Source organism: Nocardia ninae NBRC 108245 (assembly GCF_007990755.1).
Classification (GTDB): Bacteria; Actinomycetota; Actinomycetes; order Mycobacteriales; family Mycobacteriaceae; genus Nocardia; species Nocardia ninae.
Window position 1 is genome coordinate 113,387 of the sequence record NZ_BJXA01000001.1, and the last position, 57,671, is coordinate 171,057.

Genomic DNA, 57,671 nt, shown 5'->3' on the forward strand with positions numbered 1-57,671 from the left:
GGGCAGCGAGCGGGGCACGGTGGCGGAGAAGTGCGAGTGGGGGCGCCGTCAAGTCCCATTCGGCACGGAGTCCGACTGCGAGCGGGACATGGTGGTGGGGGTTCGCCTCGAGACATGGTCACCCAGCGCCTGTGCACACGATGCCGGCATGTGCTCGGGGAAGATGCGTAGTGCATTACGGTAGTGCCGGTCCCGTGCAGGGGGTTGACTGAATAGCATGGCATTCCAGCAACGTCCGCTTCGATCGCCGGCCGAGCTGATCGTGGTCACCAACGGTGCGGGCACCGCACTCACTGCGGCCGTCTTGCGCGAAAGTCAGAGCACCGAGGCGCGATTGACCACGCTACTTCCCGAAGGCGGTCGGCTCGCGCGGATCTTCGGCCCGGCCAACCGCCTGCCCGCTCGCGTCGCGGGTACCTCGCACGAGCCCGTTGCCGCGGTGTATCTCCAGTACTTCTCCGTGCACGGCGTCACCGAGGATCTCGACGCGGTCGCCGCACGGCTGCGCGAAGACGACGCGGTCGACGGCGCTTACGTCAAACCGCCCGCCGAACCGCCGATCGCCCCGGACGGTGCACCGGATGCGCGGACCGACGACGCACCACCGGTCACCCCGAATTTCCAAGCCCGCCAGGGCTACCTCGACCCCGCACCACAGGGCGTCGATGCCCGCTGGGCGTGGACGATGCCGGGCGGCCGCGGCCAGGGGGTGCGCGTGATCGATATCGAAGGCGCGTGGCGATTCACTCACGAAGACCTGATGATCGGCCAGGGCGGAGTGATCGGCGGCAACCCTTCACCGGATCGGGGCTGGCGCGACCACGGCACCGCGGTCGCGGGCGAGATCAGCGGGGACGTGAACGCCTACGGCATCACCGGTATCGCGCCCGACGCCCTCATCCGCGCGGTGTCGATCTTCGGACCTGGCTCGGCCGCCGCGATCCGCACCGCCGCCGACGCGCTCGGTGCAGGCGATGTCATCTTGCTCGAACTGCACCGTCCCGGACCGCGATTCGACTATGCGGGCCGCCCGGACCAAGCGGGCTATATCGCGATCGAGTGGTGGCCCGACGATCTCGCGGCGATCCGCTACGCCGTCGCTCGCGGCGTCATCGTGGTGGAAGCGGCCGGAAACGGCGCCGAAGACCTCGACGCCGCCCTCTACGACCGGCGCCCCGCCGAGTTTCCCGCCTCGTGGCGCAACCCGTTCCGCGGTGGCGCGGCCGACTCGGGTGCGATCGTCGTCGGAGCAGGTGCGCCACCGCAAGGCTTCCACGGTCGCGACCACGGTCCCGGCCGGTCCCGGCTGGCCTTCTCCAACTTCGGTTCCCGCGTCGACGCCCAGGGCTGGGGCAGGGAAGTGACCACCACCGGATACGGCGATTTACAGGGCGGTTCTGACGAAGACCTCTGGTACACCGACGTCTTCAGTGGAACGTCCAGCGCCTCACCGATCGTCACGGGCGCGATCGCGAGTTACCAGGGCATCAGCGCGGTCGCTGACTCCCGCAAAACGCCCGCCGAGATACGAGCGCTCTTGCGGGCCACCGGATCAGCCCAGACCAGCGCGCCGGGCCGCCCGGCAAGTCAGCGGATCGGCAACCTGCCCGATCTCAAAGCCATGGCCGCGCCTTACTGACTTCCGGTGCCCAGCGCCAGGGATCATCGATCTGTACCCGCGCCCCAACTCGGAAGCTGAGCAGTCTGTTTCGGATCGGTGAGCTGGCGCGCGTTGCTGCCGTCACTGTTCATCACCCAGATCTGGGCACCCGGCTCCGGTGCCGGGTTGCGGGTGTAGACGATCTTCGAGCCGTCCGGCGAGAACGCGGGGTGCACCGTCGCGTCATCGGTGAGCGGACGGATATCGGCGCTATTGGCATTCATCACGTAGATCTCGGAGCGGTTCTTCCCACCGCGGTTACTGGTGAAGACGATCTTCGTGCCGTCCGGCGTGAACACCGGGTCGGAGTTCCAGAACGGATCCGCCAGCACCTGCCGCGCGTGTGTTCCATCGGCGGCCATCACCCAGATTGCGCCGGTCCTGGTGAACAGAACCTTCGAACCATCAGGGGAGAACGCGGGATTCTGCGACGAGGCCTGGCCGGGGCCGGGTGGGGCCGTCGGATCCGGCGGCGCGGTGAGCTGCTTCAGGTCGCTGCCGTCAGCATTGATCGCATAGATGGCGCCGCCGCGGGCGAAGGCGATCCGCGAGCCATCGGGGGAGAACTTGGGGCCGTAGCCGCCGTCGGTGAGTCGCCGCACGTTACTGCCGTCCGGATCCATCGTCGAAATGGCGGTGCCACCGACCACGATCTTCGATCCGTCGGGGGAGAAGCTCGGCTGGTTGCCCTCGCCGATCCGAACAACATCGGTGCCATCGGGGTTCATGACGAAGACCGATTGCCAGCCGTCCTGGAATGCCACCTTCTCCGTGCGTCGCGGTTGATCGGACTGGCCCGGGTTCGACGGTGGCTCCGAATCCGAACCGCAGCCGACGATCAGTCCGGACAGCGCAACGCCGACAACCGCAAGTCGTAGCGCGACTTTCACTTTCCGCATGCCGACCAACCTAGCCACGCGAACCTCCTCGCAGCGAACAATTCCGGGACCGTACCAAGCCGGTCGGCGCGTTCCGGGCCACCGCTGGTTCAGCGGCGCGACTGAACGAGACGCGATAGCCGGGCACCCTCAGCGCGTCGATGCCCTTCTGCTCCGTACAAAGGCTGCCCCGGATGGCGCAGCATGCGAATTGGCACCGCATGCCACAGCACGATCGGCCACCCGGCAGCGGAGTGCGCCCTACCCCTACCGAGTAGCCCCTACCTGCGGATTCGAGTAGTCGAGCACTCGTGGCAGCGGGCCGAGATGTCGGCACTCTGAGGGTGCGGAGAAAGGAGCGAAATCATGAGCGAGCGAATCGACAACGCAGTCGCTGATGCGATGAGCGAGAGCGAGGCGGGGTCATGAGCGCCATTCATATTCGTACGTCCGGACATCATCAGCCCGGACTCACAGGCGGTGCGGGCACGCACGGCATGGTCGCCTTCGGCACCGGCCTCGACTGCTACCTGTCGTACCGTCCGACATTCCAGTCGCCCTACAACTACCAGGTGCTGCTCGAGGTCGCGCTCGACGAACGCGGCAGTCGGGCACTCGGCGCGGACCGGCGGTCCGGCTACACCGGCATTCACACCTTCGATCCCGAGGACTTCCCGATCGCGGAGCTCGACCCGGGGCATGCGCGCCCGCGCAAGTCGTTCCGCGGCACCCTGATCCGGGGCCGACGCGAACGCGATGGCATTGCGATCGCCGGCGACGTACTCGCCACCGTGCGACGCGTCGTCCACTTCGCCGAACTCGATCCGGATCGCGAACGCGGTCGCGGACTGCTCACGCATCTGTGCTTCGGCCGGCCGAGCCGGATGTACCTGGCGCACCACATCGCCCGTCAGCCGAGCTTCGACCAGATCGTTTCGGCCTGGATCGTGCCGGGAACGGTGACTGACCTGCTCGGTGAACCACTCGCGGACGAGGTCGTCCGGAAGACGTTCGAGCAGGCACAGCCGATCATCCTCGGGCAGCGAGAGTTCACCGGTATGCGGTTGCGCGCCGGGGAGCTGGCCGTCGCAGCGTTCCCGGCGACCGCGGCATCCGGTGGCGCACAAGGATTTCTGGCCGAGATCGCCGTCGAGCGGCAGATCTACCTCGAGGTCGCCGATTTGGCGTGACCGCCAGGTGGCTATTGTCAATACGCCGCGGGTCGCAGTCGCGGCACCCTGGAGGTCAGCGCGGTTGTCAGCACGTTGACGGACGCGCGGTTCCGATTCGGAAGGCTAACTTCACTGGTATGTCCGAATCGGTTCTGCCCGCTGCTGTCTCGGGTCGACGGATCGCGGAGGTCGATATTCTCCGGGGATTCGCGCTGTTCGGCATCCTCATCACCAACGTCCTCGTCGCAAGCAGCCTGTGGTCGTACGACGGGACGAGCAACAACCCACAACCGCGCTTCGACAGCCGCCTCGACCACACGGTGCACGCGGTGGTCGAGGCCCTCTTCTCCGGCCGGTTCTATCTGCTGTTCGCGTTCTTGTTCGGTTACTCGTTCACCCTGCAGATCGCGGCGGCCCAGCGCGCGGGAGTCTCGGCCAACGCGCGACTGTTGCGCCGGTGTCTTGCGTTGATGGTGATCGGGCTGGTGCACGTGTTCTTGCTGTGGATCGGTGACATCCTCACCTTGTACGCGTTCCTGTGCCTGATCCTGATCCCGCTGAAGAAGCTGAAGGCGCGCACCGCCGCGATCACCGGTGCGGTGCTGTATCTGGTGTGGTGCGGGTGGAGTTTCCTGCCGGCCGAGGACGACAAACTCACGGCGCTGTCCGGTCTGTTCGACTTCCAGCGGATCCACGACGGATATACCGGCGGCCTCGAAGACACCCTCGGCACACAGATATGGCTCGCGCCGATATTCATCGGCCTGATCTGGTTCACCCAGGGGATCACCAGCCTCGGCATGTTCCTGCTCGGTATGGCGGCAGGAAAACGGCAGCTGTTCAGCGACCGGGAAACGTTGCGGCGGTGGGCACCTTGGGTCCTGGTCGTCGGCCTAGGGGTCGGTTTGCCGGTGTCGCTGGGCAGCTTCGCGGGATCGATGAACTGGATGATGATGCCGAGCGTGTGGCCTGGCATTCAGCAGCTGGTCAATCCGCTGATGACGTTCGCCTACATTGCAGGCATCATCTGTCTCACCCAGTCTCCGCGCACCGCGACCGTGATCGGGCACCTTGCGCCTGCTGGGCGGATGGCGGCGTCCAACTACATCGGGCAATCCATCGTGCTCATGCTGATCTACACTGGTTATGGGCTTGCGTTGGTCGACGAGATTCCGCCGCTCGGCGTCGTCGCGATTGCCTTGGTTACCTATGCCGCGCAGCTGGCGTTGAGTACCTGGTGGTTGCGTGAGCACCGGTACGGGCCGGTGGAGTGGGTGCTGCGGGCCGCTACATATCTGTCGATGCCGCAGTGGTGGAGGCCGGAACAAGTTCCGGCACAGGCGGATTGACGCCGAACTATGCGTGGCGCCGACTATCGACGGAAGCGCGACCCGCGCCCATGCTGACCAGCAGCGCGAGGATGAGCAGCAACAGCCATTCCGGGGCGTAGAAGAAGTTGCTGACACGGTCGGGAAAAGTGTGGAAGTTCTTGCCTATTGCAGGGATTACGGACAGCCACAGGGCGCCGACCATGGTGGCAGCAAGAGCGGCGGCCGCGACTCTGGTAAAGGCACCGAGTATGAGCAGGGCGCCGCCGACGAGCTCGATCCAGGCTGTGACCGGAGCTGTGAGGTGGGGAAACGGTGCGCCGAGCGCGACGAATTCGTCGCGGAACCAGTCGAGATCGGTGACCTTCTTGACCGCACCGATCAGGAACATCAGCCCGACGCTGATGCGACAACAGAGCAGCCAGATGTCGGCAGTTCGAGTTTGCGGGCGCATAGCTACGAGTGTCACATAAGTTCGGCGGCCGACCTCTGGGCAAGCAATGACGCGCAAAGCGAAGCGGTGAGGTGTCTGTCATCGGACACCCGCCTCGGTTGGGTGCCGCAGAGCACGCGTCCACAACGCGACCAACCCGGCATTCGGAGAGGTCCGCAACGGTGGCCCGCGATGCGGTTTTCCGAACCGATAGATTCAGAGGGAACCGTCGGCGACCCGGGCGCGTCCAACCTTGCGTAGAGTGCCCCGAACCCTGAGGAGCAACCGTTGACCGAGAGCGCCGCCAACGCGGCACCGAACACCTTCAACCTGGTGCCCGACCACGTCAGCGACGCCGGCCGCTACGTGCAGACCACCGCCCAGAACCTCATCAACGGTCTGCGTTCGGCCTCGGCCGACGTCACCGCGCTCGAGTCGAGCTGGCGTGGCACCGCGGCTACCGCGTACTCCACCGCGTGGGACGAGGTCCATCGCGGCGCCCTGGACGTCTTCGAAGCTCTCGCCGACATGGCCGACCTGCTCGGCGTCGTCGTCGACCGCAGCGCCGCCACCGACGCGGCCAATGCCACCGCGGTCAGTTCGCTGAACCTGCCCTGACAGTCAGCGCTCCGCACCGAGACCCGTTGGGGGACAACGTTCTATGACCGACCAATACCGCGTCGACCTCGCACACCTGGACGCCGTCACCGCCAAGGTGGCCGCACTCAACTCCTTCGTCACCGACTCCCTGACCGAACTGGACCAGCGCATCGCCACCGTGCAATCGACCTGGAACGGCGCCGCCGCCGACGCGCACGCCACCGCCCACGCTGAATGGGTCGCCGCCGCAGCCCGGATGACCGAAGGACTCGACAAGATGCGCGCCGCCGCAGCGGCCGCCCACGCCTCCTACGAGAGCGGAACCGCCGCCAACCTCGCGATGCTGGGCCGCAGCGGTCAGGTCGCGCAGTGACCGGAACTGTTCTCGACGTCGACACCACGGTCTACTACGACACCGCCGCCAAGGTGGCCGCGGGTGCGTCGGCCTGGTGGGCGGCGGTCGACGCGCGCTGGCCGGAGCTGGAAAAAGCTACCGACATGGCGGGCAGCTACGCGGATGCCCGGGAGTGGGCCGCCTCCTACGATCGGCGTGCCACCGAGATTCTCAAAATGGTCGAGAAGGTGGCCAACGCCGCGCACAGCTACGCCATCGTGCTCAACGAGATGGGTTACCAGCGCGCCCTCGACGAGCACGGCGCAACCATCGACGCCGGTCCCGCACCGGTAAAACCGCCGAAGCCGATGTACCCGGTGCTCAGCTGCCGAGTACCGCTACCCAGCGCCGGCGGTCCCGGGCAGGGATTGGTAGACGAGGGGCTGGGTCTGGTCGAAAAGATCGGCCTCACCATCCCCGACGGCAACGCCACCACCATCTCGAACGCTGGGTTGACCTGGGACAGTGCCCGCACCTCCGAGGGGGCCGCCGCATTTCCAGGGATCCTCGAAGCGGGAGCTGTCGCATTCCAAGACGTCATCGCTCCCGAAGCGGCATTCATCGATGAGGATCTGCGCGCGCTGAAAGCAGCGGCGGAGCAGGTGCTTACGGCGATGGGCGATCTCGCCCAATCGTGCCGCGATCACCGTGCGGCGCTGGATGAGTTGCGTACCTTGCTCAAGCAGCAGTTGGAGATGGTGCGTGACGCGCTAATCCAAGAGCTTGCGATCACCGCAGCAATCTCCGTCGCATCCTCGTTCATCACCTTCGGAGCCGGTGCGGCAATCGGTGTGGCCGGTGCCGCAGCGATCTGTGCCCGCTACGCGCGACCCATGCGTGTCATCATCGAGAACTGGCAGAAGGCTCGCAACATCCGTGCCGGGGTGAAGTTCGACCAGGATCTCAGCCGCGCCGTACAGGAATGTAAACGCCTCGAAGAACTGGCGCCGAACGGTGTGCCCAAGGTCCGAGCCAAAGCTGACGTGCCACCGGTACGCGCGCCGTTGACCCAAGCCGAAGAAGCCGCGCTACGGCTCGGACCGAGCGACCGGCGCGGCGGCGACCTCACCGCGGCACTACGCCGTGGTGACGACCTCACCCCCGACCAGGCACGCCAGGTCGAGGACCTGACCAAGGCCATGGAGAAACTTCCCGCGCACGAGGGGCCGGTGGTGCGTCACACCAATTTGCGCCAAGATCTGCTGGACCAATACGTGCCCAATGAGCGAGCACCGGTAGACCCTGGTTTCATGTCTTCGAGCACTAACCCCAAGGGTGCGAACGATTTCATCGTCGATAATTCCAAAGTTGAATTCAAGATTGTGAGTAAAACGGGTCGCGATTACAGCGCGTACGGAACACCGGACGAAGTATTGTTCCCGCCTAACACTCAATTCTATGTACACAGCAAAACGCCGCCCGACGCAAACGGTCGTGTAGTCATAACCATGTCGGAAATATAGGAGAGCCACCACATGCCTAAGAATATTGGCGGCAAGATTATTTACAGCCGAGAAGAGGCTGAAAACCTCGGGCTGCGAATGCCGTCACCAGAAGAAATCGCACGCAGTCAAGCCATCCTCGACCAATTCGATAAAGACCGCGCCGCAGCCGGGCCTGCCCCTGAGGGGACCGCGCCAGGGTTCGGCGGTCGGTTCTCCAACGACCTCGCGGGCACCGAATACGAGGGCTGGACCCTGGACCCGAAGACCGGCCAGTGGCGCGACCAGCACGGCAACCCGGTGGACTAGGCAAGCAGTGAGCAGCGGCCGCCGCTAATTCTGTTGCTTCACAAACGAAGGCGACATGATCACGTGTCGGCCGGCCCTCGTGCAGCCTGGTGTGTAGCACCTTCGTCGGTCACGGATTTCGGCTGGAGTGCCAGCACCGCGGCGAGCAGTTGATCCCAGGTGGTGGGTGGGAGTTCGTGGCCGATGCCGGGCAGGGGAAGGAGGATGGCGCCGGGGATTTCTCGGGCCAGGGCCTCTCCGTTGCCGTACGGGAAGAATGGGTCGTCGGTGCCGTGGGCGACGAGTGTCGGCACGGTGAGGTTGCTCAGGCGTTCTCGCCAGCGGTCGCCTGCATCGACATAGGCCAAGTTGAGCATGCTGGAGGCGATGTTGGTGGTACGGGCGATCATTCGGGTTGCTTGCTGCCGCGCCTGCTGTTCGTCGAATCCGTGTGCACCCGCGCGTATCCGGGCTTGTTCGACGCAGTAGTCGAGCACTGCTGCTCGATCGGACCAATCCGGAGCTGGTTTCTTGGTGAAGAACTCCATGATGCGGTTCGAGTGCTCGGGCAGATCTGGGTCCGCGGGTCCGGGGGATGTTGGGCGGGTGTTGATGAGGGTCAGGGCAGAGACGCGGTCGGGGTGGTCGAGGGCGGCGAGCTGGCAGATCCATCCGGCGACGGAGAAGCCGACCAGGTGTGCTCGAGGAAGTTCGAAGACATCCAGCAGTCCGATGATGTCCGAGGCCAAGTCGCGGAGGGTGTAGCCGGGAGAGCCGGTGGGGTAGGCGGTCGACCGGCCGGTGTCGCGGATGTCGTAGTGCAGGACGAAACGACCGGCGTGGGCGAGCCGCTCGCAGAACTCGTCTTCCCAGAACAGTCGCGAGGTGCTCGGCAGTAGCACCGGCGGCTGACGCCAAGACCCGAAGGTGGTCACACACAGGTCGGCGTCGCCGACGGTGACCAGGTGCTCGGGCGATCGTTGGACATGAAGCGGCACGGCGTCTCCTCTACGGTTGCGTCTCGCAAGAAGAGACCACTTCGGCCGCAGTAACTCATCGGTCCCTGGTGTTCTTCATGACGCCACATCACGGTCCCGAAGTCCTACGGCACCCGGGCGGCGAGGAGTAGGTCAAGCAGTTGGTGCGCGAATTCGGTGGGCTCGTCAGTGAATCCGCTGTGTCCGCCGGGGAATTCGGTGAGAGGGATGTTGAGATGAGCGGCCAAAGTGGTGGCTGGGCGATGGGGGAGGTGGCCTCGGGTTTCTCGGCCTGCGGCGAGGACGAGGCGGTCGGTGTGGGCGGCGAGGGCAGTCTCGTCGGGTTTGTAGGAGGTGATGGGGCGGAGTTCGTTGGCTATCATGGGCGCGGCGTTGGCGTGTAGACGGTGGAGCATTTCGGCGGCGCGGGGTGGAAGGTCGGCGGGGTCGGGCATGGGTTTCATGGTGCCGCCGATGCCTTGGAGGAAGCGGGCGCCTGCGGCTGCGACACCTTCGGTGCGGAACAGGGTGTAGACCTCATCGATGAACGCCTTCTGTTCGTCGGCGTCGGGAAGTACCGCGAAGCATGGGGGTTCGTGGGCGATGACGAGGCGCAGCAGTTCGGGGTGGTGGACGAGCAGGTCCAGGGCGATGACCGCGCCGCCGCTTCCGCCGAAGATGTAGGCGTCTTCACTTGTGGGAGTGAGGGTTTCGAGGAGTCGGTAGGCGTCGTCGCGTTGCGTCGCGACCAGCTCGCCGACGGGCTCGGCGGTGTCGAGGGTGCTGCGTGAGTAACCGCGCGGGTCGAGGGTGGCGACGGTGAAATGTTCGGCCAGGACGTCGGCGATCGGGTCGAACACGGCCGCGTCGCCTCCGCTGCCGGGCAGCAGAAGAAGCAGGGGGCCGTCGCCGCGTACCTCGTAGTAAAGGGTTGCGCCGGGGACTTTCAGGGTGCCGGTTCTCATTTCTCGTCTTTCTCGTCGCTGGACGGCCACTGCTCGAGTGTGACGTGCAGTGCGTCGATGATGCGTTCCCAGGAGACGGCGGTATCGCGGGTGTGGCTGAAGCCGCCGGTTGCCTCCAGCGCGGCGTAGCCGTGAAAAGTGCTGCGCAGCAGTCGGACCGCGTCGGTGAGGTCGGGTTCGGTGAGGCCGTAGGCGCGGAGCATGCCGTAGGTGAGCTCGATGCCGCGCAACGCGCCGGGGGCCGGCTCGACCAGTCCGGGCGAGACCGGCGCTTGGGTCGCGGCGTAGCGGCCCGGATACCGCAGCGCGTACTCGCGCCAGGTGTGCGCGAAGGCGGCGAGTGCATCACGGCCCGCCCGTCCCGCGACGGCGGTCGCGATGAGGTCGGTCTTTTCGGCGGCGGCGAGCATGGCGACCCGTGCTCGGAGCTCCTGGAGGTTCTTCACGTGGGAGTAGAGGCTCGCGTCCTTGACGCCGAACTTCTTGGCCAACGCGGACATCGTCACTTTCTCGAACCCGATCTCATCGGCGAGGTCGGCCGCCGCGCGCGTGACCCGCTCGGCGGTCAACCCGGCTCGTGCCATCATGTGCCATCTCCTTAACTAGTACACCTAGTTTATAACCTAGGGACATTAGGTTTAGCAAGAGCCGGACGGTGCTGACCGAGTCGGTCACGACGGGATGGCACACGTGCGTTATGGCTTGCGCACCGACTCTGTGCTGTTCGTCGATGAGTTTCGCACCCACGCACCGTCATCAGTCGTGAGCACATTGCACCGCAGAGGAGAACTCATGACCCAGACCTCGTCCGTCACCACCCACACCCTCGACGTCCCCGGCGCCCGGCTGCATTACGAGGTGCGCGGCAGCGGACCGCTGATCGCACTGGTCGGCGCCCCGATGGACGCCGCCGCTTTCGCCCCGCTCGCCGACCTGCTGGCCACCGACCACACGGTGCTCACCATGGACCCGCGCGGGCACAAGAGCAGCGTGCTCGACGACCCTGAACAGGACTCGACCCCCGCACTGCGCGCCGACGACCTGGCCCGCATCCTCGTCCACCTCGACGCGGGCCCCGCCGTCGTCTTCGGTTCCAGCGGTGGCGCGGTCACCACATTGGCGCTGGTGCAGGCGCACCCGGAACTCGTCAGCACCGCGATCGCGCACGAGCCACCGCTGAACGTCGTGCTCGACAATGAATTGCATACGAGCACAGCAGATCTCGCCGCCACCTATGTCAGCGGTGACGTACTGGGCGCCTGGCGGAAATTCTTCGCCAACGCCAACATGGAGATGCCGGAGCCGGTACTCCAGGAGATGTTCGGCGGCGACCGCGATCCGGCGCAGGTGGCCAGTGAGCGCTTCTGGTTCCTGCACGAGATCGGCGGAACCGTTTGGTGGGAGCCGGATCTCGAAGTGCTGCGCGCGACGCCGGTCCGGCTGATTGCTGGGATCGGCACCGACTCGACGGACCAGTTCTGTGATCACACCACGCGGGCGCTGGCCGCACGGATCGGTATCGAGCCCACCCTGTTCCCGGGCGGGCACATCGGATTCGTCGACGACCCAGCCACTTTCGTCATCCGGCTGCGCGAAGTACTCGGCTGAAGGTGGTGTCCTGGACGACGGCTCTGCCCGCGCCGCCGTCCAGGACGTTCACCGGGCGACCTGATGAGGGTCGAAGCCGCCCGGAGTCACCACCCGTGGGGTGACGTCTACTAGGTGAGTCCCCGGATGAATTCGGCCAGGTATTGGCCGCTGTAATCGGGCTTCCCGTTGTTCTGCACCGCGGCCGCGCCGATCGTATCGATGTGTGTATAGCCCGGCAGGGTCTCCACCTGTGCGGTGGCTCCGGTCGGAATCCAGGTACCCACGCCGTACTGAACGACACTGTCACCCGCGTAGGCGATGAAGTTCGGTTTGGTGCGACTCATGTTGTGGTAGCGCAGATTTACCATATTGCCGCTGCGGGCGCCGGTGAAGCCCGCACCGAGATCGATGACCATGCGAGCCGGGAAGTACGTCTCCCAGTAAGCGGTTGGTGCACCGGTGCCCAATTGCCTTGCCACGGCATGGATGTCGGAGGTCTCCCGACTCGGTGCCGTCCACGGCACGCCGACGACGTCGTTGTAGTTGCGCCACGTGTAGAGCACGTTCCGGTCGGTCGGCGCGACCCGCGTCTGCGGGCCCGCGCTCATCCGCAAGTAGTTGCCCAACACCGGAACCTGGGTCGCCCCACCACCATTGGGGAAGGTCTTCTCCTGCACCGGGCCACCCGCGAGGGCGCCGACTCCTTGCTGCAACAGTGCGAAGTTGCCGGAGTTGTTGTCGATGAACGTGCCGAGCAGCGCCGTATTGGTGAACCGGTAGTCACGGATGGTGCCCTCGCCGTTCGAGCCGCCGGACGCTACCGCCGCCCAGCTCTGGCCGAACATGGTGGTGAGCGTGGTCTCCACCTCCGGATCGTGCAGGTGGGCCAGCAATTGGCTTTCCTCGTCCGGCGCGAGATGCGCGGCGAGCCCGGCGAGTCGGTAGAGCATCATCGCCTTGGTGCCGATCACCGGAACGGGGCCGAGGGTGCGCATCGGCAGCACCCCGCTGTCGAATCCGGCCTTGAGCGCGGTATTCGTCGGGCCCATGAGCGCATTGGTGACGTCGCTGAAGAACGGGGTGTTCTGGATGGCGGCCGGATCCGAGGAGACCATCGAGTCCTGGGCGGCGAACGCGGCGCACTGGTTGTAACCGGCGTCGGCCTGGGTGGCCGGGTTGCCGTCGAAATCCCAGTCCGAGAAGAACCCGGTGACCATCCCGCCCATCGAGATGCCGGTGCAGATGTATTTCCGCTGCCGCTCAGCCTGATCCGGCACCTCGTGCAGCATGATCTCGTACTGGTCCCTGATCACCCGCTCCACGCCGATCGCGTCGAGGATGGCCAGGTCCTGCGATTGTTTGAAGCCCGGGAAGGTGCGCCCGTCGATCGGCTTGCCGTTGAAGTAGTAGTCGACCGCGTCCAGGTAGTTCCCGGTCTCCAAGGCGTAGTCGAAGCCCGCTGTCTCATCCAAGCAGGCCCCACGCCGGGCCAGCGACCAGAACTCGATATTACGTCCGAGGGATTTCGCCGAACGCACCGTGTTGCCCGCGACACCCTCGGAATTGACTGCGCCACCGCCCAATCCCTGCTGCTGCACGACCACCGCGTCGGCGTCGCGCGAGTTCTCCGGACCGCCGACGGGCCGATAGCGCAGGTACCCGGTGCGATCGCAGGCCTCTGGGTGCGGGGGCACCCCGGCAGGCAGCGGCAGCCGGAAGCTCACGTAGGACACCGCGATTCCGTCGCGCGTCGCGACCTGCTGCTCCTGGCGGTCCGTCGCCACCGACGCGGGCGGCTCCTCGGCCGCCGCCGCCAGCCCCGGCGGGACCAGACCGGCGGCCACCACCGTCATCACCACCGTTGCCGCCCAACCATTTCGGCGCTCGCCGCGCCGCCCACCCTGCTGTACCGACCGTCCGAGACGCCGCGCCGCATTTGCCACGGTCAGTGACGTTGCCACGGACCGAGACCCACGTCACTGGGAGATTTGTCAGGAGTTTGCCCGATGGTTCATGCAGTTCGCCAAGATCAACGGAGGTTGGTTTCGGCCGAGATCGCCCCGGCTGAGACGGTCATCGCAGCGTGGCGACGATCTCCCGCACGATGATTGATGTAGGACGTCCACCGAGTCTGCACCGGCTTGAGCAGTCGCTCAACTGGACGAGCTACAGCGCAGATCCGGTTTCACCCGGCCGCGTCTTTGCAGCTCGATCGTCCGTGCCCGAACCAGCGCACTTCGCCGGCGAGGACGGTAGTCACCTGCCTGCGGCCGTCTCCGACTCGGGCGCCACAGTCCCACCAGCCCGGCGAACCGGTCAGTGACGCTGTCAACGAATAGCCGACGTTGTCGAATTCGGCTTGCATCGCGGGCCGCAGGCTCCCGCCCTGAGCGATCTCGGGATAGCGGCGAACCAGGTGTTGCCGCGGTTGTCGAGGCATGACATTCATTGTGCCGCTGCGGCGCCGCTTGGGGGTCCGGGCGCGCGACGGCCGGTCGTGGTGCCGGCTGCACGCCACCGTTCAGTCGCCGTGCCAGGACCGCCACAGTCCGGCGTAAATGCCTGCCTCCGCGACGAGTTCGTCGTGCGTGCCCAGCTCGATGATCGACCCGTCGGTCATCACGACGATGCGGTCGGCGTCGTGCGCGGTGTGCAGGCGATGAGCGATGGCGATCACTGTGCGGCCTGCCAGGACCGCGGCTAGGGCGCGCTCGGTTGCGCGGGCGGAGGCGGGATCGAGTAGGGCCGTTGCTTCGTCGAGGATCAGTGTGTGTGGGTCGGCCAGCGCTACCCGGGCCAAGGCAAGCTGTTGCGCCTGGGCGCCGTTGAGTGTGCTTGCTGCGCCGCCGAATTCGGTGTCGAGGCCGTCGGGAAGTTCCAGTGCCCAGCGGGCGTCGACGGTGGTGAGTGCGTCGCGCATCCGTTCGTCGGTTGCGGTGGGGTCCGCGATGCGCAAGTTGCCGCGCAGTGTGTCCTGGAAGACGTGGTGCTCCTGGGTGACGAGAACGACTTGGCGCCGCAACAACTCTGGGGCGAGGTCCGCGATCGGTACGCCGCCGACGGATACGGTTCCCGACCGTGGTTCCTCCAGTCCGGCGAGGAGTCGGCCGAGGGTGGTTTTGCCCGCTCCCGACGGTCCGACGATCGCGAGTTTCTCCCCGGCCGCGATGTCGAGGGTGACGCCGTGCAGCACGTCCCGGTCGTCGGTGTAGGCGAAATGGCAGTCGGTGACCTCGATTCGGTCGTCGGCGGGCTCGGCGGTGCTGCGAGGTTTGTCGCTGGGTGCCTGCGCGAGTCCTTCGACGCGGGCGTAGGACGCACTGCTCTGCTGGAGCTGTTCGATCCACATCATGATGGTGTCCAGCGGCCCGGACAGTTGCCGCAGGTAGAGCACGGCCGCGATGACGGTGCCGAGACTCACCACGCCGGCCCGTTCCAGCATGCCGCCGAGGAGCAGCACGCCGGCCAACGCGACCGCCTGCGAGACATCGACCGAGGGCATCAGCACCGATCGCAGCCACAGGGTGCGCAGCCGGGTTCGGCGCGCATGTGCGATCGCGGTTTCGGTTCGGGTACGGCGGCGCTCGTGCAACCCGAACGCCTCGATGGTGCGGGCACCCTGGGCGGTCGTGGTGAGGATGTCGGCCAGCGCTGCTGTGGCGGCACCCTCGGTGAGGTAGTCGGCGCGGGCCCGGTGCAGATACCAGCGCAACGCCACGGCGATGCCGATCAGGCTGGTCAACGCGCATACGCCGAGCAGCGGATGCAACACCATGACCGCTGCGATGATGAACACGGCCTGCACCGTGGCCACCAAAACCTCTGGGGCAGCGTCGCGTAGCGCGGTGGCGGCACTGCCGACGTCGCTGGTACCGCGGGTGACGAGGTCACCGGTCGGCACGTGTTCGACGGTCGAGGCGGGTAGTGCGAGGGTGCGGTCGAGGTAGCGTTCGCGGATGCGGCCCGCGGCCCCCTCACCGAAACGTGCGCCCGCGTACAGGGCGAACCTGGTCAGCACCAACTGGATGAGGGTGAATGCGACGATCGCCAGCGCGAGTTCGTCGATCCTGGATACCGCGCCCGGTCCGGTCGATTCCTTGACCGTGTCCACGATCGCACCGAGTAGCCGCGGTGCTGCGAGACCGGCCGCAGCGGCGAGGGCGTTCAGGAGCAGCATCACGGCGAAACCTGTTCGGTCCGCACGGATCTCGTGCCAGGCAGCGCGACGCACGGCGGCCCGGTCCGCGACGGGCAGGATCGCTGCGTCCTTACTCACGGGCGTCATCGCAGCGCGCACGGGGCTCATCGCAGCGCCTTCTCGTCCGCGTCGCGGGATACCAGGGCGCGATAACCCGGCTCGCCGGCGAGCAACTCGTGATGCGTGCCGCGAGCAGCCACCCGCCCGTCGACGAGGTATTCGACGACGTCGGCCTGCTCCAGCACGAGCGGGGACGTCGTCGTGACGACCGTGGTCCGGCCGGTGCGCGCGAGCCGCAGCCTGGTCGCGATGACCGCCTCGGTGTGCGTGTCGACGGCCGAGGTGGGTTCCACCGCGAGCAGAATCTGCGGTTCGGCGTACAACGCGCGAGCCAGCCGAAGACGTTGCCGCTGACCGCCGGAGAGGTTGCGTCCCTGCGCGGTGATCATCGAGTCCAATCCGCCGGGGAGTGCTTCCAGCACATCGGTCGCCGCGGCGGCATGGACGGCCGCTTCGATTTTCCCGTCGTCCGGTTCGCGTCGTCCCGCGACGACCTCCCGGACCGTGCCGGTGAACAGCGCGGCATCGTTGTCTGCCACTATGATTCGGGCACGAACCTGGTCCAGCACGATGTCGTCCAGTCGGCGTCCGCCCCACTCGACCGTCGACTCCGCGAATCGACCGAGCCGGTCCACGACGGCGACGGCATCGCCATATCGCCCACCCACGAGCGCGGTGAGGACGCCGGGCCGGACCTCGACGCCCGATGCCGGGTCCCGCAGGGTTTCCGGGTGGCCCGGTGCGTCGGCCGCGGTCGCCGCATCCACGTGATCCGGTGTCACCGCGAGCAGCCGGATCACCCGGCGGGCCGCGATGATGCCGTGGGTCAGCATGTTCGCGCCTTCGATGAAGAACGACACCGGGACCACCAGCATCGCGACATAGCCGTAGACAGCGACCAGGTCGCCGATCGAGATCGTGCCGTCGATGGCCATCCGCGCGGCCAGCCAGGTGACGGCGGCGAGGAACAGCGCCGGCAACCCGGTGCCGAGCGCGCCCAGCCAGCTCATCACCGCGCCGACCCGATAGCCTTTGTGCCGCAAGGACTGTGAGTCCTGCCGATAACGGTCGACGTAGTGCTGCTTGCCGCCGAGACCGTTGAGGATGCGCAGACCCGTCAGGATGTCGACCAGCCGCGCGGTCGAAACACCTTGCAGCTCACGGTAATCCCCGCCGACTCGATACAGTCTGCCGAGCAGCGGGCCGACCGCGACCACGAGCAGTGGAACCCCGGTCAGGATCACCAGGGCGAGCAGCGGCGACAGCGAGAACAGGAGCACGGCCACGGTCACATAAGCGATCACCGCGCCGACGCCCGGGCCGGTGATCGTCAGCGACGAGGCGATCGCGCGCACGTCGCCCATGCCGATCGCTGCGACCTCACCCGCCGTGGTACGCCGGGTCAATGTGGCGCCCAGGTGCGCGGCGTGGTTGGCGGTGGTGCGGGCGATCCGGAACGAGGCGTCCATCCTGACCTTGGTCATCGTGCGGTGCCGGGCGACGGCCAGTCCCGCGTTCGCGACCCCGGCGCCGAGGATCGCGAGTGTCCACCACGCCAGCGCTGGCATGTCGTGCGCGCGTAGTCCGTCATCGATCGCCCGGGACAGCAGGTAGGGCGGGAGCGCGAGGCCGACCATCCACAGCGTGCCCAGCACCGCGCCGGTTGCGACGCGGGCGCGCTGGCAGACGACCAGCCACCACAGCAGTCGCAGGGGACCGGATTGATAGTCGGCCGGTTCACGCTCGCTCATGGCCCCACACCCCTGCCTGTCGACATCGACGGTCCCCTACGAATCGTATTGGCAGGGCTCATTTCTCACTGCACTCGCCGCCGCGGCACAGGTTTTCCCAGCTCTCGACCGCATCCCCGAGGAACCGCGCCGATTCGTCAGCGAGCGGACTCCGTCTGACTGTCTCGCCTGCATCGATCGTCACGCACTGGTCAGATACGGCCGCAAGAACGCCGCGTGCGACCCAACGATGCCGAATAGCGGGTCTGATTCCGGGAGCGCATCGAAGTGCTGCCGGAGTGGGATATCCAGGTGCGTGGCGGTCTGCCGCGCATCGACCTGCGCTGCCCTTCCGTGTTGTCAACCTGTCGTAGCAACGCGGCCGTATGCAGCGCGTCCGACGTCGGCACGGCGCGTCGGCCCGAGGGAGAGACTGGTCGGATGCGACCCTCGGATACAGTCGCCCAATGGGCCGCGTATGGATATATGCGCTGATCACTGCGGTGGCAACGACGTGGGTCACCGTTCCCGCCCCGTCCTCGGCCGAGGAGCCTGCCGGGCGTGATGTGATCGCGCAGATGTTCGGCTGGAACTGGCGGTCCATCGGCCACGAATGTCAGGCAACGCTCGGCAAACTGGGGTACAGCGCCGTGCAGACCTCGCCACCGGAGGAGCATTCCCTCTGGCCGGACAAGGGGTTTCCGTGGTGGCAGAGCTACTCCGCGGTGTCCTACAAGTTGGACAGTCGCTTCGGTACGCGCGACGAGCTGGCGGCCATGGTGCGCAGCTGTCACGAAGCGGGTGTGCAGGTGTACGTCGATGCGGTCATCAACAATATGTCCGCGACGACCGACTGCAGCATCGGAAGTGCGCTCACCCCGTACTGCCATTACTGGTATCCGGCGGTGCCGTACACCGAGCGCGACTTCCATCATTGCGGCACACCGCATGATTCCGTCGAGAACCTCGCGGACCGCTCCCAGATGTTCAACTGCCAATCGTTCAACGGGGCAGACCTGGCGACCGGTGACGACTCCGTCCGGGATCGGATCGCCGGTTACCTCAACGATCTGCTCTCCCTCGGCGTCGACGGGTTCCGTATCGACTCGGCCAAATACATTCCGCCCGAAGACATTGCGGCGATCGAGCAGCGACTGAGCCGACGGGCCTACGTCTACCAGGAGGTCATCTACGGCTGGGGTGAAGGCGTGCAGCCCGAGGAGTATCTCGCCACCGGTGCCGTGATGGACCTGCGCTATGCCGGAACCCTGAGCCAGATCTTCCGGCACGGGCGGCTGGCCTGGTTGCGCACCTTCAGCTCGGCGCTGCCCTCCGACAACACCGTGGTCTTCGTCGCCAACCACGACACCGAGCACAACGGTTCCACGTTGACCTATGCCGACGGCGAGCGGTACACGATGGCGAACGCGTTCATGCTCGCCTGGCCGTACGGGCGGCCGAAGGTGCTCAGCGGGTACGCGTTCAACAGCTATGACGAGCCGCCGCCGTCCGATCCGCTCGGGCGTGCGATGGATTCGCGGTGCGGAGACGGGCACTGGTTGTGTGAGCATGCGTGGCCGGGAATCGGCGGCATGGTCGGCTTTCATGAGCAGGTTCATGGGCAGCCGGTGGTGGGGTGGTCCGACAACGGTGGCAACAGGATCTCGTTCGGGCGGGGTAGTGCGGGGTACCTCGTGCTCAACGGTGAGGACTTTCCGGCCGACGCAGATGTCTATCAGACCTCGATGCCTGCGGGCAGTTACTGCGATGTGCTGCACGGTGCCGTTGAGGGAGGATCCTGCACGGGCCCGAGTTATCAGATCGACGGCGCCGGTTTGCTGCACGCCGACGTCGCCGCGCAGTCCGGGATCGCGCTGCACACCGGGGCGATTATCGCCGAGTAGTACTGGGCGCCACATGGTTTGGCTTCCGGATCGGTATCGCGACGGGGCAGGGGCGCCATACGGTCTGATGACCGTGCGCTATTCGGTGGGATAAGGCTGGACGCCACGGTTGACGAGCGGATCCATGGGCCGACGGCGGCTGGGCGGCGCTCAGTTTCGCGGCCTGGCACGTAGAGCTGGGCTGCGCCATACAACTGGGGCTGCGCAATACAAGTGGACGACCACGCCGGATCTGCGGCGACGCGCCACAGTTGGCCCGGCGCATGCATGGAGGGAGCGAGGGCCTGGGGTAGCTCGCCGGCGCGGCGTTGTCTCCGAATCTGTTGGTGACAAGCTCGACCTCGCCGCCCAGATGGCGCAGCGGGCCACCCAGCTCGACATCGGCAGCCACTCCGCCGCGTGGTGTCGGCGATCGGGATCGCGCTGTTGCGGCCGTCGCAGCAGGCAGCACCACTCCGGCCGGTATGGGGCGACGAGCGCAGGGGCGCAATGGCAAGCTTGCGGCATGGTGATCACAGGATGAGTCGTGGTGTGTTGGTGAGCGGGGCCTCACGGGGGATCGGACGGGCGATCGCCCTGGCGTTCGCGGAGATCGGTGATCGAGTGGCCGTTCACTACTCGTCGAGCCGGGACGATGGTGAAGAAACCTTGCGCGGTTTGCCGGGCGAGGGGCATGTGCTCGTCAGTGGGAACATCGGTTCCCCGGATGCCGTCGCGGGCATCGTCGACGCGGCAATCGAAGGACTCGGCGCGATCGATGTGCTGGTCAACAATGCGGCGGTCAATATCGCACATCCGGTGGCGGACACCGACTATGCCGAGTGGCAACGGACATGGCGAGAAACCATGGACGTCAACGTGTTCGGGACAGCCAACATGTCCTACTGCGTCGCCCGGCACATGATCGCCAAGGGCATCGAGGGACGAATCGTGAACATCGGCTCGCGGGGCGCGTTCCGCGGCGAACCCGAATACGCCGGCTACGGTGCCAGCAAGGCCGCCGTGCACGCCCTCGGCCAGTCCCTCGCCGTCGAACTGGCCCCCCACGGCATCGCGGTCGCCTCGGTCGCCCCCGGCTTCGTCGCAACCGAACGCGTCGCCCACCGCGTCACCGACGACGTCCGCGCCCAAAGCCCCTTCGGCCGCGTAGCCACCCCCGCCGAAATAGCCTCAGCCGTCCGCTATCTCGCCTCACCCGAGGCCACCTGGACCTCCGGCTCCGTCCTCAATGTCAACGGCGCCTCCTACCTCCACTGACCCACCAGCCGTTGGCCACGCGACCAAGGTCGTTCACGATCAACGGGACATGACGGCGCCCGTACTCGCACGTCTCCGCCATCGTGTCCCGTTCACCGTCCGACCCCGCGACGAGCGGGACACGATGGCGCCCCCACTCCCATGTCTGCGCCGCTATGTTCCGCGCGGCGCCCAGCTCCGCATCCAGCGGGAAACGATGGCGGCCCCGCACGTTCCGCCGCCGCGTCCCGCTCGCCGCCCGACTCCACATCGAGCGGGACATAATGGCGGCCCCACCCGCCACATCAGCCGGACATGACGGCAGCCCAGCAGGTTCCGCCACCATGTCCCGCTCACCGTCCCGCTCCACGGCGACCGGGACATGACGTCGCCCCCACTCGCACGTCTGCGCCGCTATGTCCCGTTCGCCGTCCGACTCCTCGTCGGGCGGGACACGGTGGCGGAGTTGGCGGCGATGCCGCGAGGCCTTTCCCGTCGATCATGAACCCCCATCGGTTACCTCCCACTCGCGGCTTGATCACCGAAACATCCTGTCGCCAAGGGGATTGCGACGTGGAATGATCCCATGCATGGCAGTGCCGGGACGGGTGGCGTTGGTGACCGGGAGCTCGCGCGGGCTGGGTAGTGCTATTGCACAGCGGCTGGCCGCAGATGGGCTGGCTGTCGCTGTCAACGGTATGGGGGAGGAGAAGGCGCGGGCGGTCGTGCGGACTATTCGCGACAACGGCGGTGTCGCCGAAGCTTTCGCGGCGGACGTCACCGACGAGGATCAGGTGCGCGAACTCGTCGCCGCGGTCACCGATCGTCTCGACCCGATCGACGTGCTGGTCTTGAATGCGACCGGTCCCCAACCAGAGGCGCCGTTGACTGAAGTGGCCTGGGCCGATCATCTGGCGCAACTGGACTTCTTCGTGAAGAGTCCGATCATGCTCGCGCACCACATAATCCCCGGCATGCAGGAACGCCGCTACGGCCGCATCGTGCACATCGACTCCGAGGTAGCCGACCGCCCACCGCCCGGCCGCTCCGCCTACGCCACCGCCAAACACGCTCAGATCGGCCTGACCCGCAGCTGGGCCCGCGAACTCGCCCCCTTCGGCATCACCGTCAACACCGTCGCCCCAGGCTTCGTCCCGGTCGAACGCCACGCCGACGTCTCCGCCGCCACCCGCGCCGACTACCTCGCCACAATCCCGGTCGGCCGCCTGGGGATCCCGGACGACATCGCCGCCGCCGTCAGCTTCTTCGCCTCGCTATCAGCCTCTTTCGTGACGGGCCAACGCCTCGTCATCGATGGCGGCCGCTCCCTGCACGCCTGAGTGCCTCGCACAGCGGTTACCGAGGAAGGTTGCCGGTCTCCGCACGGAGGCCGACGAGAGGCAGGCTCGCGACCACCCCGCCCACCCCGGCTCCCACAGCCCAGCCGACAAGTACATCGGTCGGCCAATGCGCCCCGAGATAGACCATCGCCACACCGATCAGCAGGACAATCACCGCGAGCAGGGCGGCCGTCCAGCGACGCTGCCCCGCCGACCAAGGCAACACCAGATAGGTGGCGACTACCACGGCCGCCGTCATCGCCGCGATAGTCGACGGCATCGCCCATCCACCGACCTGAACTACGGCCAGATCCCCGGACGGACGCGCCCGCTGAACCATCTGCTTGAACACACTGGCGACCACCAGCGCCACCACACTCGCGACGGCGACCGTAACCCCTTGCCACCACCAACGTTTCGCAACCACCACGATCAGCCCCACCGCCCCGACCGCAGCCATGACCGCAGGGCTCGCACCCATATCCATCGCCCACCGCGCCATCGTCGTCAACGTCGGCGTCCGATGCTCGGAAAGCCAGCGCAGGACATCCAGATCCACACTCACCGTGCATATTCTGCCCGTCGGAGAGCATGAGCCGCCGAACCGGACAGGGCCAGCAGCAGAACGAACGGCAGTGCGAGAGCCGCCAGGCCCAGCAGTACCGGGCGCGGGCCGACCAGCTCGATCAACGCGCCCGCGCCGGCGAGGGCGAGCATGCGGACGGTGGCGGTCGCCGCGGTGCTCGCGGCGATCACTCGGCCGCGCACCGCATCCGGGGTGATGCGCTGCCGCGTCGTGGTCACGACAATGAATCCGAGCGCTGACGCGCCGTCGAGCACCAGCACCGTCGCCGCCAGCCACAGCGGAGCGTCGAACAGGGCGAGCGTGCCCACCGCGCCGCCGTTGACCGATAGCACCGCAGCCATCAGGAGCGGCCACGGGACGGCGTCGCAGAACCGGGCCAGCAGCAAGCTGCTCATCAGGCCACCGACTCCCGCCGCCGACACGATGAGCCCCGTCGTGAGCGGCGTCAGGCCCAGCTCTTCGTCGGCACGCACCAGCAACGGCAGCAGCGCCGCCGCCGCGAGCAGGTGCAGGTAGCACGCGCCCGCCAGCAGCACAGCCTGTGCCCGGTCCCGCCGCACCAGCCGTAACCCGGCCAGCACGGATTCGTCACCAGCGGAGCCCCCGTGTGCTGGAACGTTCTTCGGCAACCGCGCCAGCAGCACGGCCGACGCTATGAAACTCACCGCGTTGACCATGAACGTCACCAACGGCCCCAGCGACTGCAACAGCCAGCCACCCGCGGCCGGTCCGGTCAGCGTCGCCGCGGCGTCCGAGCCTTCCACCAAGCCGTTGGCGCGCATGAGGTCTCGGTCTCCGACAAGACTCGGCAGGTAGCTGCTCGCCGCCGCATGGAACACCGCGTCGCCTACGCCGGTTATCAGGGCGAGCAGCACCAGCGGCACCCACCGTGCCCCGCCGAGCAGCACCTCCGCGCCGATAGCGACAAACACGACCGCACGGACGACGTCCGCGGTCACCATCAGGCGCTTGCGTTCCCGGCGATCCACCACGGCGCCGACGTGCAGCGCTGCCAGCACCTGCGGCAGCTGGGCCGCCGCGCCGACGACGCCCGCAGTGACCGCGGATCCGGAGGCCGCGAGCACCGCCAGCGGCAACACCACGTCGGTGACGCGGTCACCGAGGATGCTCAGCGCTCGCGCGGCGAGGAAGTACGGCAGCGGTTTTCGCATTCACGTCCGTTTCGCCGGGCGGGGTCGTCCACCTTTCCCAGCGTGCGCGCACCGAGTGAGCGAAGTCCAGTTCCGTGTGGGCGGCCGTCGAATGCGTCTGCCGCACACCTGATAACAGGTATGCGGCAGACGCAGAACAACTCTCAGCGGACGAAGGTTGACGCCCGGTCGGCCAGATCGAGCAGCATCTGCGGGAAGATGCCGAGGACGATGGTTGCGCCGGCGCCGAAGGTGACGACCGTGGTGGTGAGGAACGGGGCGACCACGGTGGGTGCGTCCGCGGGCGGGTCGGTGAAGAACATGAGGACGATGACCCGGATGTAGAAGAAGGCGGCGATGGCGCTGCAGATGACGCCGACGATCACCAGGAACGAGGCGTCCCCTGCGGCCGCGGCCTCGAAAACGGCGAACTTGCTGACGAATCCACTGGTCAACGGGAGACCGGCGAAGGAGAGCAGGAACAGGGCGAAGACGCTGGCGAGCCAGGGGGAGCGGCGGCCGAGGCCTGCCCATTGGGACAGGGTGGTGGCTTCATCGCCTGCGGCGTCGCGGACGAGGCTGACGACGGCGAACGCGCCGACGGTGCCGAGACCGTAGGCCACCAAATAGAACAGGATCGCCGAGACGCCCTTGTCGTTGGCGGCGACCAGACCGGTCAGGATGAAACCGGCATGCGCGACCGAGGAATACGCGAGCATCCGCTTGACGTCGGTCTGCGTTATCGCCATGACGGCGCCGACGGCCATGGTGGCGATGGCGATGGCGGCGAGCACCGGACGCCAGTCGTCGCGCAGTCCAGGCACCGCGACTTGCAGCACCCGCAACAACGCACCGACTGCCGCGATCTTGGTAGCGGCCGCCATGAACGCCGTAATCGGTGTCGGCGCACCCTGATACACGTCGGGCACCCACGACTGGAACGGCACCGTGCCGATCTTGAACAGCAGCCCCACCGCGAGCATCGCGACACCGAGCAGTGCGAGCATCGCGTTGTCCGGATGCTCGGCAATGGCATCGGCGATTCCGGCCAGCTGCACCGTGCCCGCCTGCCCGTACAGCAGCGCGACACCGTAGAGGAAGAACGCCGACGAGAACGCGCCGAGCAGGAAGTACTTCAGCGCCGCTTCCTGCGAGAGCAGCCGCTTGCGCCGGGCCAGCCCGCACAGCAGATACAGCGGCAGCGACAGCACCTCGAGCGCGACGAACATGGTGAGCAGATCATTCGACGCGGGGAACAGCAGCAGCCCGCCGACCGCGAGCAACGTCAACGGGAACACCTCGGTGGTCGCGATCCCGGCCCGCAGCGCGGTCCGCTCCATCGCACTCCCCGGCACCGAAGACGCCTGCGGGGTAAACGCATCCACCCCGCGCCCGAGCGTCGCCGCGGCGACACTCCAGGTGCCGGGACCGCTGCGCGCCTCGACCCGCGGTTCGGCGCCGCGCTCGGCCATGAACAGCACCCCGAGGATCGCCACCACCAGAATGGTGCCCTGCAGGAACAGCGTGACTCCGTCGACGGCGACCGCGCCGACCATCGCGGTGCCCTGGGTGCCGGCGAGCAGCACCACCGCGACCAACGCGGCGACCAGACCGGCGAGGCTCAGCAGCAGCTGCGTGCCGAACCGGAACCGCCGCCCCATGAAGGCCTCGACCAGCACGCTGATCACACCGGCGCCCAGCACGATCAGCATCGGCGAAAGCAGGCCGTATTCGATGCTCGGAGCCGGAATCGTTGCGGCGAGGGTTGTTCCGTAGTCCAAGGAAGTCACTTAGGCCGTCCTCGAGAAGGTGAACATCGTGGCGAGCAGACCCGCGACGACGAGAGCGATGGCGACGCGCACACTGATGCGACTCATTTGTGGACACCTCCGGGATGTTCGGCCTTACCCGCTTCGGGCAGCGTGGGCACCGCGGGTTCGGGATCGTGCTTGCCGATGGTGATCAAGGTCTGGCTCACCGCGGGATTGATGAAGTCCAGGATCGGTTTCGGATACACACCGAAGAACAGCAGCGCCGCGATCAACGGCACCACCACCGCGAGCTCGCGGGGCACCAGGTCGTAGATGTGTTCGTTGCCCTCCTTGACCGGGCCGGTCATCATCCGCTGGTAGAGCCACAGCACATACAGGGCCGCGAGCACCAGCGCACCGGTCGCGACGACCGCCGCGAACTGGTAGCGGCTGAAGGTGCCGACCAGCACCAGGAATTCGCTGATGAACGGCGCGAGCCCGGGCAGCGACAGCGTGGCCAGACCCGCGATGAAGAAGCTGCCCGCCAGTACCGGCGCCACCTTCTGCACGCCGCCGTAGTCGGCGATGAGCCGAGTACCGCGGCGCGACACCAGGAATCCGGCGATCAGGAACAGCGCGGCGGTGGAGATGCCGTGGTTGACCATGTACAGCGTGGCACCGGTCTGTCCCTGACTGGTCATCGCGAAGATGCCCAGGATGATGAAGCCGAAGTGGGAGATCGAGGTGTAGGCGATCAACCGCATCACGTCGGTCTGCCCGATGGCCAGCAGCGCACCGTAGATGATGCCGATCACCGCGAGCGTGATCACCAGAGGCGCATAGGTACTCGACGCGTCGGGGAACAGCATCAGGCAGTAGCGCAGCATGCCGAAGGTGCCGACCTTGTCGACCACCGCCATCATCAGCACCGCACTCGACGGTGTCGCGGCGACGGCGGCGTCGGGCAGCCAGGTGTGCAGCGGCCACAGCGGCGCCTTCACCGCGAAGGCGAACATGAAGCCGAGGAACAGCGCGTTGAGTACCGCGGGTGCGGCGCCGAGCTGCCCGGAGTTGGCGGCGGCGACCACCGTGCGGAAGTCGAAGGTGCCCGCCGAGTCCGCGCCGAGCCCGTTGCGCGCGGTGACCACGTACAACCCGATCACCGCGGCCAGCATGATCAGCCCGCCGAACAGGTTGTACAGCAGGAACTTCACCGCCGCCCGCGACCGTTGCTGGCGCAGTTCCACATTCGCCGACCGCGGTCCGAAGCCACCGATGAGGAAGTACATCGGGATCAACATGGCTTCGAAGAACACGTAGAACAGCAGAATGTCGAGCGAGACGAAGGAGATCAGCACCATCGCCTCGACCAGCAGCGTCAGCGCGACATAGGTGTGCGACACCCGCCGCCCGCTGCCGACCTCGCGCTCGTCGTGCCAGCCGGCCAGGATCAGCAGCGGCACCAACGCGGTGGTGAGCAGCACCAGCACCAGCGCGATCCCGTCGACGCCGACGGTGTATCCGGCGCCGAAGGCCGGTATCCACTCGTGGTCCTCGACGAACTGGTACTGCTCGCTACCGGGTTCGAAGCGCACCGCGAGCACGACGGCGAACGCCAGCACCGCGATCGATACCACCAGCGCGACACAGCGCGCGAGCAGTCGTTGCGCGGCGGGCAGCGCCAGCACGATGACCGCGCCGATCACAGGCGCCAACCACAACGTGGTCAACCAGGGAAAGTCCTTCACCACAACCTCACCGCCAGCAGGGCGGCAGCCACCAGGGCCGCGCCGGTGAACATGGACAGGGCATAGGACCGCACGAATCCGGTCTGTACCCGCCGGATTCGAGCGGACAACCCACCGATCAGCGCGGCCGTCCCGTTGACGATCCCGTCGATACCCCGGTTGTCGAGGAACACCAGCGCGCGGGTCAGGTAGCTGCCCGGGCGCATGAAGGCCGCCTCGTTGACCGCGTCACCGTAGAGGTCCTTGCGCGCCGCGATGGTCAGTGCGGAGACGGTTGCCGGTGCGTGCTCGGGGATGTCGCGTTGCGCGTACTGGTAGTAGGCGATGCCGACACCGACGGCGACCACGGTCAGCGCGAGCGCGGTCACGACGGCCGCCGGGACGACATGCTCACCGTGATGCACGCCGACAACCGGCGCGAGCCAGTTCTGCAGCGAGGAACCGAACGCGAACAGCGCACCCGCGGTGACCGATCCGATGGCGAGCAGGATCATCGGCCCGGTCATCACCGCGGGGGCTTCGTGCGGATGGGTGTCGGGCTTCCAGCGGCGTTCACCGAAGAACGTCATGATCATGACCCGCGTCATGTAGAACGCGGTGATCCCCGCACCGAGCAACGTCACCGTGCCGAGCACCAAACCGCTGACGCCGCCTTGGTTGAACGCCACCTCGATGATCTTGTCCTTGGAGAAGAACCCGGCGAACGGTGGCACGCCGATGATGGCGAGGTAGCCGAGCCCGAAGGTGACGTAGGTGATCGGCAGCAGTTTGCGCAGTCCGCCGTAGCGGCGCATGTCGGTCTCGTCGTCCATCGCGTGCATCACCGAACCGGCCCCGAGGAACAGCCCGGCCTTGAAGAACCCGTGGGTGAGCAGATGCATGATGGCGAAGGCGTAGCCGGCCGGGCCGAGGCCCGCGGCGAGCACCATGTAACCGATCTGGCTCATGGTCGAGGCGGCGAGGGCCTTCTTGATGTCGTCCTTGGCGCAACCGACGATCGCACCGAACAGCAGTGTCACCGCGCCCACGAGCACGACGCCGAGCCGCGCGTCCGGTGCCAGATCGAAGATCGGACCGGACCGCGCGATCAGGTACACACCCGCGGTGACCATGGTGGCCGCGTGGATGAGCGCCGACACCGGGGTCGGGCCTTCCATCGCGTCCCCGAGCCAGGACTGCAGCGGCACCTGCGCGGACTTACCGCACGCGGCGAGCAAGAGCAGCAACCCGATTGCGGTGAGCGTGCCCTCCCCGGCCTGCGGCGCACCCGCGAACACATCGGTGAAGTTGATCGAGCCGAACGTCGAGAACATGACGAACATGGCGATCGCCAGCCCCATGTCACCAACCCGGTTGACCACGAACGCCTTCTTGGCCGCGGTGGCCGCCGAGGGCTTGTGGTACCAGAACCCGATCAGCAGGTAGGACGCCAGGCCGACGCCTTCCCAGCCGAGGTAGAGCACCAGGTAGTTGTTCGCGAGCACCAGCAGCAGCATGGCCGCCAGGAACAGGTTGAGGTAGCCGAAGAATCGGCGCCGTCCCGGATCGTGGCTCATGTAGCCGATGGAGTAGATGTGGATCAGCGAGCCGACGCCGGTGATCAGCAGCGCGAAACACATGGACAGCTGGTCGAGTTGGAGGCTGAAGTCGGCTTGCAGCCCGGCCACCGGCACCCAGCTGAACAGGTCGGAGTGGATGCCGCGCTGCGCGGTGTCGCGGCCGAGCATGTCGAAGAAGCCGATGCCGGCGACCACGAACGCGGCCAGCGCCAGCGCGGTGCCGAGCAGATGCCCCCACTTGTCGCTGAAACGGCCGGTGAGCAGAAGGAATACAGCACCTGCGAGCGGCAGGGCGGGCATGAGCCAGAGCGTCGCTGTACCCATATCAGAACTTCAACAGGTTGGCGTCGTCGACCGAGGTCGAGCGGCGGGCGCGGAAGATGGTCATGATGATGGCAAGGCCGACAACGACTTCGGCTGCGGCGACCACCATGGTGAAGAACGCGAATACCTGACCGTCGAGGTTCGCGTGCAACCTGGCGAAGGTGACGAATGCGAGGTTCACCGCGTTGAGCATCAGCTCGATGCACATGAACACCACGATGGCGTTGCGCCGCAGCAGCACGCCGGCCGCGCCGATCGTGAACAGCAGGGCGGACAGGAACAGGTAGTTCTGGGGATTCACCGGTTGCCTTCCTCGTCGCGCGGGTTCTCGGTCGCGACCGAGGTAGCGGGTGCTTCGGTCGTGGACGCGACCGAGTTGCCTTGTGCTGCGGTCTGCGACGCGGCCGGGGTGACCGCCGCCTCGGCGAGCGCCCGGGTGCGGCGGTGCCGCAGGATGGTGCTGACCGACAGTTCCTCGAAGGAGCCGTCGGGCAGCCTGGCCGGAATGTCGACCGCGTTGTGCCTGGCGTAGACGCCCGGCGTCGGCAGCGGGGTGGCCCGGTGGCCTGCCTCACGGAACCGGCGCACCGACATCTCGCGCTGCCCGATCTTCGGCCCGAACTGCTCGCGGTGTGCGAGCACCATCGCGCCGATGGTCGCGGTGATCAGCAGCGCGCCGGTGAGCTCGAAGGCCCACACGTAGCGCACGAAGATCAGCTCGGCGAGTTCGCCGATCACGTCGCGGCCCGCGAAACCGGTTGCCGGGAAGCTGATCTCGGATTCCCGGATGCCTCGCGCGATACCGCTGATCAACAGCATGCCGAAGCCGAGTCCGACCGCCGCCGCGGCGAGCTGCTGGCCGCGCAGGTTCTCCTTCAGCGATTCGGCGGAGTCGACACCGACCAGCATCAGCACGAACAGGAACAGCATCATGACCGCGCCGGTGTAGACGACGATCTGCACGACGCCGAGGAACAGCGCGTCCTGGGCCATGTAGAAGACGGCGAGCACGATCATGGTGGCGGCCAGGCAGATCGCCGAGTGCACGGCCTTGCGGGCGAACACCATGCCGAGCGCGCCGACCACGGCCAGCGGCGCGAGCACCCAGAAGTTCACCGCCTCGCCTGTCCCGGTCCGGGTGAGTGGCTCGGCGGCCAGTATCAGCGAGTTCACCGCGACCCTCCTTCCACGCCCACCGCGGCGGGCTCCTTCGGGCTCTCCGGCGCGTCGGTTGCGTTGCCGCCGTTGGCTTCCTGCGCACTACCGGGCACATTCCCGCGGTAGTAGTCGCCTTCGTCGGCGCCCGGGTACATGTCGTGCGGCGGGGCGGACATGCCCGGCTGCAGCGGCACCAGCAGCCGGTCCTTCTCGTAGATCAGGCCGGCCCGGTTGTCGTCGGTCATCTCGTAGTCGTTGGTCATGGTCAACGCGCGCGTCGGGCACGCCTCGATGCACAACCCGCAACCGATGCAGCGCAGGTAGTTGATCTGGTAGACCTGCCCGTACCGCTCACCCGGCGAAAAGCGTTCCGTCTCGGTGTTGTCCGCGCCTTCGACGTAGATCGCGTCGGCGGGGCAGGCCCAGGCGCACAGCTCGCAGCCGATGCACTTCTCCAGCCCGTCCGGGTGCCGGTTGAGCTGATGACGCCCGTGGTAGCGCGGCGCGGTCGGCACCTTCTGTTCCGGATAGAACTCCGTGTTCGGCTTCTTGAACATGGTCGCCGCGGTCACCGCGAACCCGGCCAGCGGATCGAACAGTCCCGACTTGGCCACGTCGCGGGGACGGTCGGGCAGCGGCGGCGTCGGGAAGCCCAGGAACACAGCGGAATCCGCGGTCGGTGCGGCCGGGACCGGCTCGACGGGCGGCGGAGCGCCACCCTTGCGCCCGGCCCGCAGGAACATCCACACCATCAGCCCGGAGACCAGCAGCCCACCGATGACGAGCGCCGGAGTCTGGATCTCGTAGCCCTCGGCCTGCAGCACGCGGGCAGTGGCGACCAGCATTACCCACAGCAGCGAAGCCGGGATGAGCAGCTTCCAGCCGAGGTTCATGAACTGGTCGTAGCGCAGACGGGGCAGCGTGCCGCGCAGCCAGATGAACACGAACAGGAACATCCAGACCTTGGCGGTGAACCACAGCACCGGCCACCAGCCGCTGTTCGCGCCGTCCCACATGTTCAACGGCCACGGCGCGTGCCAGCCACCCAGGAACAGGGTGGTGGCGAGCGCGGAAACCGTTGCCATGTTGATGTATTCGGCCATCATGAACATGGCGAACTTCAGCGAGGAGTACTCGGTGTGGAAGCCGCCGACCAGCTCACCCTCGGCCTCGGGCAGGTCGAACGGGGCCCGGTTGGTCTCGCCGACCATGGACACGCAGTAGATCAGGAACGACGGCAGCAGCAGGAAGACGTACCAGGTGCCGTCCTGTGCGGCCACGATGCCCGAGGTGGACATGGTGCCGGTCAGCAGGAACACGGTGGCGAAGCACAGCGCCATCGCGATCTCGTAGGAGATCACCTGTGCGGTCGAGCGCAGGCCGCCCAGCAGCGGGTATGTGGAACCCGACGACCAGCCGGCGAGCACGATGCCGTACACGCCGATCGAGGTGATCGCCAGAATGTAGAGGACCGCCACCGGCAGGTCGGTGAGCTGCAACGCGGTCTGGTGCCCGAAGATGGAAACCTCGGGGCCGAACGGGATCACCGCGAACGCCATCACGGCCGGGATCAGCGAGATGATCGGCGCCATGATGAAGACCGGCTTGTCCACGATGGCCGGAATGATGTCTTCCTTGAGCGCCATCTTCACGCCGTCGGCGATGCTCTGCAGCATGCCGTACGGGCCGATCCGGTTCGGTCCGATGCGCATCTGCATGCGCGCCACGATCTTTCGTTCCGCGACCACCGCGATCATCGGGGTGAGCAACAGGAACACGAAGATGGCGAGGGACTTTCCGATCACGAGCCAGAGTGGGTCGTGGCCGAACAAGGAGAGATCACTCATGCCGGTGCTCCTTCATCCTGTCGTCGGCGCGCCGCAGCTGCACGATGCCGCCGGGCTGTGTGGCCAACTGTTCGGCGATCGAGCTGCCCGGCGAGTGCTGGGGCAGCCAGACCACCCGGTCGGGCAGGTCGGTGATCACCAGCGGCAGCGTGACGGTGCCGTGCTCACTGGCGACGGTCACGTGATCGTCGGTGGCGGCGCCGATTTCGGCGGCCGTCGCGGGGGACAGCCGGGCCACCGGGGTGCGGGCGATGCCCGCCAGATTGGGTTCGCCCTCTTGCAGGCGGCCCAGGTCGAGCAGCATGCGCCAGCTGGCCAGCACCGCGGTGCCGGGTCCCGGCTGGGTGAGTGGGTGCGGGCGGTGCGCGGGCGCCGCGACGGGGGCACCGTCCCAAGCGCCGAGTTCGGCGAGTTCGGCCCGGGCCGCTTCAGCGTTCGGCAGGCCGAGGCGCACCTTCATCTCGTCGGCAATCGCTTGCAGCACACGCTGATCCGACAGCGGGGCGGGCTGGCGGCGCACCATGTCGTCGCCGAGTGCGGCGGTGAACGGGCGTGGCCTGCCCTCCCAGGTACGGAAGGTGCCGGACTTCTCCATCGCGGTGGCGACCGGGAACACCACGTCGGCCCGGTCGGTGACCGCGCTGTGCCGCTGTTCCAGGCTGACGACGAACCGTGCGGCATCGATGGCCGCGAGCGCCCCGCGCGGGTCCGGCAGGTCGGCGACGTCGACGCCACCGATCACCAGTGCGCCGAGACCGGGTGCGGCCTCCAGGATGGCCGCGGTATCGCGACCGGCCGTGACCGGCAGATCCGGCACGTTCCAGACGATCCGAACCTGTTGGCGGGCCGACGGATCCACCACCGGACGACCACCCGGCAGCAGGCCGGGCAGCGCACCGGCCTCGACCGCGCCACGCTCACCGGCCCGGCGCGGCACCCATGCCAGCGCGGCACCGGTCTCGTCGGCGAGCCGGACCGCCGCCGACAGCGCACCGGGGATGCCTGCCATTCGTTCACCGACCATGATCACCGCGCCCGGTTCGCGCAGCAGGCGTCCGACATCGGAGATCTGCGTGGGATCGGCGCCAGGCGTTGCGGTGTCGCCGTTACGGATGGCGTCGAGCAGATGCGGCTCGGCACCCGGCATGGCCTGCATCAGCTTGCCGGACATCCGATCCAGGCCGCGCGAGGAGTACGGCGCGAGTGAATAGATCGGCATGCGACGCTTGCGCGCGGTCTTGCGCAGCCGCAGATACACGATCGGCGACTCTTCCTCCGGCTCGAAGCCGACGAGCAGGACGATCGGCGCGGTCTCCAGGTTCTCGTAGCTGACCGTCATGCCCTGGCCCGCGACGCGGGCGGCGAGGAAGTCGGCCTCCTCGGCCGAGTGCGCCCTGGCCCGGAAGTCGACGTCGTTGGTGCCCAACGCGATTCGCGCGAACTTGGCGTAGGTGTAAGCGTCCTCTTCGGTGACGCGTCCACCCACCAGCACGCCCGCGCTGCCGAACGCGGCGGCCAGCCCTTCCGCGGCCGCGGCGAGCGCCTCGGACCAGGAGGCGGGCGCCAGTTTGCCGTCCCAACCGCGGACCAGCGGCGTGGTGAGGCGGTCGCGTTCGGTCGCGTAGGCGAAGGCCCAGCGGCCCTTGTCGCAGTTCCATTCCTCGTTGACCTGCGGATCGTCGCCGGCCAACCGGCGCAGCACCTTGCCGCGGCGGTGGTCGGTGCGCTGCGCGCACCCGGACGCGCAGTGCTCACACACATTCGGGCTGGACACCAGGTCGAACGGGCGGGCGCGGAACCGGTAGCTGGTGCCGGTCAGCGCGCCGACCGGGCAGATCTGCACGGTGTTGCCGGAGAAGTAGGAATCCAGCGGTTCGGCCTGTCCGGTGCCGACCTGTTGCAGCGCACCACGTTCCAGCAGTTCGATGAACGGGTCACCGGCGACCTGCTGGGAGAAACGAGTGCAGCGCGCGCACAGCACGCAGCGTTCCCGGTCCAGCAGCACCGCGGTGGACAGCGGAATCGGCTTGGGATAGGTGCGCTTCTCGCCCTCGAAACGGGATTCGGCGCGACCGGTGGACATCGCCTGGTTCTGCAGCGGGCATTCACCGCCCTTGTCGCAGACCGGGCAGTCGAGCGGGTGGTTGATGAGCAGCAGCTCCATCACACCCTCTTGCGCCTTGTCGGCCACCGCGGAGGTGAGCTGGGTGCGCACCACCATGCCGTCGGTGACGGTCATGGTGCACGATGCGACCGGCTTGCGCTGGCCTTCGACCTCGACTATGCACTGGCGGCACGCCCCGACCGGGTCGAGCAGCGGATGGTCGCAGAAGCGCGGGATCTGGATGCCGATCAGCTCGGCGGCCCGGATCACCAGGGTGCCCGCAGGCACGCTGACCGTCGTGTCATCGATGGTGACGCTGACCAGATCGGCGGGGACGACCCCGCTGGCGTTGGTATTCACAGTGGCAGTCATCGCACTCCTTCCGTTTCTCGCACGTCCGCGGCTCCGTCATTCGCCCACGCGGTGGAGCGCGCCGGATCGAACGGACACCCCTGCCCGATGTGGGCGACGTATTCGTCGCGGAAGTACTTCAGCGACGAGACAATCGGGCTCGCCGCTCCATCGCCGAGCGCGCAGAACGACTTGCCGTTGATGGTGTCGCTGATGTCGAGCAGCTTGTCCAGGTCGGCTTCGGTGCCCCGGCCGGACTCGATCCGCTGCAACAGTTGCACGAGCCAGTACGTGCCTTCCCGGCACGGCGTGCACTTGCCACAGGATTCGTGCATGTAGAACTCGGTCCAGCGCAGCACGGCGCGCACCACACAGGTGGTGTCGTCGAAGATCTGTAAGGCCTTGGTGCCCAACATCGATCCGGCGGCGGCGACGCCCTCGTAGTCGAGCGGCACGTCGAGGTGGGCGTCGGTGAACAGCGGGGTGGACGAACCACCGGGCGTCCAGAACTTCACCGTGTGCCCTTCGCGGACGCCACCGGCGTAGCCGAGAAGCTCCCGCAGGGTGACGCCGAGCGGGGCCTCGTACTGACCCGGCCGCTTGACGTGCCCCGACAGCGAGTACAGCGTGAAGCCGGGCGACTTCTCGGTGCCCATGGAGCGGAACCAGGCGGTGCCGTTGAGGATGATCGGCGGCACGCTGGCAATGGATTCCACATTGTTCACCACGGTCGGGCAGGCGTAGAGGCCCGCGACAGCCGGGAACGGCGGACGCAGCCGAGGCTGTCCGCGACGACCTTCGAGCGAGTCCAGCAGCGCGGTTTCCTCACCGCAGATGTAGGCGCCCGCGCCCGCGTGCACGATCAGTTCGAGGTCGTAGCCGGAACCGAGGATGTTGCGGCCCAGGAATCCGGCCTCGTAGGCCTGCGCGACGGCGGCGTGCAGCCTGCGCAGCACCGGCACCACCTCACCGCGCAGATAGATGAACGCGTGCGCCGCGCGGATGGCGTAGGAGCCGATGATGATGCCCTCGATCAGCGCGTGCGGGCTCGACAGCATCAACGGAATGTCTTTGCAGGTACCGGGTTCGGACTCGTCGGCATTGACCACCATGTAATGCGGCTTGCTGACGCCGTCCGGGCCCGCGCCCTGCGGGATGAAGCTCCACTTCATGCCCGTCGGGAAGCCCGCGCCGCCGCGGCCGCGCAGGCCCGCGTCCTTGACGGTCTGGATGACCTGGTCCGGCTCCATCGACAGCGCCTTGCGCAGCGCCTGGTAGCCGTCGTGGCGACGGTAGGTGTCCATCGTCCACGACTGCGGGTCATCCCAGTACCGGGTGAGTACAGGAGTCAGTGTCATGTCAGGCGCCCTCCGAATTCTGTTGCGGCGCTGCATTTTCGGAATCCTGCTGCTGGGCGACCCGCAGTCCGGCCAGGGTGGCCTCGCCCGCGGCGCCGTCGAGCACGCCGGGGCGCTCGTCGGGGAAACCGGCCAGGATGCGCGCGGTCTCCTTGAAGGTGCACAGCGGCGCGCCGCGGGTGGGCGTCACCTGCTGACCCGCGCGCAGCGAATCCACCAGGGCCCGAGCCGATTCCGGGGTCTGGTTGTCGAAGAACTCCCAGTTGACCATGACCACCGGGGCGAAATCGCAGGCCGCGTTGCACTCGATGTGCTCGAGGGTGACCTTCCCGTCCGCGGTGGTGTCGCCGTGGCCGATCCCGAGATGTCGCTCCAGCGTGGCGAGGATGGCGTCGCCACCCATCACCGCGCACAGCGTGTTGGTGCACACGCCGACGTGGTAGTCGCCGGTCGGGGTGCGCCGGTACATCGAGTAAAAGGTTGCCACCGCGGTGACCTCGGCGCCGGTCAAACCCAGCTGGTCGGCACAGAAGTCGATGCCGGTGCCGGTGACGCAGCCCTCCTCGGCCTGCACCAGGTGCAGCAGCGGCAGCAACGCCGAGCGCGGCTCCGGGTAGCGCGCGATGATCTCCTTGGCGTCCAGCTCCAGCCGCTCGCGGATGAACGGCTGATACGGCTCGGGCCGGGTGGTGAGCCGGAGCAGGATTGCGGTGCCGGTGTCCGCCGGTATGCGGTCGATACTCATGACTGCTCCTCGCTGGCGATGGCGCGCTCGCTCATCGGTCCACTCCGCCCATGACCGGGTCGATGCTGGCGACCGCGGCGATCACGTCGGCGACCATGCCGCCCTCGCAAGTCGCCGCTACCGCTTGCAGATTGGTGAACGAGGGATCCCGGTAGTGCACCCGGAAGGGCCGGGTGCCGCCGTCGCTCACCATGTGCACGCCGAGCTCGCCGCGCGGCGACTCGACGGCGGTGTACACCTGACCGGCCGGCACCCGGATGCCCTCGGTGACCAGCTTGAAGTGATGGATGAGGCCCTCCATGGACGTGCCCATGATCTTGCCGATGTGCTTGGCGGAGTTGCCGAGTCCGTCCGGGCCGAGTTGCAGGTCGGCAGGCCAGGCGATCTTCTTGTCGTCGACCATCACCGGGCCGGGACGCAGCTTGTCCAGGCACTGCTCGACGATCTTGAGCGACTCCTTCATCTCGTCCACCCGGATCACGTAGCGGCCGTAGCAGTCACAGCCCGTGGTGGTGGGGATGTCGAATTCGTAGTTCTCGTAACCGCAGTACGGCTGCGACTTACGCAGGTCGTGCGGCAGGCCGGTGGCGCGCAGTACCGGGCCGGTGATCCCGAGGGCCATGCAGCCCTGCAGGTTCAGGTAGCCGATGTCCTGGGTGCGGGCCTTCCAGATCGGGTTCGAGGTGAGCAGTTGCTCCATGTCGCGCAGCCGCTTCGGCATCAGGTCCAGCAGTTCCCGGACTTTGCTGACGCCGTCGTCGGGCAGGTCCTGGGCCAGGCCGCCCGGCCGGATGTAGGCGTGGTTCATCCGCAGGCCGGTGATGGTCTCGAACACGTCGAGGATCAGTTCGCGTTCGCGGAAGCCGAACAACATCGGGGTGAGCGCGCCGAGCTCCATGCCGCCGGTGGCCAGCGCCACCAGATGCGAGGAGATCCGGTTCAGCTCCATCAGCATCACCCGAATGATGTTGACCCGCTCCGGGATCGCGTCGGTGATGTCGAGCAGCTTCTCCACACCGAGGCAGTACGCCGTCTCGTTGAAGAACGGCGACAGGTAGTCCATCCGGGTGACGAAGGTGACGCCCTGGGTCCAGTTGCGGAACTCCAGGTTCTTCTCGATGCCGGTGTGCAGGTAGCCGATGCCGCAGCGCGCCTCGGTGACGGTCTCGCCCTCGATCTCGAGGATCAGCCGCAGCACGCCGTGGGTGGACGGGTGCTGCGGGCCCATGTTGACGACGATGCGTTCCTCGCCCGCGCCGCGCAGGGAGTCGGCGACCTCTTCCCAGTCCTGTCCGGCGACGGTGACCACAGTCGGTTCCGGCCCAGCGTCGCCTGCGACGTCGGGCCGGGTCTCGATCTCGTTCATTAGTTGTAAGCCCTCCGCTCGTCGGGCGGCGGTATCCGCGCGCCCTTGTACTCGACCGGGATCCCGCCGAGCGGGTAGTCCTTGCGCTGGGGGTGACCGTTCCAGTCGTCGGGCATCAGGATTCGAGTGAGCGAGGGGTGCCCGTCGAAGAGGATGCCGAAGAAGTCGTAGGTTTCCCGCTCGTGCCAGTCGGTGGTCGGGTACACCCCGAACAGCGAGGGGATGTGCGGGTCGGCGTCGGGGGCGGACACCTCGACGCGCAGCCTGCGGTTGTGCGTGATCGACATGAGCGGGTACACCGCGTGCAGTTCGCGGCCCGCGTCCTCGGGGTAGTGCACGCCGCTGACGCCCAGACACAGCTCGAAACGCAGTGCGGGATGGTCACGCAACACCTGGGCGACGGTCACCAGATGCTCGCGGTGCACGTGCAGGGTGAGTTCGCCGCGGAACACGACGATCTTCTCCAGCACGGTCTCGAGCCGGGTGCCCGCCGCGTCGAGCGCGCCGCGCAAGGCGTCGACGATCTCGTCGAAGTAGCCGCCGTAGGGCGCCGGTGTGCTGCCGGGCAGGGTGACCGGGCGGACCAGGCCGCCGTAGCCGGAGGTGTCGCCGGTGCCGGTGACGCCGAACATGCCGCGGCGCACGCCGATCACCTCGGCGCCGGGCGCCTGCTGATCGTCCTCGCCGGGCAGCGTGCCTTCCGGGCCTGCCGTGGCCGCCGCGTCGATTTCGTCGTGCGCGGTGGTTGCGTTGTCGGGGGAGTCGAACGTCATCGCAGCAGACCCTCCATCCGGATGGTCGGGGTCGAGGCCAGCGCCGCCGCTTCGGCGGCCTTCACGGCCTCTTCGCGATTGACGCCCAGTGGCATCTCCTGAATCTTGGCGTGCAGTGCCAGAATCGCGTTCAGCAGCATCTCCGGCCGCGGCGGGCAGCCGGGCAGATAGATGTCGACCGGCACCACGTGGTCCACGCCCTGCACGATGGCGTAGTTGTTGAACATGCCGCCCGAGGACGCGCACACCCCCATGGCGAGCACCCATTTCGGCTCGGTCATCTGGTCGTAGACCTGGCGCAGCACCGGCGCCATCTTGTTGCTGACCCGGCCCGCGACGATCATCAGATCGGCCTGCCGCGGCGAGGCGCGGAACGCCTCCATGCCGAAGCGGGCGATGTCGAAACGGCCTGCGCCGGTGGCCATCATCTCGATGGCGCAGCAGGCCAGACCGAAGGTGGCGGGCCACAGCGAGCCCTTACGCAGATAACCGGCGAAATCCTCTACCGTGCTCAGCAGAAAACCGCTGGGCAACTTTTCCTCTAACCCCATATCCGACTAACCTTCACTTCCACTCGTCGCCCGAACACGTTGCGCGGCACTCACTCCCAGCTGAGCCCACCGCGCCGCCATTCGTAGGCGTAGGCCACGGAGACGTTGAAGATGAACAACGCCATCGCGGCGAGACCGAAGAGACCGAGCGCATCGAAGTGGACTGCCCACGGGTAGAGGAACACGATCTCGATGTCGAAGATGATGAACAGCATGGCGGTGAGGTAGTACTTCACCGGAAAGCGTTGGCCGGTCACGTTTCCCGGGCCGCCCGCGATGGCGTGCGGTGTCGGCTCGATACCGCACTCGTACGCCTCGAGCTTGGCTCGGTTGTACCGTTTCGGGCCGACGAGGGCCGCCATGATGATGGTGAACACCGCGAACGCCGCAGCGACCGCGCCTAATACAAGAGTGGGCATCTCGATATTCACGACTGCACTTCCCCTCCTTGCCAGCTGGAGCCCGCGGATGGGTCGTCCGTTGCCGGACGGCAGCTTCCGAGGCGGGCTGACGTCGTTGTCCGCCTCGGCCAGACGCGCCTCATGGCCTGCTCGAGGCGGGTAGGGCTGGTACCCGCGCTCCTGTGAGCTAGGGCACAGCCTACAACTGATCGCTCTGAGTGCTCGAGGTTTGACTGCTGCGTTTGATCGAATTCGCGACGTCGATTTATGACTGAAACGGGGGTAATCCGGGGTCTTGTCACGTGACGTTGGTTGACCGGTCAGTCTGTGCTGCGAAAACGACGTTGTCCGTGCGGATTTCGGCAGTGGATGCGCACTTGCGGTGGGTCGGGTTTCGCGACATCGGCGTGCTGACGCGCACCGGTCTACCGCCGCGTAGGTGCCGGAACTCGATCGGCTCCGGCGACCACTTCCGTCAGCGGGGGATTAATGTGCAGTCTGTATGAATGACTGCGGCGAACGAGGGTAAGGGGTCAGGCTGCCGAGCGGTTGCGCAGCACGCCGACGACCGCCTCGGTGAGCCGGATCGGGTCGATCGGATGCGAGACCGCAGCCTCCGCGCGCGACCACTTGGCCAGCCAGGCGTCGTCCGGGCGGCCGGTGAGCACGAGCACCGGTGGGCAGTGCTCGATTTCGTCCTTCAACTGCTTGGCGATGCCGAGCCCGCCGGTCGGCGCCGATTCACCGTCGAGGATGGCGAGGTCGATGCCGCCCGCGTCCATGTGCTCGATCACCACGGGGCCGGTGGCCACTTCGAGGTAGTCGAACTCGGGTAGTTCCGGGTGCGGGTGTTTGCCCAGTGCCAGGATCACCTGGCGCCGGGTATCGGCGTCGTTGCTGTACACGAGGACCCGCAGTGAGTCAGCCACGAGCGCATGCTACTTCCGAAAGCCCGGCCGCCGTGGCATGTTCGGTGAGATCCGATCCCGCGCGTCGCAAAATCCCCGAGGTCGGCGGGTGAGTGGCACACACCAGCGTGCGAGCCTCTCGCGGTTTGCCGCAGCGATGTGCCACGCAGAGGTCCGAGGGCCAGCGGATTGTAAGCTATCGGTAAGAACGGGCCGGTAGAGTGCCCGAAATGCGGGGAGATCTCACCCAGGCCCTCGTCGATACCGACGTGTGGGCCGATGAAATGTTGGACAGAGCCGGGATTCCGGTGGTGGATGTGCCGTTCGTGACGATCGGCAGTGGGATCGGCTCCTTCGTCACCTATGACACGCTGCGGATCTTCGGGGTGCCCGCGCAGTCGATGGCGGTGCTCGGGCCGCAGGAACATCCGTGGGCGTCCTACGAGTATCTGACTCGGGTGTCACAGATCCCGCGCGGCGAGCGGTTGCGCAGCGATTCGGCGTCCGAGCCGGACAACATGTGGGGCTTTCCGTCCTATGCGGTGCGGGAGGCGATCGCGGACAAGTCGATCAAACCGCTGTGGAATGTGTTCGTGGAACCGATCTTCGCGAACTACTACACACCGCGGGCGGGGCAGGCGTTCGTCGGGATGGAGCGGGAGTTCCAGCGCATCGGGTACGCGAGCTCGTTGCATCGCGGGCAGGTTCGCATGGTGCGCAAGCGGCACGGTGGGGGTTATTTCACGATCCTCACCCCGGCCGCGGGGTCCACGCCGACCAAGCGGGTGGCGTTTCGCAGCACGTATGTGCATGTGGCGGTGGGGTATCCGGGGCTGAAGCTGCTGCCGGATCTGCAGGAGTATCGGGAGACGCATCGCGATCCGACGCGGGTGGTGAACGCGTACGAGCCGCATGAGCACGTGTATCAGGCGTTGCAGCGCAGGCCGGGGACCGTGCTGATTCGAGGTAGCGGGATCGTGGCCAGCCGGGTGTTGCAGCGGCTCATCGACGACCGGGACCGGATGCAGTTGAACACGCAGATCCTGCATCTGTTCCGCACCTATGTCGCCAAGTCGCACGGCAAGAACGTGTTCAACCGGCGCAAGGGGGCCGACGGCTGGGCGTACCAGGGGTTCAACTATCCGAAGTCGGTGTGGGGCGGGCAGCTCAAGCAGAAAATGCGCAACCTGCAAGGTGAGCAGCGGGCGGCGGCGTACAAGGAGATCTCCGGGACGAACACGCCGATCCGGCGGCTGTGGCAGGAGCAGTTGCGGCGCGGGCGCAAGCAGGGGTGGTATCAGATGATGGCCGGGACCATGCGTGCGCCGCGGCCCGCCGTCGGAAGGCAAGGTGTGGTCGCCACCATCATCCCGGACCTCACCGCGGAACTGCCGGTGCCGCCGCCGGCGCAGCCGTTCGACACGACGGTCGATTACATCATCGACTGCACCGGACTCGAGGCCGATATCCGGGAGCATCGGTTGCTGGCGGACCTGCTGGATCATGCTGGTGCGGGCCGTAATCCGGTCGGGCGGCTGGACGTGGACACCACCTTCGAACTGATCGGCACCCGAAGTGGCAGCGGGCGCATCTATGCATCCGGTAGCGCGACACTGGGTGGGCCGTTCGTCGGGGTGGACACCTTTCTCGGCTTGCAGATCGCCGCGCAGGAGATCGCGGACGACCTTGCGGCGCTCGGGTTCTGCAAGCGAATGGGTCCGCTGCGCTCGACGAGCCAGTGGTGGGCCTGGGTCATGAATAAGAGGATCTGATGCTGCCGACGTTGAACGGGCGAATCCAGACCCGGGTGCTCGCGCTGAGCGTGATCGGGTTTTTCGTCGCGCTGATCATCACCCCGCTGCTGCCGACGGGATCGCTGAGTCTCGGCCAGTCCTACCGGGTGACGCTGTCGATCCTGCTCGGCACCGTTCTGGTCGGGGTGCTGTGGGAGTTGCTTTACCATTTCTTGCAACAGTTCCGCTGGGAAAAGGATTGGCCGACGCTGTTCGGTTTTCTCACCATGGTCAACGAGGGGGCGCTCATGTGGGTGCTCGTCCGGTACACGACCATCGTGCTGCCCGAGTCGCTGCGTCCGTCGCTGACCGCGTTCCTGATCCAGTTCGTCCTCACCTGGATCGTGTTCTGGCTGATCGTGAACGGACCGATGCGCGTGGTGTTCCATCGGTGGCGATTCCAGGGCGGCAGGTTCGTGTGAGCAGGCAGATCGAGGTTCTTCCCGGCCGTCACCTGGTGGCGAGTAGCGGGGGTGTGGTCGTGCTGGTCGCGCACCGGGACACGGGTGCGGTGACCGCGGATTCGGTGGCGGCGCGGGCGATGACGGCGTTGCTCGGGATCGTGCGGCAGGCGACGTCCAACGAGCCGCGGCGCAGTGGGCGGACGGTCGCACGGTTGGCCACCAACTGGTTGATGGGATTGGACAATGGGGATGAGGACGCGGTCGAGTTCGGGGTGATCACGCCGGGGGACGGTGGGGTCGCGGTGTTTCTGCACGGTGGGGTGACGGCGGTACTGGGTGGGGTGGACCGGTCGGAGATCTTGCGGGGGCGGGAGGCGGGGTTCACTGTCGATCGGGTGGTGACGCCTGCGCCGGGGGTCGGGGTGGGGTTGTTCGTGGATGAGGTGGGGGAGGTGGCTGAGAAGTTGCCTGAGCGTGGCGTTTTCGCGTTGGGGGAAGGTACGGCGCCCGGGGGCGCGGTCGTGCTGTGGTTTGGTGCGGGTGGTCTTACTACCGGCGCGGAGGGTATTCCGCTGCGCGGGGTTGAGGCGCAGATCGGGGGTGAGTCGCAGCCTGGAGGTGAGCAACAAATCGGGCGCCATCCGCAGCCCGAGTTCGGGCAGTTTCACGGGGTTCCGCGGCAACGCGATGCCGAGGCGCAATTCGGCGTCCAGCCACGGTTCGGGCTCGATGAGCAGCGTGGGGTTCGGCAGCAACACGGTGCCGAGACACCTATCGGCGGCCACGCACCACGTGAATTCGACGAGCAACACGGCGGCGTGACACCTGTCGGCGGCCACGCACCACGTGAATTCGACGAGCAACACGGCGGCGTGACACCTGTCGGCGGCCAGGCGCCGCGCGGGTTCGAAGAGCAGCACGGGGCTGGGCAGCAACACGGCGCTGAAGCACAAAGAGCCGAGCTGCCCGGTGGCGCGCCGCCACGAGCCCCGGAACCGTGGAAACCGGACCATATCGCGGATGCTGGCACGGAATACCACAGCACCTCGGCCGGGTCGCGAGATCGGGGTGCCACGGGGCCGAGAGGTGCTGAGCAGCGGCGAACGTCGGACTTGCGAAAGCAGGACGACCTCGCGGAGGTCGGCACGGAGTATTACAGCGCGTCGCCGGTGTCGCGAGAGCCTGAAGCCTCCGGGCCGACCGGTGGTGAGCAGCAGTATGGTTTCGCGCCACAACAGGTTCCGGATCTGCGGAAACGGGACGATCTAGCGGATGCCGCGACGGAGCAGTACGGCGCGTCAGCGGTGTCGCGGAAGTCCGATGCGGCGTCCTCGATGACGCCGCCGCGCACACAGATTCCGCCGATGGGCGGGGTTGCTGAGTCGCAGGGTGAAAGCTCGTCATCCGCAAATCCGGTCGTGCGCGGCCCGCAGGTCCCTCCGATGGACGCGGTCGCCGAGCAGTCGAGCGGAAGTTCTCCGGCGGTCGGCCCGGCTCAGCCGCACGACAGGGTGTTGCCGCCCAGCACACCGCGGCTGCCCAAGCCGGTCGGTACGGGACAGTCGGAGAGCGTGGCGCACAGCGGCGCGCAACACGGCATTGTTCGTCCGGAATCCGTTGCAGCTCAGCATTTTCCGGACCACCCTGCGGCTCGCGATGCCGATCTCGAAGAGACCGTGGTGCCCGGCGAGGCGTTGGCACCCCGCGTCCGTGACGGTGGCGTCGTGGCCGAGTCACGCGGTGTCGTGGTCAAGGGATTCAAGTGTGCGCGTGACCATCTCAACGATCCGCGGGTGTCGTTCTGCGCGGTCTGCGGTATTCGAATGGATCAGCTGACCTGCATACTCACCGACGGCATCCGTCCGCCGCTCGGTCTGCTGCTGCTCGACGACGGCACCTCGTTCGTCCTCGACAACGACTGCGTGCTCGGCCGCGAACCCGAGCACGCGGAAGCGGTCGCCCGCGGTGCCCGCCCGGTCCGCGTGGAAGACCACTCGGGTGGCATGTCGCGCGCGCACGCCGAGATTCGCCTCATCGACTGGGACGTCACCGTTGTCGACGGCGGTTCCACCAACGGCACCCACATCCGCCAACCCGGCCACCAGGACTGGACCCGCGCCATCCCCGGCCACCCGGTCAAACTGACTCCCGGCGCCCAGATCCAACTCGGCGGCCGCGTCGCCACCTTCGACTCCCAACACGGTCAACTCTGATCAGCCCGTCATCGTCAGCGAGGCCGGATACGTTGTCGGCGTATCCGGCTTCGCCGCAAACGATTTGACATCCGCACGCGTGTCAGTGCGGCGAGTCGGTGTGCGGGAACCTAGAAAGTGTGCGGCGTACTACCCCAAGCTGGCAGCGGGGCGAGCTAATTCCCGACCGGCGCGATCTCAGTGGTGTCGATTTCCAGACCCTGAACTTCGAGGACCTTGATGGCTTCGGAGAAGGCCTTGACGGCCTCATTCTCCGCGGTGGCGGCCTTGTTGGCCAGATCGACGTTGTCAGGATCGCCCCCGGCGGCCTTGGCTGCCTTGGTGGCGCCAGCGGACTGTTCGAAAATGCGGGTCACGGCCTGCATAGCCTTGTCGGCCTGGTCCGCCTTCGAGGCGGCAACACCCGCGGCGGCAGCGGCCTTGTCGAAAGCGGCGTCGACCTCGGCATCGGTTGCACCGCCGGTAGCAGCCTGAGCGGCGGCCTCGGCGGCATTCTTGGTCGTTACAGCGTCATTGGCTTTGGTCGCAGCGTCGCTGGCCTTCGTAGCAGCTGCGGCGGCCTTGTTCGAGGCGTCGTCAGCAGCCTTCTTGGCATCCTCGGCGGCAGCATTGACGGCACCGGAAAGGACAGCGCTGGCGTCCGATATGAGAGCGTGCCGCGCGGACGGTCATGCCTGGTGAGCCCAGAAATCGGCGCACCCGACCCATCCTTATTCGATACCGCCGGTACTGCGGATCGGTGCCGATCCAACCACCGTGTCGCGGCCCCCGCTAACCAGTTGCCGTAGGGCAATCTCTCCCCAGTTGTCGCCATTGGAGTTGATCAGCGGGGGTGTGTTTCTACTTGGTTATGAATTCCACCTGTGGCTCGCGTGGACTCGGCCAACGCTCGGTAATGCTCAGATATTTGATGGCCGTATTGGCGGTGATCGGCACCATGGTGGTCGCGGTCGCGCCGGGTGTTGCTGCGGCTCCGGCTGATGTCTGTCCGACCAAGCCGAAGCCGACTGGCAAAGTGTTGCAGGGCTATTGGGAGAGTTGGGATGGCGCGGCCAACGGGGTGCACCCGGGCATGGGCTGGATTCCGATCACCGACGCCAGGATCGCCGCGCACGGCTACAACGTGATCAATACGGCGTTCCCGGTCATCGAATCCAATGGCACCGCGCGCTGGGAAGACGGCATGGAACCGACCGTCAAGGTCGCGACGCCCGCCGAGATGTGCCAGGCCAAAGCCGCAGGCGCCACCATCCTGATGTCGATCGGCGGCGCGGCCGCGGGCATCGACCTCAGCTCCAGCGCGGTCGCCGACCGGTTCATCGCAACCATCGTGCCTATCCTGAAGCGGTACAACTACGACGGCATCGATATCGACCTGGAAACCGGTCTCGTCGGCAGCGGAAACATCAAGACCCTCTCGGCCTCCCAGGCCAACCTGATCCGCGTCATCGACGGCGTGCTGGCCCAGATGCCCGCCGGTTTCGGCCTCACCATGGCCCCCGAGACCGCCTACGTCACCGGCGGCAGCGTTACCTACGGCTCCATCTGGGGCGCCTACCTGCCGATCATCAAGAAGTACGCCGACAACGGCCGCCTCTGGTGGCTCAACATGCAGTACTACAACGGCAGCATGTACGGCTGCGCAGGCGACTCATACCAGGCCGGCACCGTCCAAGGCTTCATCGCCCAAACCGACTGCCTCGCCAAAGGTCTCACCATCCAGGGCACCACCATTACCGTCCCCTACGACAAACAAGCCCCCGGCCTCCCCGCCCAACCCGGCGCAGGCGGCGGCTACATGTCCCCGTCCCTGGTAGCCCAAGCCTGGAACCACTACGGCACCGGCCCCGCCAACTCCCTCAAGGGCCTGATGACCTGGTCCATCAACTGGGACGGCTCCCGCAACTGGACCTTCGGCAACAACGTCAAGTCCCTCCAAGGCCGCGCAGCCCAGTAACCACCCCACCCACCCAGACCCGCTAGCCACCACGGCCAGCGGGTCGCTTCCCGTCCACTTGACGTTGGTTGCGTGCGCTTGACTGATGCTGCAGCGTGCGTCATGAGAGTGCACCGTGCGTGAAGACCCCCCTATCTCCTTGTGGCGCTACGCGAGTGCCGCCCTGGTCAGTGCGTGGGCACCGTCGCGGAGCTTGGGGGTGCGGGGCCCACCGGCGTCAGCGTGGACGGCCTTCAGGCGGGGATGCACTCCAGCTCGGTGCCGTCGAACGGCGGGTAGGTTTCGCTGGCGGATTCTTCGGCGGCGGTGATGTAGTCGGCCAGCGCGGCGCGGGATTGGGCGAGCTTGGTCATCTGGTCGTCGAGGCGTTGCAGGCGGGCGCGCATGGCGGTGAGGAGTTCGGGGCAGCCGGGGAGTTCGGGGTTCTCGCCTACGGCGCAGGGGAGGAGGTAGGCGATGTCGTCGGAGGACAGGCCCGCGCCGAGGAGGTGGCGGATCTGTTTGACGCGCAGGATGGCGGATTCGTCGTATTCGCGGTAGCCGTTGGGGTTGCGGTCGGCTTCGAGGAGGCCTTGTGCGCCGTAGTAGCGGAGTTGGTGGGCGTTGACGCCCGTTCGACGACTCAGTTCACCGATGCGCATCGCGACCTCACTTGACCTTCATACCGGTATCAACGTTGATGATGCTGCCATGGACAAGAAAACCGAAACATCTGTGGCAGTCATCGGACTCGGGCTGATGGGGCAGGCGCTGGCGGGAGCGTTCCTGAAGGCGGGGCATCCGACGACCGTGTGGAACCGTACGGCGGCCAAGGCCGACAATTTGGTTGCCGAGGGAGCACGCCTGGCACCGACGATCGGCGAGGCGCTCGCGACCAGCAGTCTGACGATCATCTGCCTCACCGACTACGACGCAGTGCACGAGCTGCTCGACGCGACCGATCTAGAGGGAACGACGCTGGTCAACCTGACCTCGGGCGACTCGACCCAAGCCCGGGAAGCAGCGGTGTGGGCCGGAAAGCGCGGTGCCCGTTACTTGGACGGCGCCATCATGGCCCTCCCACCGGGGATCGGCACCGACGAGGCGGTCATCCTGCACAGCGGTCCGGAGTCGGACCTCGAGGCGCACCGGTCGACGCTGGAAGCGCTGGGCAAGATCTCCTACCTCGGCGCGGATCACGGGCTGGCGTCGCTGTACGACGTAGCGGGCCTGACAATGATGTGGAGCGTGCTCAACGCCTGGTTGCAGGGCACGGCGATGCTGCGCACAGCCGGTGTCGACGCCGCGACGTACGCCTCGTTCGCCCAGCAGATGGCCGTCGGGGTGGCCGGTTGGCTGCCGGGTTATGCCGAGCAGATCGACAAGGGCTCGTTCACCGCGGAGACGTCGGCCTTGGCAACCGACGTGCGAGCGATGACGCATCTGATCGAGGAGAGCGAGGCGCTCGGCGTCAATGCCGAACTGCCGAAGCTGTTCAAGGCCATCGCCGATCGCTCGATCGCGGCCGGACACGGTGGCGAGCAGTACCCGGTGCTGATCGAAGAGTTCAGCAAGCCCGCGTAATCGGCTACTCCTGACGGAACCGGATCACCCCGGACCATGGACGGCGCATGGGCTTGCGAAGGTCAGGCGCGGGCAGATACGTGAACGGGCGCAGGAACCAGGGGGCGCGGCGGTATTTGCGCGCGTGTACCAGCAGTTCTTCCACCTCCAACGGCTGCCAGCCGAGTTCTTCGAAGAAGGTGAGCCCGCCCGGCGGCTCGAACTTCATCGGCGCGTTCTCCAGCAAGGACTCCGAACGCATCCGCAGCGTGCCGAGGTTGGTGTCGGCCATCCACCACGCGACCTCCGGCCTGGTCAGTGCACGGACCAGGTCGGTAACGGTGTCGACGTCGAGGTAGAACAGCAACCCCTCGGTGAGCACCAGCGCCTTGCTCGCACGGGCGGTGACCGGGCCGATCGCACCGAGCGCCTCGTCGAGGAACTTCTCTCTCGCTTCGGGATCGGCGAGGTCCACGGCCCGGCGAATCAGCACGCAGTGCGGGGTTTCGCCGGCCAGACTCGCCTCCTTCTCCTCGAGAATCTCGGGAAGGTCGGCTTCGACCCAGACGAAGTCGGCGGGCAGGTCGAGACGGTACGGGCGGGTGTCCAGGCCGGCGGCCAGGTTCAAGATCCGGTCGCAGCCCTCATTGATGGACTTGCTGATGAGGTCGTCCATGAGTTTGGTGCGGGCGATCACCGGCCAGCCGTTGCGCATGATGCTGGGTGCGGCGTCGGCGATGGCGTAGCCCTGGGGGCCGGCGAGCCGGTCGGCCAGCGGGTCCTGGAACAGCGCGTCGGGGCGTGCCGTTTCGCGGGCCCGGTAGGCGGCCACCCACCGGGCGGTGTCCGACACGTTCGAGATAGGTGCTTCTCCGCCAACCATGCGGCTCAGTTTGACACAGCACCGACCGGTCGGCCTTGTGGTACACATCACGTCCCGAGTCGACCCAGAAGCGCTGCGCCAGAGGCTATTACGCGGGGTGGAAGGCGTCGGCGCCGACCTCGCCGGGGTCCAGGATGTGGGTGAGGAACAACCGCGTGGTCGGTGTCGGAGTGCGAGTGGTGATGGCGTGCCAGGGACGATCCATGGGCGTGCCGGTGACGGGCAGTATGCGCAGGACGCCGGATTCGAGGTCCTGGGAGACGGCGTCACTGTGAATCAAGGTGACGCCCAATCCTTCTCGGGCCGCCGCGAGCACAGCGCCGTGGCTGCCGAGAGTCAGAGTGGGCGGGCTGATTTCGAGTTGGTCGAGCAGAGTGAGGGTGGCGTCACGGGTACCCGAGCCGCGCCCGCGCAGTAGCCAGGTGGTGCGCAGCGGATCCTGATCGGCGGCCCCGACCACGATGAGATGGCTGGGTCTGCGAGCGCGGATGACCAGCCCGGTATTGCGGGGCGGGCGGCCTGCGATGACGAGATCTGTTTCGTGGTGCTGCAATTCGAGGAACAGCACATCGCGCGGATGCACCGACAAGCTCAGTTCGATGTCGGGGTAGCGGTTGCGGAACGCGGCCAGCGGACGCAGCAGGACGTATTCGCCCGCGGTGGCCACTACCCCGATGCGTAGTCGCCCGGTCTCGGCCTGCTGGACCGCGGCGTGCGCCTCCTTCATCAGACCCAGGATGCTGCGGCAGTACTCGGCGTAGATGCGGCCCGCTTCGGTGAGCGCGATGCCGCGCCCGGATTTGGCGACCAGCTTGGCGCCCAGCTGCTTCTCGATGTGGGCGACGGCGGCGGAGACTGCGGCCTCGGTGATGTGCAGCTGAGTCGCGGCGCGGCGGATGCTGCTGAGCCGGGCGACCACCAGGAATGTTTCCATCCTGGCCGCACTGACCGCTCCCATCCGCCGACGGTAGCAGTGACTCTGGTGCCAACGGAATTGACGTCGATGCGGGAGCGGTGAGGTGTGGAAACATCGATGATGTCGAGGTCAACCCGACCGTGGCGCGTGACTCCCCTTCCGCGTCGCGCTCGAGTACCCCGGGACGGTGCGCGTCCCGGGGTACTCGCGGCGGTTCCGGAAGTTTTCCGACACTCGCAGCCCCCCTTACCCTTCCGGGTTCGCGCGAAACCTGACTTTTCCATTGAGTTTTCGCAGGAACAATCAAATTGTTTGTTGTCTACCCGGCCGTCATCCTGGAATTCGCAAGGCGCACAACCCGATCCCAGGAGGAACGATGGCCGAAGCGACCGAGCGGGACCGGTGGGATCCGGGTGTTCAATCGTATGCGTCGATGGGATATTACGCGCCGGACTATCAGCCGTCTGATACCGATGTGCTCGCCGTGTTCCGGGTGACCCCGCAGCCGGGAGTCGATCCGATCGAGGCGGCGGCCGCGGTCGCGGGCGAATCGTCCACGGCGACTTGGACGGTGGTGTGGACCGACCGGTTGACGGCGCACTCGAAGTATCAGGCCAAGTGCTATCGGGTCGATGAGGTGCCGGGACGGCCGGGTGAGTACTTCGCTTATGTCGCTTACGATCTCGACCTTTTCGAAGAGGGCTCGATCACCAACCTGACCTCCTCGGTGATCGGCAATGTCTTCGGTTTCAAACCGCTGCTGGCACTGCGCCTGGAGGACATGCGCATCCCGGTGGCGTACGTGAAGACCTTCCAGGGACCACCGCACGGCACGGTGATGGAACGGGAGTATCTGAACAAGTACGGCCGCCCCCTGCTCGGCGCGACGGTGAAGCCGAAACTCGGTCTGTCGGCACGCAATTACGGCCGGGTGATCTATGAGGCGTGCAAGGGCGGACTGGATTTCACCAAGGACGATGAGAACATCAACTCCCAGCCGTTCATGCGGTGGCGGGACCGCTACCTGTTCGCCATGGAAGGCGTCAATCGCGCTATGGCCGAGACGGGAGAACTCAAGGGCCACTATCTGAATGTCACCGCGGCGTCGATGGAGGACATGTACGAGCGGGCCGAGTTCGCCAAGGAGCTCGGCAGCGTGGTCATCATGATCGACCTCACCGTCGGATACACGGCGATGCAGTCGATGTCGCACTGGGCGCGGCGCAACGGACTGCTGCTGCACCTGCACCGGGCCGGGCACTCCACCTTCACCCGGCAGAAGACGCACGGCGTGAGCTTCCGGGTGCTGGCCAAGTGGTGCAGGCTGATCGGCGTCGATCATCTGCACGCGGGCACGGTGGTCGGCAAACTCGAGGGCGATCCGGCGACGACCCGCGGTTTCTATGACACGTTGCGGGAGAACCACATTCCGGCCAACCTCGGCAACGGCATCTTCTTCGATCAGGAGTGGGCGAGCCTGCCGGGGGTGATGCCGGTGGCCTCCGGCGGCATCCACGCCGGGCAGATGCACCAGCTGCTGGACCTTTTCGGTGACGACGTGATCCTGCAGTTCGGTGGCGGCACCATCGGGCATCCGCTGGGTATCGCGGCGGGCGCCGAGGCGAACCGGGTGGCGTTGGAGGCGGTCGTCAAGGCCCGCAACGAGGGTCGCGATCTGCTGAAGGAAGGCCCCGACGTGTTGCGCAAGGCCGCCGAGATCTGCCGTCCGCTCGACGTCGCGCTGGCGACCTGGGGCGATGTCACCTTCGACTACACCTCCACCGACGCGCCCGACGCGGTGCCGACGGCCACTCGCTGAAACCCCTTGGAGCCCGAGCCATGTACCTGCGTCACGGAACGTTTTCGTACCTGCCGGAGTTCACCGACGCGGAGATCTCCGCCCAGGTGCGCTACGCGCTGCTCAACAGCTGGCCGGTGTCCATCGAATACACCGACGACCCGCATCCCCGCAACGCCTACTGGGAGATGTGGGGGCTGCCGCTGTTCGATCTGGACGAGCCCGACGGTGTGCTCGCCGAGATCAATGCCTGCCGTGCGACTTTCCCGCACCACTACATCCGGGTGCTCGCCTACGACGCCCGCTTCGGCAGGCAGACCACGGCGCTGAGTTTCCTGGTGCAGCGCCCGGCCGACGAACCGGGTTTCCTGCTCACCCGGCTGGAGGGTCCGGATCGGCAGCAGAAGTACGGCCTGCACTCCTACGCCACCGACGACCGCCGGGGACAGCGGTATGGCGGCTGAGGCCAACGGTTTCCGGCTGCACCGTCCCGGCACCGGGGACGGCAGGCCGGTGCGGGCCGAACCCGCCGAGGCTCCGGTCGAGCCGGAGATCCTCGACGACGACGCGGTGCTCGATCTGTCGACCGACATCGCGGGCAACGATGTGGAGGACACGCTGCGCAGGCTCGACGCCGAACTCGTCGGCCTGGCGAACGTCAAGCGCCGGGTGCGCGAGATCGCGGCACTGCTGCTGATCGACCGGGCCCGGCAGCGGTTCGGGCTGAGTGCGTCGCGGCCCACCATGCACATGAGCTTCACCGGCGGGCCGGGCACCGGCAAGACCACCGTCGCGCTGCGGATGGCCGAGATGCTGCACGCCTTGGGCTACATCCGGAAACCGAAGGTGCACACCGTCACCCGCGACGACCTGGTCGGTCAGTTCATCGGCCACACCGCGCCGAAAACCAAGGAGGCGCTGGCCAAGGCGGCCGGCGGGGTGCTGTTCATCGATGAGGCCTACTACCTGTTCCGGCCGGAGAACGAGCGGGACTACGGGCAGGAGGTCATCGAGATCCTGTTGCAGGAGATGGAGAACGAGCGCGCCAGCCTGGTGGTGATCTTCGCGGGCTACCCGGATCGGATGGAGCGGTTCTTCTCCGCCAATCCCGGGTTGTCCTCGCGGGTGGCCCATCATCTGGAGTTCGCCGACTACACCCACGCGGAGCTGCTCGGCATCGCCGATCTCATGGTGGCGCGGGAGAACTTCCGCTTCGACGAGCCCGCGCAGACCGCCTTCGCCGAATACCTGGCGCTGCGGATGACCCGGCCGCGGTTCTCCAACGCGCGCAGCGTGCGCAACGCACTGGACCGCTGCCGGTTGCGGCAGGCCAAGCGGTTGGTGGAGCTGCGCAGGCCGCTGCGCAAGACCGATCTGATCACGCTGACCGACCAGGATGTCTACGGCAGCAGCGTGTTCACCGACAGCACCGCACCGCAGGACGGGCCGAGCGCGCGGGCCCCAGCGTGACGAGATCGAGGCGCCCATGCCAGAGGGACTGAAGACGCTCACCCGCTACACGATCGAGGAGGAGCACCGGCACCCCGGCTCCTCCGGTGAGTTCTCCGCGTTGGTGAATGTCGTAGCGACCGCGACGAAGATCATCGCCAACCAGGTGACCAGGGGCGCCATTGTCGGTTCGCACTGGGGGACGGCAGGAGGCGTAGCCGACGGGGTAGGTGAACACAGCGCGGCCGAGCCGGACAATCTGCCGCCGACGGTGCACCGCAGGCTCGATGCCATCGCCAACGACATCATGGTGGCCGAAACCCAGTGGACGGGGCACCTGGCGGCGCTGCTGTCGGAACAGATGCCGACCATTCATCCGGTGCCCGACGCGCATCGGCGCGGCAAGTATCTGCTGGCCTTCGATCCGCTCGACGGGTCGTCCAATATCGACGTGAATCTGCCCGTCGGAACGATTTTCAGCGTGCTCCGGTCGCCGGACAACGGTGCACCCGCCGCCGAGGACTTCCTGCAACCGGGTGTGCGCCAGGTCTGTGCCGGGTTCACGCTGTACGGGCCCGCGACCATGCTGGTGATCACCACCGGCAGCGGTGTCGACGGTTTCACCCTGGACCGGGAGATCGGCGCGTTCGTGCTCACCCATCCGCGGATGCGCATTCCCGAGGACACCTCGGGATTCGCGATCAATGCCGCCAACGAGCGGTTCTGGGAGCGGCCGGTGCGCAGGTATGTGCACGAGTGCCTGGACGGCGTGGAAGGACCGCGTGGGCGGGATTTCAATATGCGCTGGGTGGCGTCGCTGGTCGCGGACACCTTCCACATTCTGACCAGGGGCGGGGTCTATCTGTATCCGCACGACACTCGACCGCCGGCGCGTCCGGGTCGGGTGTCGTTGCTCTACGGCGCCAATCCGATCGCGTTCATCGTCGAACAGGCCGGTGGGTGGGCGACCACGGGTGGTGAGCGGGTGCTGGAGGTGCCGCCGGAGCAGGTGCATCACCAGGTGCCGCTGATCTTCGGGTCGCGCAACGAGGTCGAGCGGATCGAGCGCTATCACAGCGAGCCCGACGAGGGGCACGTCTTCGACAGCTCGTTGTTCGGGACGCGTTCGCTGTTCCGGCCCGCGCCGCACTGAAATCTGTTGTCCGGCCATCGAGGAGGTGCCATGTCGGTCAAGCATCCCGTCGTCGCGATCACCGGGTCATCCGGTGCGGGAACGACCAGCGTCACGCGGACCTTTCAGGAGATATTCCGCAGAGAAGGCATCAATGCCGTTGTGGTGGAGGGTGATTCGTTTCATCGCTACGACCGCAACGAGATGAAGCTGGCGCTCGCCGAGGCCGAACAGCATCGCGACCTCACCTTCTCTCATTTCGGCGAGGACGCGAATCTGCTCGAGGAACTGGAGCGGTTGTTCCGCGATTACGGCGAGACCGGGGTCGGGTCGGTGCGCAAATATCTGCACGACGATTCCGAAGCCAAACCGTACGGGCAGCCCGCTGGGACGTTCACGCCGTGGGAGGATCTGGCGCCCGGCAGCGATCTGCTGTTCTACGAAGGGCTGCACGGTGCTGCGGTGACCGACACGGTGAACGTTGCGCGGTATGCGGATCTGCTCGTCGGGGTGGTGCCGATCGTGAACCTCGAATGGATTCAGAAGGTGATCCGCGACAAGACCGAACGGGGTTACTCCAGCGAGGCGGTGATCGACACGATCCTGCGCCGCATGCCCGACTACGTGAAATACATCTGCCCGCAGTTCTCCCACACCTACGTCAACTTCCAGCGCGTGCCCACTGTGGACACCTCGAACCCGTTCATCGCCCGCAGCATTCCCACCGCCGACGAGAGTTTCGTCGTCATTCGTTTCGCCGATCCCAAGGTGATCGACTTTCCTTACCTGCTGTCGATGCTGCACGACTCGTTCATGTCGCGCCCCAACTGCATCGTGGTGCCCGGCGGGAAGATGGACCTGGCCATGCAGCTCATCTTCACGCCGTTGATTTTGCGGTTGATGGACAAGCGCCCCAAACGATCTCGCTGAACGGCGATAAAATTGGCGGGGTCAGCAGCCGACTTCAGGAGGAAATGATGAGTCAGCTTCCTCAGTCACAGCAGTCCCGCTCGCCCCTCGCCGGCGTCGGCGATTTCCTGCGCAAGATCGTGCCGTTCGTCGGATCCGGCTCCAGCGGTGATCTGCGGGTCGAAGAAGCACCGGACAAGGACAACTACCACGTCGTGCGCGTCGAGATCCCCGGGATCGATCCCGATCGGGACCTCGAGGTCTCCGTGCAAGACGGGCATTTGACGATCAAGGCCGAACGCAGCGAAGAACGTTCGGTCGGCGGATACTCCGAATTCCGCTACGGATCGCTCATGCGCACCGTCGCGCTGCCCGCGGGAGCGCGAGACGACGACATCGCCGCGACCTACGCGAACGGGATCCTCAGCGTGCGGATCCGGATGAATGAATCCGCAAGTTCTGCGCGGAAGATCCCGGTGAAGATGGAGTAGGTCGCGCACTCGATTTGCCTGTGCGGCACCCTTCGGCACCCTCGGCGCAGGCCCCGTTCGTTGTCCGCGTGCGCCCGCTGAGGGATACCGCAACGGCGGGTGCCGCACAGGCTGGTGCCCTTACTCGTCTCGCGGTGCCGCTTCTGAGTTACTCTCGATCAACCCTATTCAACGAGTTGCATATGCGAGGTACAGGGATGACTACGTTCCGCGAAGCCGTCGAGGCCAGGGACAGCGAGGCGATGGCGGCGGTGCTCGCCGAGAACGTCGTGTTCACCAGCCCGGTGGCGTTCAAGCCCTACCCGGGCAAGGCGATCACCGCCGCGATCCTGCGCGGGGTGTTGCGCGTCTTCGAGGACTTCCGGTACGTGCGCGAGATCGCCAACGCGGACGGCCGCGACCACGCTCTGATCTTCGAAGCCACCGTCAACGGCAAAACCGTCAACGGCTGCGACTTCCTGCACTACGACGAGAACGGCCTGATCGACAGCCTCACCGTCATGATCCGGCCCCTCTCCGCCGCCCAGGCCCTAGCCGAAGCGATGGCCGCGCAATTCCCGCGTATCCAAGAGGAAGCCTTGGCCGCCACCCAAGCCCAGCCCTCTTCGTAGGCGCGATACGACGTTCGCAGCTCGGAGCTGAACGGTCGTGCTACGCCGACGCACTGCCGCGTAGCATGGCCGTTCTCGGGAGCCCGTTCTCTGGCGACGCTCCTGTTCTCCCAGCTCGATGGCTGAAGTGCCAGTGTGCTTCGGAATCCCGAACGGGCCCCCGGCCGACCACGCGCCTCGCACCTCATTCCCCTTGCGGGACTGCGGTGGTCGGGCCCGCAGGCCCGGCATCGTCGGGTCAGTCCGGCAACAAGGGAACCGACAGATCTTCACCGCGGCGGAGGAGTGCGGCGCGGGTGATGGCGGTGGAGCCGAAACGGTGGCGTAGGTCGTCGAGGGTGGCGTCGAGGGTGTTGGTGGCGCGGGGGTCGAAGGGGAGGGGGAGTTGGAAGGGGTCGGCGTCGGTGAGGTTGGTCAGGGACAGGCCGATCAGGGTGAGGCCGCGTTCCTCGATGGTCGGCATGGCGGTGGCCAGTAAAGACAGGGCGGCTTGTAAGAGGGTGTCGGTGTGGTCGGTGGCTTCGGGCAGGGTGTGCGAGCGGGTGGCTCGGGTGAAGTCGTCGAAACGCATGCGTAGCACCACGGTTCGGCAGATGCGGTCGGCGGCGCGGAGGCGGCGGCCGAGGCGGTCGGTCAGGCCGTGCAGGTAGGCCTCGATTTCGTCGGGTGGGTGGGGTGCGCGGCCGAGGGCGCGCTG

Annotated in this window: 53 protein-coding genes (1 of these 53 cut by a window edge); 24 read left to right on the top strand and 29 right to left on the bottom strand. The window is 66.8% G+C overall.

The window, feature by feature from the left end; translation table 11 throughout:
* Positions 1–217: 217 nt before the first annotated feature.
* Positions 218–1,639 (top strand): S8 family serine peptidase, encoded by a 1,422-nt coding sequence (locus NN4_RS00540; protein WP_147127951.1) that lies wholly within the window; start codon positions 218–220, stop codon positions 1,637–1,639.
* A 23-nt stretch (positions 1,640–1,662) separates the two neighbouring features.
* Here NN4_RS00540 and NN4_RS00545 read toward each other — a convergent pair whose 3' ends face one another.
* A complete protein-coding gene (locus tag NN4_RS00545; RefSeq protein ID WP_147127952.1) occupies positions 1,663–2,577 on the bottom strand; it encodes a TolB family protein in 915 nt (304 codons plus the stop codon).
* A 386-nt stretch (positions 2,578–2,963) separates the two neighbouring features.
* On the opposite strand from NN4_RS00545, the gene NN4_RS00550 reads away from it, so the two are divergent.
* Both NN4_RS00550 and NN4_RS00555 read left to right on the top strand, forming a co-directional pair.
* Positions 2,964–3,728 (top strand): hypothetical protein, encoded by a 765-nt coding sequence (locus NN4_RS00550; RefSeq protein WP_147127953.1) that lies wholly within the window; start codon positions 2,964–2,966, stop codon positions 3,726–3,728.
* A gap of 119 nt (positions 3,729–3,847) precedes the next feature.
* Positions 3,848–5,059 (top strand): DUF418 domain-containing protein, encoded by a 1,212-nt coding sequence (locus NN4_RS00555; RefSeq protein WP_147127954.1) that lies wholly within the window; start codon positions 3,848–3,850, stop codon positions 5,057–5,059.
* 7 nt (positions 5,060–5,066) lie between these two features.
* Here the strand turns inward: NN4_RS00555 and NN4_RS00560 are convergent, their stop codons facing one another.
* Entirely contained in the window at positions 5,067–5,492 is a 426-nt protein-coding gene (locus NN4_RS00560) for a DoxX family protein (protein ID WP_147127955.1), read from the bottom strand.
* A gap of 267 nt (positions 5,493–5,759) precedes the next feature.
* Between NN4_RS00560 and NN4_RS00565 the strand changes: the two genes are divergently transcribed.
* Genes NN4_RS00565 through NN4_RS00580 form a run of 4 tightly spaced genes read left to right on the top strand, consistent with a single transcriptional unit; the run spans position 5,760 to position 8,216 of the window.
* Entirely contained in the window at positions 5,760–6,089 is a 330-nt protein-coding gene (locus NN4_RS00565; protein WP_147127956.1) for a WXG100 family type VII secretion target, read from the top strand.
* A gap of 43 nt (positions 6,090–6,132) precedes the next feature.
* Positions 6,133–6,444: a WXG100 family type VII secretion target gene (locus NN4_RS00570; protein ID WP_135230979.1), complete on the top strand. Its 312-nt coding sequence runs from the start codon at positions 6,133–6,135 to the stop codon at positions 6,442–6,444.
* Between the two features lie 53 nt (positions 6,445–6,497).
* Entirely contained in the window at positions 6,498–7,928 is a 1,431-nt protein-coding gene (locus NN4_RS00575) for an ADP-ribosyltransferase family protein (RefSeq protein ID WP_186818185.1), read from the top strand.
* Between the two features lie 12 nt (positions 7,929–7,940).
* Positions 7,941–8,216: a hypothetical protein gene (locus tag NN4_RS00580; RefSeq protein ID WP_147127957.1), complete on the top strand. Its 276-nt coding sequence runs from the start codon at positions 7,941–7,943 to the stop codon at positions 8,214–8,216.
* A 59-nt stretch (positions 8,217–8,275) separates the two neighbouring features.
* Here NN4_RS00580 and NN4_RS00585 read toward each other — a convergent pair whose 3' ends face one another.
* The 3 genes from NN4_RS00585 to NN4_RS00595 all read right to left on the bottom strand — a co-directional run bounded on the left by NN4_RS00585 (position 8,276) and on the right by NN4_RS00595 (position 10,724).
* Entirely contained in the window at positions 8,276–9,193 is a 918-nt protein-coding gene (locus NN4_RS00585; RefSeq protein ID WP_222594920.1) for an alpha/beta fold hydrolase, read from the bottom strand.
* Positions 9,194–9,297: 104 nt separating this feature from the next.
* Positions 9,298–10,137 (bottom strand): alpha/beta fold hydrolase, encoded by an 840-nt coding sequence (locus tag NN4_RS00590; protein ID WP_147127958.1) that lies wholly within the window; start codon positions 10,135–10,137, stop codon positions 9,298–9,300.
* Positions 10,134–10,724, bottom strand: coding sequence for a TetR/AcrR family transcriptional regulator (locus NN4_RS00595; RefSeq protein ID WP_308633295.1), 591 nt, complete (start codon positions 10,722–10,724; stop codon positions 10,134–10,136). The genes NN4_RS00590 and NN4_RS00595 overlap by 4 nt, the downstream gene beginning before the upstream one ends.
* Positions 10,725–10,929: 205 nt before the next feature.
* On the opposite strand from NN4_RS00595, the gene NN4_RS00600 reads away from it, so the two are divergent.
* A complete protein-coding gene (locus NN4_RS00600) occupies positions 10,930–11,745 on the top strand; it encodes an alpha/beta fold hydrolase (protein WP_147127959.1) in 816 nt (271 codons plus the stop codon).
* A 110-nt stretch (positions 11,746–11,855) separates the two neighbouring features.
* Here NN4_RS00600 and NN4_RS00605 read toward each other — a convergent pair whose 3' ends face one another.
* The 4 genes from NN4_RS00605 to NN4_RS00620 all read right to left on the bottom strand — a co-directional run bounded on the left by NN4_RS00605 (position 11,856) and on the right by NN4_RS00620 (position 17,736).
* On the bottom strand, positions 11,856–13,688 hold the full coding sequence (locus NN4_RS00605) for a hypothetical protein (protein WP_246180628.1): 1,833 nt from the start codon (positions 13,686–13,688) through the stop codon (positions 11,856–11,858).
* A gap of 224 nt (positions 13,689–13,912) precedes the next feature.
* The gene (locus NN4_RS00610; RefSeq protein ID WP_147127960.1) at positions 13,913–14,167 is read right to left on the bottom strand and encodes a hypothetical protein; all 255 of its coding nucleotides are present in this window, start codon (positions 14,165–14,167) and stop codon (positions 13,913–13,915) included.
* An 81-nt stretch (positions 14,168–14,248) separates the two neighbouring features.
* A complete protein-coding gene (locus tag NN4_RS00615; RefSeq protein ID WP_147127961.1) occupies positions 14,249–16,003 on the bottom strand; it encodes an ABC transporter ATP-binding protein in 1,755 nt (584 codons plus the stop codon).
* A gap of 26 nt (positions 16,004–16,029) precedes the next feature.
* Positions 16,030–17,736, bottom strand: a complete 1,707-nt coding sequence (locus NN4_RS00620) for an ABC transporter ATP-binding protein (RefSeq protein ID WP_147127962.1) — start codon at positions 17,734–17,736, stop codon at positions 16,030–16,032.
* Positions 17,737–18,182: 446 nt separating this feature from the next.
* On the opposite strand from NN4_RS00620, the gene NN4_RS00625 reads away from it, so the two are divergent.
* The 3 genes from NN4_RS00625 to NN4_RS00635 all read left to right on the top strand — a co-directional run bounded on the left by NN4_RS00625 (position 18,183) and on the right by NN4_RS00635 (position 22,195).
* Positions 18,183–19,619: an alpha-amylase gene (locus NN4_RS00625; protein ID WP_147127963.1), complete on the top strand. Its 1,437-nt coding sequence runs from the start codon at positions 18,183–18,185 to the stop codon at positions 19,617–19,619.
* Between the two features lie 519 nt (positions 19,620–20,138).
* Positions 20,139–20,876, top strand: a complete 738-nt coding sequence (locus NN4_RS00630) for an SDR family NAD(P)-dependent oxidoreductase (RefSeq protein WP_147127964.1) — start codon at positions 20,139–20,141, stop codon at positions 20,874–20,876.
* A gap of 569 nt (positions 20,877–21,445) precedes the next feature.
* Entirely contained in the window at positions 21,446–22,195 is a 750-nt protein-coding gene (locus NN4_RS00635; RefSeq protein ID WP_147127965.1) for an SDR family NAD(P)-dependent oxidoreductase, read from the top strand.
* Positions 22,196–22,211: 16 nt separating this feature from the next.
* On the opposite strand, the gene NN4_RS00640 is transcribed toward NN4_RS00635, so the two are convergent.
* The 16 genes from NN4_RS00640 to NN4_RS00715 form a co-directional block, all read right to left on the bottom strand.
* Entirely contained in the window at positions 22,212–22,760 is a 549-nt protein-coding gene (locus tag NN4_RS00640; protein WP_147127966.1) for a phosphatase PAP2 family protein, read from the bottom strand.
* The gene (locus NN4_RS00645; protein ID WP_147127967.1) at positions 22,757–23,953 is read right to left on the bottom strand and encodes an MFS transporter; all 1,197 of its coding nucleotides are present in this window, start codon (positions 23,951–23,953) and stop codon (positions 22,757–22,759) included. Before NN4_RS00645 ends, NN4_RS00640 begins: the two co-directional genes overlap by 4 nt.
* 143 nt (positions 23,954–24,096) lie before the next feature.
* Positions 24,097–25,722 carry an NADH-quinone oxidoreductase subunit NuoN gene (gene nuoN, locus NN4_RS00650; RefSeq protein WP_147127968.1) on the bottom strand — a complete coding sequence of 542 codons (1,626 nt, stop codon included), beginning with the start codon at positions 25,720–25,722 and terminating at the stop codon, positions 24,097–24,099.
* 83 nt (positions 25,723–25,805) lie between these two features.
* Positions 25,806–27,431, bottom strand: coding sequence for an NADH-quinone oxidoreductase subunit M (locus NN4_RS00655; RefSeq protein ID WP_147127969.1), 1,626 nt, complete (start codon positions 27,429–27,431; stop codon positions 25,806–25,808).
* Complete coding sequence (gene nuoL / locus NN4_RS00660) at positions 27,428–29,314, bottom strand: NADH-quinone oxidoreductase subunit L (RefSeq protein ID WP_147127970.1); 1,887 nt, start codon at positions 29,312–29,314, stop codon at positions 27,428–27,430. The genes NN4_RS00655 and nuoL overlap by 4 nt, the downstream gene beginning before the upstream one ends.
* 1 nt (position 29,315) lies before the next feature.
* A complete protein-coding gene (nuoK, locus tag NN4_RS00665; protein ID WP_107656630.1) occupies positions 29,316–29,615 on the bottom strand; it encodes an NADH-quinone oxidoreductase subunit NuoK in 300 nt (99 codons plus the stop codon).
* Positions 29,612–30,487, bottom strand: coding sequence for an NADH-quinone oxidoreductase subunit J (locus NN4_RS00670; RefSeq protein ID WP_147127971.1), 876 nt, complete (start codon positions 30,485–30,487; stop codon positions 29,612–29,614). Before NN4_RS00670 ends, nuoK begins: the two co-directional genes overlap by 4 nt.
* Positions 30,484–32,319, bottom strand: coding sequence for an NADH-quinone oxidoreductase subunit NuoH (gene nuoH / locus NN4_RS00675; protein ID WP_147127972.1), 1,836 nt, complete (start codon positions 32,317–32,319; stop codon positions 30,484–30,486). Before nuoH ends, NN4_RS00670 begins: the two co-directional genes overlap by 4 nt.
* Positions 32,312–34,795: an NADH-quinone oxidoreductase subunit G gene (locus NN4_RS00680; protein WP_147127973.1), complete on the bottom strand. Its 2,484-nt coding sequence runs from the start codon at positions 34,793–34,795 to the stop codon at positions 32,312–32,314. Before NN4_RS00680 ends, nuoH begins: the two co-directional genes overlap by 8 nt.
* Positions 34,792–36,132, bottom strand: coding sequence for an NADH-quinone oxidoreductase subunit NuoF (gene nuoF, locus NN4_RS00685; RefSeq protein WP_147127974.1), 1,341 nt, complete (start codon positions 36,130–36,132; stop codon positions 34,792–34,794). Before nuoF ends, NN4_RS00680 begins: the two co-directional genes overlap by 4 nt.
* A 1-nt stretch (position 36,133) precedes the next feature.
* Positions 36,134–36,877, bottom strand: coding sequence for an NADH-quinone oxidoreductase subunit NuoE (gene nuoE / locus NN4_RS00690; RefSeq protein ID WP_147127975.1), 744 nt, complete (start codon positions 36,875–36,877; stop codon positions 36,134–36,136).
* A 31-nt stretch (positions 36,878–36,908) separates the two neighbouring features.
* Entirely contained in the window at positions 36,909–38,243 is a 1,335-nt protein-coding gene (gene nuoD / locus NN4_RS00695) for an NADH dehydrogenase (quinone) subunit D (RefSeq protein ID WP_147127976.1), read from the bottom strand.
* On the bottom strand, positions 38,243–39,016 hold the full coding sequence (locus NN4_RS00700) for an NADH-quinone oxidoreductase subunit C (RefSeq protein WP_186818187.1): 774 nt from the start codon (positions 39,014–39,016) through the stop codon (positions 38,243–38,245). Before NN4_RS00700 ends, nuoD begins: the two co-directional genes overlap by 1 nt.
* Positions 39,013–39,567 (bottom strand): NuoB/complex I 20 kDa subunit family protein, encoded by a 555-nt coding sequence (locus tag NN4_RS00705; protein ID WP_135230999.1) that lies wholly within the window; start codon positions 39,565–39,567, stop codon positions 39,013–39,015. The genes NN4_RS00700 and NN4_RS00705 overlap by 4 nt, the downstream gene beginning before the upstream one ends.
* Before the next feature lie 50 nt (positions 39,568–39,617).
* Positions 39,618–39,986: an NADH-quinone oxidoreductase subunit A gene (locus NN4_RS00710; protein WP_228540775.1), complete on the bottom strand. Its 369-nt coding sequence runs from the start codon at positions 39,984–39,986 to the stop codon at positions 39,618–39,620.
* A 515-nt stretch (positions 39,987–40,501) separates the two neighbouring features.
* Positions 40,502–40,897, bottom strand: coding sequence for an Rv3143 family two-component system response regulator (locus NN4_RS00715; RefSeq protein WP_135231000.1), 396 nt, complete (start codon positions 40,895–40,897; stop codon positions 40,502–40,504).
* 209 nt (positions 40,898–41,106) lie between these two features.
* On the opposite strand from NN4_RS00715, the gene NN4_RS00720 reads away from it, so the two are divergent.
* The 5 genes from NN4_RS00720 to NN4_RS00740 all read left to right on the top strand — a co-directional run bounded on the left by NN4_RS00720 (position 41,107) and on the right by NN4_RS00740 (position 47,243).
* Complete coding sequence (locus NN4_RS00720) at positions 41,107–42,648, top strand: hypothetical protein (RefSeq protein WP_147127977.1); 1,542 nt, start codon at positions 41,107–41,109, stop codon at positions 42,646–42,648.
* On the top strand, positions 42,648–43,091 hold the full coding sequence (locus NN4_RS00725) for a hypothetical protein (RefSeq protein ID WP_147127978.1): 444 nt from the start codon (positions 42,648–42,650) through the stop codon (positions 43,089–43,091). The genes NN4_RS00720 and NN4_RS00725 overlap by 1 nt, the downstream gene beginning before the upstream one ends.
* A complete protein-coding gene (locus tag NN4_RS45915) occupies positions 43,088–45,286 on the top strand; it encodes an FHA domain-containing protein (protein ID WP_246180629.1) in 2,199 nt (732 codons plus the stop codon). Before NN4_RS00725 ends, NN4_RS45915 begins: the two co-directional genes overlap by 4 nt.
* 119 nt (positions 45,287–45,405) lie before the next feature.
* Complete coding sequence (locus tag NN4_RS00735; RefSeq protein WP_147127979.1) at positions 45,406–46,074, top strand: hypothetical protein; 669 nt, start codon at positions 45,406–45,408, stop codon at positions 46,072–46,074.
* Positions 46,075–46,196: 122 nt separating this feature from the next.
* On the top strand, positions 46,197–47,243 hold the full coding sequence (locus NN4_RS00740) for a chitinase (protein ID WP_246180656.1): 1,047 nt from the start codon (positions 46,197–46,199) through the stop codon (positions 47,241–47,243).
* A gap of 233 nt (positions 47,244–47,476) precedes the next feature.
* Here NN4_RS00740 and NN4_RS00745 read toward each other — a convergent pair whose 3' ends face one another.
* Entirely contained in the window at positions 47,477–47,884 is a 408-nt protein-coding gene (locus NN4_RS00745; RefSeq protein WP_147127981.1) for a MerR family transcriptional regulator, read from the bottom strand.
* A gap of 49 nt (positions 47,885–47,933) precedes the next feature.
* On the opposite strand from NN4_RS00745, the gene NN4_RS00750 reads away from it, so the two are divergent.
* The gene (locus NN4_RS00750) at positions 47,934–48,806 is read left to right on the top strand and encodes an NAD(P)-dependent oxidoreductase (protein WP_147127982.1); all 873 of its coding nucleotides are present in this window, start codon (positions 47,934–47,936) and stop codon (positions 48,804–48,806) included.
* Between the two features lie 4 nt (positions 48,807–48,810).
* Here NN4_RS00750 and NN4_RS00755 read toward each other — a convergent pair whose 3' ends face one another.
* Together NN4_RS00755 and NN4_RS00760 are read right to left on the bottom strand one after the other, a co-directional pair.
* Positions 48,811–49,668 (bottom strand): class I SAM-dependent methyltransferase, encoded by an 858-nt coding sequence (locus NN4_RS00755; RefSeq protein ID WP_147127983.1) that lies wholly within the window; start codon positions 49,666–49,668, stop codon positions 48,811–48,813.
* A gap of 88 nt (positions 49,669–49,756) precedes the next feature.
* Positions 49,757–50,626: a LysR family transcriptional regulator gene (locus NN4_RS00760; protein WP_240772180.1), complete on the bottom strand. Its 870-nt coding sequence runs from the start codon at positions 50,624–50,626 to the stop codon at positions 49,757–49,759.
* 334 nt (positions 50,627–50,960) lie between these two features.
* Between NN4_RS00760 and NN4_RS00765 the strand changes: the two genes are divergently transcribed.
* From NN4_RS00765 to NN4_RS00795, 7 genes are all read left to right on the top strand, one after another.
* Positions 50,961–52,403, top strand: a complete 1,443-nt coding sequence (locus NN4_RS00765; RefSeq protein ID WP_147127984.1) for a form I ribulose bisphosphate carboxylase large subunit — start codon at positions 50,961–50,963, stop codon at positions 52,401–52,403.
* Positions 52,404–52,423: 20 nt separating this feature from the next.
* A complete protein-coding gene (locus tag NN4_RS00770) occupies positions 52,424–52,846 on the top strand; it encodes a ribulose bisphosphate carboxylase small subunit (protein WP_107656651.1) in 423 nt (140 codons plus the stop codon).
* A complete protein-coding gene (locus tag NN4_RS00775) occupies positions 52,836–53,852 on the top strand; it encodes an AAA family ATPase (protein ID WP_147127985.1) in 1,017 nt (338 codons plus the stop codon). The genes NN4_RS00770 and NN4_RS00775 overlap by 11 nt, the downstream gene beginning before the upstream one ends.
* Before the next feature lie 16 nt (positions 53,853–53,868).
* Positions 53,869–54,984 (top strand): class 1 fructose-bisphosphatase, encoded by a 1,116-nt coding sequence (locus NN4_RS00780; RefSeq protein WP_147127986.1) that lies wholly within the window; start codon positions 53,869–53,871, stop codon positions 54,982–54,984.
* A 30-nt stretch (positions 54,985–55,014) separates the two neighbouring features.
* Positions 55,015–55,893 (top strand): phosphoribulokinase, encoded by an 879-nt coding sequence (locus tag NN4_RS00785; protein ID WP_135231010.1) that lies wholly within the window; start codon positions 55,015–55,017, stop codon positions 55,891–55,893.
* A 47-nt stretch (positions 55,894–55,940) separates the two neighbouring features.
* Positions 55,941–56,363, top strand: coding sequence for an Hsp20/alpha crystallin family protein (locus NN4_RS00790; RefSeq protein ID WP_186818188.1), 423 nt, complete (start codon positions 55,941–55,943; stop codon positions 56,361–56,363).
* Positions 56,364–56,560: 197 nt separating this feature from the next.
* The gene (locus NN4_RS00795) at positions 56,561–56,974 is read left to right on the top strand and encodes a nuclear transport factor 2 family protein (RefSeq protein ID WP_147127988.1); all 414 of its coding nucleotides are present in this window, start codon (positions 56,561–56,563) and stop codon (positions 56,972–56,974) included.
* Between the two features lie 238 nt (positions 56,975–57,212).
* Here NN4_RS00795 and dinB read toward each other — a convergent pair whose 3' ends face one another.
* Positions 57,213–57,671 carry the end of a DNA polymerase IV gene (gene dinB / locus NN4_RS00800; protein ID WP_147127989.1) on the bottom strand. 774 nt of this gene lie beyond the right edge of the window, so only the last 459 of its 1,233 coding nucleotides appear in the window; its start codon lies beyond the right edge, outside the window — the gene reads right to left on this strand; it ends in the stop codon at positions 57,213–57,215.

Bases quoted from the DNA above. Each gene is read 5' to 3' on its own strand.
- NN4_RS00770 (WP_107656651.1), top strand. From the start codon at position 52,424: ATGTACCTGCGTCACGGAACGTTTTCGTACCTGCCGGAGTTCACCGAC.
- NN4_RS00785 (WP_135231010.1), top strand. From the start codon at position 55,015: ATGTCGGTCAAGCATCCCGTCGTCGCGATCACCGGGTCATCCGGTGCG.
- NN4_RS00750 (WP_147127982.1), top strand. From the start codon at position 47,934: ATGGACAAGAAAACCGAAACATCTGTGGCAGTCATCGGACTCGGGCTG.
- NN4_RS00775 (WP_147127985.1), top strand. From the start codon at position 52,836: ATGGCGGCTGAGGCCAACGGTTTCCGGCTGCACCGTCCCGGCACCGGG.
- NN4_RS00560 (WP_147127955.1), bottom strand. From the start codon at position 5,492: ATGCGCCCGCAAACTCGAACTGCCGACATCTGGCTGCTCTGTTGTCGC.
- NN4_RS00740 (WP_246180656.1), top strand. From the start codon at position 46,197: ATGGCCGTATTGGCGGTGATCGGCACCATGGTGGTCGCGGTCGCGCCG.
- NN4_RS00600 (WP_147127959.1), top strand. From the start codon at position 10,930: ATGACCCAGACCTCGTCCGTCACCACCCACACCCTCGACGTCCCCGGC.
- nuoL (WP_147127970.1), bottom strand. From the start codon at position 29,314: ATGGGTACAGCGACGCTCTGGCTCATGCCCGCCCTGCCGCTCGCAGGT.
- NN4_RS00765 (WP_147127984.1), top strand. From the start codon at position 50,961: ATGGCCGAAGCGACCGAGCGGGACCGGTGGGATCCGGGTGTTCAATCG.
- NN4_RS00590 (WP_147127958.1), bottom strand. From the start codon at position 10,137: ATGAGAACCGGCACCCTGAAAGTCCCCGGCGCAACCCTTTACTACGAG.
- nuoF (WP_147127974.1), bottom strand. From the start codon at position 36,132: ATGACACTGACTCCTGTACTCACCCGGTACTGGGATGACCCGCAGTCG.
- NN4_RS00595 (WP_308633295.1), bottom strand. From the start codon at position 10,724: ATGATGGCACGAGCCGGGTTGACCGCCGAGCGGGTCACGCGCGCGGCG.
- nuoE (WP_147127975.1), bottom strand. From the start codon at position 36,877: ATGAGTATCGACCGCATACCGGCGGACACCGGCACCGCAATCCTGCTC.
- NN4_RS00635 (WP_147127965.1), top strand. From the start codon at position 21,446: ATGGCAGTGCCGGGACGGGTGGCGTTGGTGACCGGGAGCTCGCGCGGG.
- NN4_RS00710 (WP_228540775.1), bottom strand. From the start codon at position 39,986: ATGCCCACTCTTGTATTAGGCGCGGTCGCTGCGGCGTTCGCGGTGTTC.
- NN4_RS00625 (WP_147127963.1), top strand. From the start codon at position 18,183: ATGGGCCGCGTATGGATATATGCGCTGATCACTGCGGTGGCAACGACG.
- NN4_RS00645 (WP_147127967.1), bottom strand. From the start codon at position 23,953: ATGCGAAAACCGCTGCCGTACTTCCTCGCCGCGCGAGCGCTGAGCATC.
- NN4_RS00725 (WP_147127978.1), top strand. From the start codon at position 42,648: ATGCTGCCGACGTTGAACGGGCGAATCCAGACCCGGGTGCTCGCGCTG.
- NN4_RS00620 (WP_147127962.1), bottom strand. From the start codon at position 17,736: ATGAGCGAGCGTGAACCGGCCGACTATCAATCCGGTCCCCTGCGACTG.
- NN4_RS00745 (WP_147127981.1), bottom strand. From the start codon at position 47,884: ATGCGCATCGGTGAACTGAGTCGTCGAACGGGCGTCAACGCCCACCAA.
- NN4_RS00700 (WP_186818187.1), bottom strand. From the start codon at position 39,016: ATGACGTTCGACTCCCCCGACAACGCAACCACCGCGCACGACGAAATC.
- NN4_RS00540 (WP_147127951.1), top strand. From the start codon at position 218: ATGGCATTCCAGCAACGTCCGCTTCGATCGCCGGCCGAGCTGATCGTG.
- NN4_RS00790 (WP_186818188.1), top strand. From the start codon at position 55,941: ATGAGTCAGCTTCCTCAGTCACAGCAGTCCCGCTCGCCCCTCGCCGGC.
- NN4_RS00720 (WP_147127977.1), top strand. From the start codon at position 41,107: ATGCGGGGAGATCTCACCCAGGCCCTCGTCGATACCGACGTGTGGGCC.
- NN4_RS00550 (WP_147127953.1), top strand. From the start codon at position 2,964: ATGAGCGCCATTCATATTCGTACGTCCGGACATCATCAGCCCGGACTC.
- nuoD (WP_147127976.1), bottom strand. From the start codon at position 38,243: ATGAACGAGATCGAGACCCGGCCCGACGTCGCAGGCGACGCTGGGCCG.
- NN4_RS00630 (WP_147127964.1), top strand. From the start codon at position 20,139: ATGAGTCGTGGTGTGTTGGTGAGCGGGGCCTCACGGGGGATCGGACGG.
- NN4_RS00760 (WP_240772180.1), bottom strand. From the start codon at position 50,626: ATGGGAGCGGTCAGTGCGGCCAGGATGGAAACATTCCTGGTGGTCGCC.
- NN4_RS00795 (WP_147127988.1), top strand. From the start codon at position 56,561: ATGACTACGTTCCGCGAAGCCGTCGAGGCCAGGGACAGCGAGGCGATG.
- NN4_RS00580 (WP_147127957.1), top strand. From the start codon at position 7,941: ATGCCTAAGAATATTGGCGGCAAGATTATTTACAGCCGAGAAGAGGCT.
- NN4_RS00555 (WP_147127954.1), top strand. From the start codon at position 3,848: ATGTCCGAATCGGTTCTGCCCGCTGCTGTCTCGGGTCGACGGATCGCG.
- NN4_RS00705 (WP_135230999.1), bottom strand. From the start codon at position 39,567: ATGGGGTTAGAGGAAAAGTTGCCCAGCGGTTTTCTGCTGAGCACGGTA.
- NN4_RS00755 (WP_147127983.1), bottom strand. From the start codon at position 49,668: ATGGTTGGCGGAGAAGCACCTATCTCGAACGTGTCGGACACCGCCCGG.
- NN4_RS00680 (WP_147127973.1), bottom strand. From the start codon at position 34,795: ATGACTGCCACTGTGAATACCAACGCCAGCGGGGTCGTCCCCGCCGAT.
- nuoH (WP_147127972.1), bottom strand. From the start codon at position 32,319: ATGAGTGATCTCTCCTTGTTCGGCCACGACCCACTCTGGCTCGTGATC.
- NN4_RS00610 (WP_147127960.1), bottom strand. From the start codon at position 14,167: ATGCCTCGACAACCGCGGCAACACCTGGTTCGCCGCTATCCCGAGATC.
- NN4_RS00570 (WP_135230979.1), top strand. From the start codon at position 6,133: ATGACCGACCAATACCGCGTCGACCTCGCACACCTGGACGCCGTCACC.
- NN4_RS00780 (WP_147127986.1), top strand. From the start codon at position 53,869: ATGCCAGAGGGACTGAAGACGCTCACCCGCTACACGATCGAGGAGGAG.